Raw genomic sequence first — 54,750 nt, 5'->3', positions numbered from 1 at the left:
TTCTGCGAAAGCGGCCATGTTCTCGGCTGCAACTTCAGCAGACGCGCTTGCGAAATCGGTTGCTGCTTTTGCGTAGTCGGCAGGCTCTGCCTTGGCTTTCGACATCTCGGTCAGTTTAGCCAGCGTGTCTTTGGTCCATTTGCTCGATATCTCTGCCGATTTCTCAGCTGCTTCCAGAGCAACGCCCGACAGCTTCTCGTTCAGCGAGGCGGTCGATTTGAATGCGCCTTCCATTGCGGTTGTGTCCACAGGGAATGCACCCATCATGTCTTTCATGATCGCGGTAAAGTCTTGGGTCTTAGCCATTGTCTTAATCCTTTTAGCCAGTCCGGGCCCACCCCGGGTTTCATCAGCTTGAGGACAATATGATTGCTGCAACGCAGCATTGCAAGTTTTTTTTGCTGCGCTGCAGAAATAATTAAGTTTCAGAATGAAATCAGGCGTTTGGTTTTGCCACTACATACGTTCCGGGTGCAGCAGCTAGGCTCGGGTGCTTCGAATCGCCCGGTTCACGGGCCGGTACCTGCTTGCCTGATCGTTTCTTCAGCCAGGCATCCCACATGGGCCACCATGACCCTTCATGAAAATCGGCTTCCTTTAACCAGGTGGCGGCGTCTGATTTCAAATCCGGGTTGGTGTAATGCCCGTACTTTTTCTTGCTGGGCGGGTTCACAATACCCGCAATATGACCCGACTCGGAAACCACGAAAGTTTTTGATCGCGAGCCCATTTTTTGCACACCGCGATAGCAATCTTTCCACGCCGCGATGTGATCGGTTTCGCATGTAATGGCCATAAGGGGCACATCAACGTCACCAAGCTTTAGCTTATGCCCCAGCAACTCAAAGCCATCGGTGGCAAATTCGTTGCGCTGGCATAGTCCACGCAAGTACTCCACCGCCATTTTCGCCGGCAGGTTGGCTCCGTCACCGTTCCAGTACAGCAAATCAAAGGCCGGGGGCACTTCACCCATCATATAGCTGCGAATGGCCGGGCCATAAATCAGGTCACGTGATCTCAGGAAGGACATTGTGCGCGCCATGATCCACGACCGCAGAACACCTTCCTTTTTCACTTCTTCTTCGATTCCGTCGATAAAATCGTTTTGAAGGAAGGGCGTGAACTCTCCCTGATCGGAAAAATCCGTCAATGCGGTGAACAGGGTCGCCGATTTGACCGACTTGTCTCCTCGCTGTTTCAGCAGAGACAGCGTCAGGCTCAGGGTGGTGCCCGCGATGCAATACCCCACAGCGTTGACCTGTTTGACCTTGCAAATCTTCTTGGCCGTCTCGATTGCAGTCAGGAAACCGTCCTGAATGTAGTCTTCCATGCCTGTTTCGGCATAGCTTTCGTCCGGATTGACCCAGCTTACAACAAACAGGGTATACCCCTGTTCGGTGATCCATTTGATCATGCTGTTCTGGGCTTTCAGGTCCAGAATATAGAACTTGTTGATCCAGGGCGGAAACAGAACAATCGGGGTCTCGTAGACCGTTTCGGTCGCTGGCTTGTACTGAATCAGTTCCATCATCCGGTTGCGATAAACCACCTCCCCCGGCGTCGTCGCCAGATTACCGCCGACCTCAAAAGCGCTTTCATCTGCCAGTTTGACGACCAATTCTCCATTATTGGCCTCAAGATCTGACACAAGGTTTTCCAACCCCTTGATCAGTGACTGGCCCTCGGTTTCGACCGCTTTTTGCAATGCATCCGGATTGGTCGCCAGGAAATTTGTCGGCGCCATCATATCGACGATTTGTTGCGAGAAATATTGCAGCCGCCTTTTGTCTTTGGCATCCAGATCATCCACGGACGCAACAGCCTGCGCGATTGCTTGCGCATTGGTCTGGTATTGCTGGCGGATCAGACGGAAATAGGGATTGGTCTCCCAAAGGGGGTTCGAAAATCGCTTGTCTTCTGGCTTGGGTGCTTCGCTTTCCGCGTCAGACGCAGTCAGTGCTTTCTGCGCCTCGGCAAAGTTCAACACTGACTTGCCCCAAAATTCTATCTGCTGTTCCAGCAACTTGGCGGGATTTTGCCAAGCCTCTGCCCAATAGGCACTTGCTGCTCGTGCGAAAAGCTCTTGATTCGGGCCGTCCAGCGCGGGCGTGTGGGGCCGTTTTACAGCCATGACCTCAATCAGGCGCTTCGATAACTTCTCGACCTTATCCATATTTTCTTTAAGGCGTTCAATGTGTTCTTCGGATACGTCTGGCATGTGGTCTTCACTAGTTGTCATTTTAACAATTCCCCCCTAACCTCGCTGCTATGCAGAATAACGTCGTGGGTGCTGGGGGGCAAAGCGACGAATGGTCCGAACTATCAGGCTGACACTCAGGAGGCCCCGTTTATGCGCTATATGATGACCTACGACCTGATGGAAACTGCGCGAAACACCAACCAATGGCTTGGTGCAACCGCCAGCGCGATGGCGTCCTATCCGATGTTTTCGATGGTGCCGAACCCCGCATTCAACTGGATGGCCGCCTGGGGCGAGGTTACCGAGCGTACGTTCCAACGGATGGTTGCAAAGCCCGATTGGGGTATTCGCACGTTCACCTGCGAAGATGGCAAGGATCATCTGGTTGAAATCACGACTGTTCTGGAACGCCCTTTTGGTGATCTGGTACATTTCCGCGTCAATGGCCGGAAAGAACAACCCCGCAAAGTGCTGTTGGTTGCACCGATGTCCGGGCATTATGCTACGTTGCTGCGCTCGACGGTGAAAAGCCTTCTGGTCAATTGTGAAGTCTACATCACAGATTGGCATAATGCGCGCGATATCCCTGTATCCGCAGGCAAATTCGATGTCGAAGACTACACGCTCTATCTTGTAGATTTTATGAAAGAGCTTGGGCCAGACACCCATGTTGTTGCCGTTTGCCAACCTGCGCCTCTGACATTGGCTGCAACGGCGTACCTGGCCGAGATTGAACCCAAAGCCCAGCCAAGCACCCTGACGCTGATTGGTGGCCCCGTCGATCCGGACGCCACGCCGACCGATGTGACAGACTTCGGCCGTCGCGTCACTATGGGCCAGTTGGAAGAAACAATGATTCAGCGCGTTGGCTTCAAGTACAAGGGCGTAGGGCGCATGGTCTATCCGGGACTGCTGCAATTGGCCTCGTTCATGTCCATGAATGCAGATCGTCACTCCAAAGCGTTTTCCGACCAGATCCAGCGCGTCATGCGGGACGAAGCCTCGGATCAGGATGCCCATAACCGCTTCTACGACGAATACCTGGCCGTGATGGACATGACTGCCGAGTTCTATCTTTCGACGGTCGAGCGGGTCTTCAAGAATCGAGAGATTGCGAGAAACGAGTTCGTGGTCGCGGGTCACAAAGTGGACATCAGTAAGATTACCGATGTTGCGGTGAAGACTGTCGAAGGTGCAAATGATGACATCTCTGCACCCGGCCAGTGTATTGCTGCGCTGGATTTGTGTACCGGCCTGCCCGACAGCAAAAAGGCAAGCCACGTTGAACCCGGCGCCGGTCACTATGGTATCTTCGCAGGCCGCAGCTGGCGCGACAACATTCGTCCCCTTGTGATTGATTTCATGAACGAAAATGCGCGAAAACCAAACCGTCGCGCGGCCAATTCCAACAAGGTTGCTTAAGCGACATGAGCGGGCCAGCGCAAAATGGCCTTACCTTTTCCTGCCAATGCGGCGCGTTGCAGGGGCGTATTTCACCCCGCGGTGTTCGGCAAGGCACACATGTTGAGTGTTTCTGCCATGATTGCCGGGCCGCTCAACTATATTTCAAGCAGCCGGACCCGGCACCCGGACCTGTCGGGATTTTTCAGATCGCACCGGATGAAATCGAAATCAGCGCAGGAAGACAGTATCTTGCGGCGATGCAACTCAGCCCCAAGGGTATGCTGCGATGGTACGCCAGCTGCTGTAACGCACCTTTGGCGGCAACGCCCAAATCCGCGAAATTCCCGTTTGCTGGCGTTATCGTCGGCCGGGTTGCGGGTGGAGCTTCGGCGCTGGGACCCGTCACGACACGTGGGTTTGTTCCCCAACCGGACGGAAAGCAGAAGCACGAAAAATCTGGCCCCGCCATTCTTGGGCTGTTGCGCAGGGCCGCCGGATCGCGCCTGTCCGGGCGGTGGAAGAACACACCGTTTTTCGACCAAAATACTGGTAAACCCGTGGTGACGCCAACTGTCATTTCAAAGACCGAATGCGCGACGCTTTACCAGTAATCAAACCGTTGCTGGGCGTCCAACCAGGTTTGCAGCGCCTCATTGACGAGGTCGGGCGTTTCGAGGGTCGGCAAGTGACCAGCCTTTTCAATAACCAGCAGTTCCGCTCCGGGTATGAGCTCTGCCATGAAAGAATGCCGTTTGACCGGTGTCAGAGTGTCATGCGCACCGCACAGAACCAACGTGGGCACCTTGATGCGACGCAATGCGGCTTGTTGATCCGGGCGGCGTTGCAGAGCACGCATTTGACGCACGAAGGTTTCAACACCCAAATCCTGTGCCATTGCCAACAAGCCGTTCAGGATGGGAATGCGCTGCGGGCCCGGTGCCAGCGTGTCGGACCCCACAAGTTTCCGCAGGACCTCCTCCAACCGGCCACCCTGCGCGCCAATGATCAGGTCTTCGCGACTGGCAGCCATTTGAGGCGTGTCCGCCTGTGCATCAGTGGCCATCAGGCACAGGCGTGACACACGTTCCGGTGCCCGGCGGATCAGCTCTAACGCGACCACACCACCCATGCTTAATCCGGCCAGTGCAAACCGATGTGGAAGCTGGTCCAGCAAACCCGAGGCGATCTCTTCGATACGCTCACCTGCTGAGATTGGCGCAACGGTTACGGGTCGCGTCCGCGAAAACACCTCAATCTGAGGGCGATACAGTCGGGCATCGCACATCAGTCCAGGTAGCAGTACCAGCGGCTCGATCACGCAGGGGCTCCATATGCTCGGTATTCCGAGCCCTTGGGTTTGTAGTCAGGTTGAGAATTTATCACATTCAAACAAGCGGAACGTCACGGATAGGCGATTGCCCGAAAAGCCGGAAAGTCAGCATAGCGGGACCGTCGTGAAGCCGCACTTTCCTCGGGCTCAGCGCCCGGTTTCAGAAGGCATCCGCGTGGCGCAATGTAGCTGTCAATCCGCCGCTGCGGTTTAGGGCGCCACACCAGATTGAAAGCGCAGAGTTTCGGAAAAAACCAGATTTCGGAATAATCCAGGTGATCATGCATCCACCATGCCAAATCCCGCCAATCCCGGCCCTGCGCAAACTGATCCGCAAACCAGGGAATTACAACAGACGCCCCGGCAATCCGCGCATCCCCGTCCCCACGATCCCAGATGTGGCATTCCAACGGGTGATCATTCCGGGCGCAGTTCAGTTTGTTTTCATTGCCAAACCTGTTTAGCGACGGTGAGCGATAGCCCGAGCGCACAGCGATCCTGCCAAAGGTCTCTTCCAGCGGGTCCAGCAGAGTTTCGCAGAACGCACGTCCTGTCTCGATAGCCAGATCCGGGTTGTCTGGAATGTTCTGTTTCTGGTGAAAGTTCCCGATCTCGGAATAGAGGAAATCGCGCATGAAGAAATACCGGGACAGACGAACGCGCCCCAACGTCTCAAGGCTCCACATACTGCCCGGCTTACGCATCGTCCCTCGACCCGAGGCCGCCATCATTCCACCCCCAGCCCTTTTAGCCAGTCCAGAATACCGGCCACAGCCGCGTCGGTCTGCCCTGGCGACATCAGGCGACCGGCAATAACATGGGATGACGGATCATCCTCAGGGCCCATTGTCACCAATTTGACGGATGTTGGCGCACCCCACGCTTTGGCGACCTCGTGTGTGCGGTCAGGGCGCACCACCTGATCGTTGTCCGAGAACCAGAACAGCACGGGCACCAGGGCATTCGAGAAATCCAGCGCATAGACTTTTTCGACCAGAACGGACATCGGCACGACCGACTCCCACGGATAGACGGTAGACCAATATTTGTTCTTTTCCGGGTCTGGCCCCGATACATCGCGTTCGTCCCCCATCAGGACCGGCAACCAATCCCTTGCCCATGGCAAAGTGGGGATCCATGCCACAGACGTGTTGACCCCGAAATTGGGAGAGACAAAGACCATGCCGACAACATCTTTGCTGAGGCTGGCATCCAAAGCGGCGGCGGCTGCAAGCGTCGCACCGGTCGACGTTGAGATCACGATCACCTTGTCCCCAACAGCACGTGCGGCTGCCAATCCCTCGGCAGTGTCCAGCATCCAGCCCGAGGCAGTGCCTTCTGCCATGGCTGATCCGGTTCGCCCGTGACCTTGCAGGCGTGTGTAAACCAGATTGGCCCCCAACGCGTCTGCTACAAGGTCTGGTACTGGCCGGATTTCCTCGGAACTTGCTGAAAAGCCATGGATGTAAAGAACGGAATACGGGGTGCGCCGCTCGTTATGGCCATCTTGCCAGATTACTCGTTTTTCGACACCCGGAACGATATCGTCAAACGCGGCTTCGGTGCTTTCGAAATAAACCTGTACGCCCTCACCAAACTTGCGCGGATCAAAGCTTGGGTGCAGGTTCACCTCTTCGCGCGGGCCAAACCAGTAGACAAGGCCGCCGGTGGCAATCAACGCAAGGAACAAGCGCCCCAGAAGCCATCCCAAACGCCGCATTACGCGTCTCCCAACACATCCAGAACCGCCGCCTCGATCAAGCCAAGACATGCATCATCCGAGAATCTGTGATCGGCATCCTTGACTAAAAGAAGCTGCATGTCCGGCCCTGTTGCATGGTCCAGCAACCGAACGGCCGTTTCAGTCGAAACGGCTGTATCCGCTGTTCCCTGCAGGAAACGAACCTTGAACGGCAGGTTCAACGTGTCGCGCAGAACAAGACGCTGCCGCCCATCTTCGATCATCCGTTTGGTGACGATATAAGGCTCCATGTAATCGGACGGCAACTCGACATGCCCGACCGTTTCCAGGGCGGCTTTCTGGTTATCGGTGAATGAAGCCCAATAGCCATCTTCCGTGAAATCCGGCGCGGCGGCGATCGTGACCATACCTGCTATCCGGTCCGGCATGGCCTTGGCCAGCAAAAGCGCCTGCCACCCCCCCATGGACGAGCCGACAACAATCAGCGGCCCCTTGGTCAAGGCATCGACCGCAGCAACAGTGTCCTCATGCCAATCCCCAATGCAGCCATCCGTGAAAGCACCAGAGCTTTCGCCGTGACCGGAATAATCAAACCGCAAAAAGGCCCGCCTCCGCGCCTGCGCCCAAGCTTCCAGATGGACTGCCTTGGTGCCTTCCATATCCGACATGAGCCCACCCAGAAAAACGATGGTCGGCCCTGCCCCTTCGGTCTTGTGATAAGCCAGTCGCCGCCCCTGCGGCGTCTCCAGAAAATTCGTCGCTGCCATGAAACCTTCTTTCCTTTTACTGCATCATGCACGCCCCACCCCCGAGTGCAATTCCGCCCACTTCATCTTTTTTCAAATACTCCGGGGAGCGCGAGGGGCTGGCCCCTCGCCCCTACACTTGACACAGGCATATCCACCTGCCACATCAGCCAGACGCAAATAACCCGCAACCGGGCGTTCAGTGGGCGCCAAACCGACGAGGAGAGCCGACATGGCCCTGGATTCAAAATCCGTCTCTCTCACTTTCCCAGATGGCAACGCACGTTCCTATGACGCAGGGGTTACGCCTGCGCAGGTGGCTGCCGATATTTCAAGTTCGCTGGCCAAAAAGGCCATCTCAGCCACCGTTGACGGCAAACACTGGGACCTGCAATGGCCCATCGAAGCCGATGCACAGATTGCCATCCACACCATGAAGGATGACGTCCAGGCCAACGAGCTGATCCGCCACGATCTGGCCCACATCATGGCCCGCGCCGTGCAGGAAATCTGGCCTGCGACCAAGGTCACCATCGGCCCCGTTATCGAAAACGGCTGGTATTATGACTTCGACCGGGAAGAACCGTTCACGCCCGAAGATCTTGGCCTCATCGAGAAAAAGATGAAAGAGATCATCAACAAGCGCGATCCTGTCACCACCGAGGTTTGGGACCGCGAGCGGGCCATCGAGTTCTACAAGGCCAATAACGAGCCCTACAAGGTTGAGCTGATCGAAGCCATTCCCGGGGATGAACCGTTGCGCATGTACTGGCACGGCCACTGGCAGGATTTGTGCCGCGGTCCGCATCTGCAACATACCGGTCAGGTTCCCGGTGATGCGTTCAAGCTGATGTCTATCGCCGGTGCCTATTGGCGCGGCGACAGCAACCGCGCGATGCTGCAACGCATCTACGGCGTGGCCTTCACCGGCAAGGAAAAGCTGAAAGACCACCTGCATATGCTGGAAGAGGCCGCAAAGCGCGACCACCGCAAACTGGGCCGCGAGATGGACCTGTTTCACATGCAGGAAGAAGCCCCCGGTCAGATCTTCTGGCACCCCAATGGCTGGTCCATCTACACCCAGTTGCAGGATTACATGCGCCGTCAGCAGCGCAAGGGTGGGTATGTCGAGGTAAACACGCCGCAAGTCGTTGACCGCAAACTGTGGGAACGTTCAGGCCACTGGGACAAGTATCAGGAGAACATGTTCATCGTCGAAGTGGACGAGGAACATGCCCGTGAAAAGGCCGTTAACGCGCTCAAACCGATGAACTGCCCCTGCCATGTCGAGATTTTCAAGCAAGGCCTGAAATCCTATCGCGACCTGCCGCTGCGCATGGCCGAGTTCGGGTCGTGCAACCGGTACGAACCCTCTGGCGCGTTGCATGGCATCATGCGGGTGCGTGGGTTCACGCAGGACGACGCCCACATCTTTTCAACCGAAGAACAGATCGAGGCGGAGACCGCCGAATTCATCCGTTTCCTCAGTGTGATCTACAAGGATCTGGGATTCGAGGATTTTTCGGTGAAGTTCTCAGACCGTCCCGAAACCCGCGCCGGATCGGACGATGTCTGGGACAAGGCCGAAGCGGCGCTTTTGTCCGCCACCCGTGCCGCCGGGATCGAACCGGAACTGAACCCGGGCGAAGGTGCATTCTATGGTCCGAAACTGGAATTCGTGCTGACGGACGCCATCGGGCGTGACTGGCAATGCGGCACCTTCCAGGTCGATTTCGTTCTGCCCGAACGGCTGGATGCCACCTATATCGGCGCCGACGGGGCCAAGCACCGCCCGGTCATGCTGCACCGCGCAACACTTGGTTCGTTCGAACGCTTCATCGGTATCTTGATCGAGGAACACGCAGGCAAATTGCCGTTCTGGCTGGCCCCGCGTCAGGTCGTCGTCGCGTCCATCACGTCCGACGCGGACGACTATGTCACCGAAGTGGTCGAAACCCTGCGTGCTGCGGGTGTGCGGGCCGAGGCCGACATCCGCAATGAAAAGATCAACTATAAGGTCCGTGAGCATTCGGTCGGCAAAGTACCTGTAATTCTGGCCGTCGGTCACCGCGAAGTTGACGAACGCACCGTAAGCGTGCGGCGACTGGGTGAAAAACAGACCCAGGTACAACCGCTTGATGTTGTAACAAAAGAGCTGGCACACGCCGCCACCCCGCCAGATCTGCTGTAACAAACAGCACCATTTCCAAAAAAATCCGACCCCTACTAAGGGGTCGGATTGTAACATTTCACCCTTTCTTCATCAAAAACAGTGTATTACGCTGCAAGGGGGCAGGCCGCCCCATGACGCGCTTGTGAGACACGGGCTCGTGAATTCAACTCTGCCCACCAAGCCACTACCTTTGTCATTGTCACAAGCAGACATACCCAGTCATCAAGAGGATTACCGAGATGTCGAACACAGCTAAGTCCCTGGTTATCGCAACCGCAGTCGCAGCCGCCGTATCGGGTGTCGCAACCACAGCAAGCGCACAGGCAAAAGAAAAGTGCTATGGCGTATCGCTGGCCGGTCAGAACGACTGTGCCGCAGGCCCCGGCACCACCTGCGCGGGCACCTCGACCGTTGATTATCAGGGCAACGCATGGACCTTGGTTGACGCAGGCACCTGCGCCGACATCGAATTGCCTGCGGAAGCAAACGGCACACCGCGCAAAGGTTCGCTGGAAGCACTGGACCGCGACCTGCCGGCATAAGACTGGCCTGACGATTTCAAGGGGCGGGCACCATCGCCCGCCCTTTCCCTTTCGTGATCAAGGAACTGGCCCATGTTGGATGACACCTGCCGGTCAAACCGCCTGCCCGCAGCGCCGGGCGTTGGTTACAAGCCGCAACACTTCGCTCAGATACTTGAACACGCACAGCCCGTCGCATGGTTGGAAATCCATGCCGAGAATTATATGGGCGACGGCGGGCGACCCTTGGCGCAACTGCGCCACCTTTCCGAAAAGTTCCCAATCTCGGTCCATGGCGTTGGCCTGTCCATTGGTGGTGAAGGCGCGCTGGACTCCGATCATTTGGCCCGGTTGAAACACCTGGTCGGCTGGCTGAACCCTGCAAGCTTTTCCGAACATTTGGCCTGGTCTACCCATGACAGCCATTTCTACAACGATCTGCTGCCCCTGCCCTATACCGACGAAACTCTTACGCGGGTTTGTGAACATATCGATCAGGTGCAGGACACCGTCGGGCGTCAGATGCTGCTGGAAAACCCGTCCAGCTATCTGGCCTTCGAGGAAAGCACCTGGTCCGAACCTGATTTCCTGAGGGAGATTGCCAAGCGCACCGGTTGCGGCTTGTTGCTGGACGTAAACAATGTCTTTGTCTCGGCGACCAATCTGGATTTCTCACCACAAGGCTATATTGACGCCTATCCGATTGAAAAGGTGTCGGAAATCCACCTTGGCGGCCATGATGAGGATGAAGACGATCACGGTCATCCGCTGCTAATCGACAGTCACGGACGTGAAGTGGTCGATCCGGTGTGGGCCCTGCTGGATTATGTGCTGGAGCGTTCGGGGCCAAAACCCGTTCTGATCGAATGGGACACTGATGTGCCTGATTGGCCCGTTCTGCGGGATGAGGCCATTCGCGCGCAAACCGCATTGGACCGGATACCGGTATGAGCGTTTCTCAATCTGAATTCCGCGCGGCCATGATGGATGCGTCAGCGCCCGTTCCCGGTGGATTGCTGGACGGCGGTGCGCGACCGGCCGGTCGCAGATTCAGCGTTTACCGCAACAACGTTGCGGTGTCGCTGACCGAAGCGATGCATCAGGCGTTTCCTGTGATTGCCAAATTGCTAGGGGCGCAGAACATGGATGGGTTGGCCGGGATTTTCCTGCGTCAGCACCCGCCCTCCTCTCCGCTGATGATGTTTTATGGCGAGGCGTTTCCTGATTTTCTGGCAGGAATGCCCCAACTTGCCCATCTTGGATACCTGCCGGACGTGGCCCGGTTGGAGATTGCCTTGCGCAAGTCCTACCACGCCGCCGACAGCGAACCTGCACCGGCAGATGTTCTAGCCGTCGAACCCGAACAGGTCATGCAGGCCCGGTTGCAGTTTGCACCGGCCATGCAGGTGATCCGCTCGGATTGGCCAATTTTCGCGATCTGGCGATTTAACAGCGAAGAGAACGCACCGAAACCGAATGCCGGTGCAGAGGACGTGTTGATCACACGCGCCGAGTTCGATCCCACACCCAATCCACTTCCGGCGGGTGGTGCAGACTGGATCGCCTGTATGCAGAACGGCGACACAATCGGTGACGCATATGAAAAAACGACTGCCAAACTGCCTGAATTTGATCTTGGAACCACTCTGGCACTGCTGTTGCAGGGCGGTGCAATAACCTCTGTGACTATCGAAAGGCCCGAGACATGACTGCTTTGATCTCAACCTACAATAACACCATGGGAAAACTGGACCTTGCCTCTGGCTGGTTGACCCCTACGCTGGCACGGCTGGTCTTTGTTGCGGTTCTTCTGGTTTATTACTGGAACTCAGCCATGCTGAAGATCGACGGATCGATCTTTTCGCCTTCGGCAGGTGCATTTGGTCAGATATTCCCCAAAGCGGCGGAGGCTGTTCTGTATGACGTGTCCCAAATGACGTTCTTCCAACGCATCGTCATCTTCATGGGAACGGTTGCCGAATTTGTGCTCCCGGCACTTCTACTGGTTGGGCTGTTCTCGCGTTTGGCGGCTTTGGGCATGATCGGTTTCATCTGGGTGCAGACTCTTGTCGACGTCACCGGCCATGGCGTGAAACTGGGCAGCCTGTTCGACGCGGCGCCGTCCCTGATGGATCAGCGCACGATGTGGACCTTCCTGATGCTGGTGATCGTCATCAACGGCGCAGGGCCGATCTCGCTCGACCGGATCCTTCGCCTTAAGTAACTCAGAAATGTGCCTTGGGCTGGTCCGGTTTTCCCGCGGCCAGCCCAAGTATCCCGGCGATCCCGGCAAATGTGATCGGGAACATGGTGAAAACACCAAAACCAAAGGCGTAGTACATCGCAGCCGCTGACCCCAGCAACAAGACCCCGCCAATCAACGCGCGCGCTGGTGCCATGGCCCCGCCCGCGATTGCCAGCAAGGGCGCGATAATCGAAATGGCTTGCACCAGATCAGGATTGTCGACCTGGCTTAGAACTCCGTCAATCTCGCCGACATGGTCAACCACGACCACCTTTGCATAGCCGAAGAACCCGACGATCATTCCGATCAACCCGGCGATTACACCCAATAACATTGCGGCATTACGCATTGAAAACCCTCATTGTAGCTTTCACGCAGATAAGCACCCGTTCAGGAAATGCCAAGCTGAGCACGGGTTTCAGCTGTCCAACCCAACAACAGCCTGCCATCGACTTCGATCAATGGGCGTTTCATCAGGGTCGGGTGCTCTTTCAAAAGCTCCAAAGGGGGCTTGGCACGCTGGGTTTCGTCCAATCCGCGCCATGTCGTCGATCTGGTATTAAGCAAGTCATTGCCGAACTCGGCAAAGGCCCGTGACAGCACCGAACCCGGCACACCGTCGCTGCGTACATCAGAAAATTTGACGTCTGGCAGCGATTTCAATGCCTTGCGACAGGTGTCACAGTTTTTCAATCCATAAAGCTGCATGTCTTTGACGCTCCTGCCCATGCTTTGATTTTAAGCAATCTTGCCCGCTTCTTGCGGTTATTCTTGATTTTTTACTTCACCGTGCAATGTTGAAAAAGGCGAAACACACGAATTGGACTGTTCAGCCAGTGCCAAAACAACTTTTTCGTGGTGACGCTGACCACAGCCCCCACCAATTTGTGGGACAATGCGTAAGTAGAAGGAGACACGGGACATGCCAACCGGCACCGTGAAATGGTTCAATACCACTAAAGGCTATGGATTTATTGCCCCTGACGAAGGGGGCAAAGATGTGTTTGTACATATCTCGGCCGTAGAACGGTCCGGCCTCACCGGACTCGCAGACAACCAAAAAGTTTCGTACGAGTTGCAGGACGGACGCGACGGCCGCCAAATGGCAGCTGATTTGAAACCACTGTAACGACATCCCGCTAAACACGCGGTTGATCATTAAGGATGACGGCCAATTTCCGGCCGTTATCCATCCCCCACCGGTTTCGTTCCATTACCCTCGCGCGGGCTTGGCGTCGGCGTGGGTATTCCAGTTTTCGCCCATGGCAACGATGCAGGATGTGCCTGTCGCGTAGGTGACAACCATGGTCCAGTCCCCGTGCTGACTTGCCCAGACTTCCATAATCTGTTCCGGCCCGCGAACACCCGATGCCACGCGCCGCGCACCGAACTGCCTTTCCAGTTTCTGGTGCAACCGGAGCGTCGGTTCGCACAAAACCTCAGCTATGGGGGACTTGGCCTGCGCAGGCAAGGCGAGACCAAAAAACAGACATAACAGAGCAAAATGCAAAATGCGGGCCATGGAACAAGTGTAACAATTCCATGACGACACGTATAGACAAAAGCTATGCAGCTCGTCAGCTCTATTTGCGAATGATCGCCTCGAACTCACGCCATTCGCGCGCTGTCATCCCCGAGTTTTCTTGCGTGACCGCCTCTCCTGCCAGCATGCGTTGCAGGCTTTCGACCATCTGGGCAGACAGGTTCACCGCACCCAGCCGGTAATCCTCGAACGCCTTATACGCAAACGGCACCCAATCAGCGACGATCTTGCACATCGCCTCGGCATAAACGCGGATTTCATACTGAGCATGCGGATCGGCCCGCAGGCGCAGGAAGTGGAACAGATTATGCAGATCCACCTTCCAATACCATTGCGTATAAACGTTTGCGGGTAGGTTCATGCGGGCCAGTTCACGTGCTAGCCCCTGCTGCCCGTCCTGGCTGATCATGGACTCGTAATTGTCATAGCACCGCGTGCTGTCGGCCTTGAGGGTTTCCAATACGCGCGCGGCCTCTTCACCTTCCAACGTTGCCCCACGGCCCTGATTGTTCACTTCGGACTGTGCCGCCACATGTTCTGGGGCTGGGATATAGAACTCGCGATCCAGAATTGAATACCGTGCCGAGTATTCATTCACATTGGCGGTCCGGTGCCGGATCCACTGCCGCGCCACGAACACAGGCAATTTCACATGCAATTTGACTTCGCACATTTCGAATGGCGTGGAATGCCAGTGCCGCATCAGATACCGGATCAACCCCTCGTCATTCTGAACGGATTTGGTGCCTGTGCCATATGAAACGCGCGCAGCCTGACAGATGGCGGCATCGTCCCCCATATAGTCGATCACGCGGACAAAGCCATGATCCAGAACCTGATGCGCCGTGTACAGGTGGTCTTCCATTCCCGCCGAGACAACTCGACGCGTGGGATGCGATTGCGCGCGTTGCGCGTCGATCTCGGCCTGTTGGTCAGGGGACAGCGGCATCGAATCTTCCTTTCTGGCAATGAGTCGCCTGCTACTATATATCGCCGATCCCGGCGCAGGAACCGCGATATATGCCGCAGCGGGCGCAAAAAACAAATTGCTGCCAAGGGCTCTATCGACACATCGAGGCGGAGCGCTAAGCTCTTGGCAATGTGAGTCGAAAAAGGATGGCCGAAATGGCGCTGAAATATCTTCACACCATGGTCCGCGTGAAGGATCTGGAAAAATCCATGGCATTTTACGAGCTTCTGGGTCTGAAAGAAACACGTCGGTATGACAGTGAAGCCGGGCGATTTTCTCTGATCTTCATGGCCCCTCCGGGACAGGAAGAGGCGCCGATCGAGTTGACGTACAACTGGGACGGCGATGACGCGTTGCCAGCCGACAGCCGTCACTTCGGCCATCTGGCCTACGGTGTCGACAATATCTACGAGGTTTGCCAACATCTTCAGAACAATGGCGTTACGATCAATCGCCCGCCAAGGGATGGTCGCATGGCTTTTGTTCGATCGCCCGACAACATCTCGGTTGAGCTTTTGCAGAATGGAGAAGCACTGGAACCAGCCGAACCCTGGGCCAGCATGGAGAGCAGTGGTCACTGGTGATCCGTTGGCTGATAGCGTTTGGGCTGGTCGTTCAGGCCAGCCCTGTTAAGGCCGAGCAATGCCGCTTGGCGCTGGCCTTGGCGATGGATATTTCCGTTTCAGTCGATGAGGCTGAAGATGTGTTGCAACGGCAGGGGTTAGCCGCCGCCTTGATTGCACCCGAAGTGCAAGAGGCCTTCTTTTCTTCACCGATGCCCGTTGCCCTGGCGGTATATGAGTGGAGTGGCCGCTCAACCCAAAATGTCGTCCTGAACTGGACAATGATCGATGACGTTGGTGATCTGCTGTTCGCAGCCAGCCAGGTCAGCCAATCCGTCCGATCTGACAGCGGATCGGCAACAGCTATGGGCTATGCGTTGGCATACGGTGCAAACCTTATGGAGCAAGCGCCGCAATGCTTGTTTCAAACCATTGACCTGTCCGGCGACGGCACGAACAACGATGGCTATGGGCCGCAGATCGCCTATCGGCACTTTCCCTTTCAAAACACTGTCGTGAATGGGCTTGTGATCAACGCAGCCGATTTCGAGGGAGAATTGTTCCTGATCCCTTTCTTCGAAAATAATGTCCTGCACGGGCCCGGCGCCTTTTTGGAAGTTGCGACCGGGTTTGAAGATTTCGAGCGCGCCATGCGAAAGAAACTGAAACGGGAACTGAGCGGTTTGCAAATCGGTGCATTACGGAATGAAGGCCCATGATACGTCAGGTGGTCGTCTTTCTGGCTTGCCTTATATCAGGACCTGCCTTTGGCGAGTGCCGTCAGGCCCTTGCGCTGGGGCTGGATGTGTCGGGTTCGGTCGACAGCCGGGAATACAGGCTGCAACTGGACGGGCTGGCGTCGGCCCTGAGCCGCCCCGAAGTCAGCCAGCTGATGTTGTCGGACGGCGCAACCTCCTTACGTCTGGCGATCTTCGAGTGGAGCGAGCGGGGACATGAACGGATGCTGTTGGAGTGGACAGAAGTACGATCCCCCGCCGACCTGATCGCAATCAGTGATCGTTTGGTCCGAACCTCGCGCAGTTCAGCTCCGCAAGGAACGGCGTTAGGGTCGGCCATGTTATTTGGCTCTTCCCTGCTTGATCAGCAAAGGGGATGCTGGCGCCGTACGCTGGATCTGTCCGGGGATGGTAAACATAACCTTGGACCGCATCCACGGGATGTGAAAGCCAGTTTACGACATGGCGGGATCACGATTAACGGGCTGGTGATCGGCGCTGACGATCCGAAGGAAGGTGATCGGAGATATGTTCAGGTGGGTGAACTTTCAGCTTATTATTCTGCCTGGGTCATTTTGGGGCCAAACGCGTTCGTAGAAGTGGCGCTGGGCTTTGAGGCGTATGAAGAGGCCATGACTCGCAAACTTCTTCGTGAGCTGGACAGCCTTGTCCTGTCTGACGCCCGCCACTGATCAATAGATATACCGTATCTGATCCGTCCAGTACCGTTCAACGCGACGCAGCGAACTTGTGATATCCTCAATGCCTTCAAGCCCAAGCACCCCCCTGCCTTGCAGGCCTTCGGCGTGACGTGCAAACAGCTTGGACACGATATTGCGGATTTCTCTGCCCTGCGGCGTCAGGCGTACGCGAACTGAACGGCGATCAATCTCGCATCTTTGGTGGTGCATATAGCCCATCTCAACCAGTTTCTTGAGGTTATAGCTGACATTGCTGCCCTGATAGTACCCACGGCTTTTCAGTTCGCCTGCCGTGACTTCGTGATCACCGATATTGAACAGCAACAACGCCTGAACCGCATTGATTTCCAATACGCCGACGCGCTCAAACTCGTCCTTGATGACATCCAGCAACAACCGGTGCAGTCGCTCCACCAGGGCCAGCGCCTCAAGATAGCTGGTTATGAAACCCTTAGTCTCTGGTGTGGAGACCTGCATTTCCATACTCATCCGACCCTCCGATTCAGTCGCGCTGTTTGACACACGATGAACCGAAAATCCGAAAAATCGGTTAAGCGGAACTTTGCCTTATTTCTGAAAGGTTTGCGCTATGTCTGCAATCAGGCTGGCAAATCGCGCCGGAGGCTGCACCTGCCCCGTGACCCATTGATAAAGGTCCTGATCGTTTTCATGCAACAGCGCGTCATAGACATCCAGCCCGGCGGCATCCATGTCGGCCAGATTGCCCCCCGCATAGGCGGACAGGATAATGTCCATCTCTTTGATGCCGCGTCGCATCGACCGCATTTGCATGCGCTTGATACGCACATCCCGGGGTTCGCTCAATTCTTCTGCTCCAGCATCTGACGCATTTTCTTTTCCAGACGCGCTGCGCGTTCAGAACAGGCGCGCATTTCCGCACGGATGGCGCGCAGTTCGGCCACGGCAGAGGACAGTTCCATACCGCCTTCGCCCTCATCCACGGGCGCATCCATGCCGTCGCCCTCGCCGGTCAACAACCACATGATTGAGACATTGACCATGCCCGCCATCATTGACAGCCTGTTGGCCCGGGGTTCGGACAGATCGTTTTCCCAATCTGAAATTGTCGCCTTTTTGACCCCAAGACGCCGCGCCAGTTGCGCCTGCGTCATTCCCGCGGCTTCGCGTGCGCCTGCCAGACGGTCTCCGAATGTCGCAGAATCCGGACCGTACCAGTCGTTTTCATCATTCATTCGGGTCTCCATCTCACATTGTCTATACTGCTTGATCGTCACTCGGACGCACCCTATGACAGTCGGGCTGAACATACAAACCGAGGCCGAGCATGAGTTTTCTGTCTGCGACACTGTCACGCGTCAAACCTTCACCCACCATCGCCATGACAGCCAAGGCAGCCGAGCTGAAGGCCGCCGGACGTGATGTCATCGGCCTAAGCGCTGGTGAGCCGGATTTTGACACGCCCCAGAACATCAAAGACGCCGCTGTTGCGGCCATCGCAGCAGGCAAAACCAAATACACCGCGCCGGACGGTATCCCCGAGTTGAAACAAGCGGCATGTGCCAAGATGAAACGTGACCACGGGCTGGACTATTCGCCGGCCCAGATCTCGGTCGGGACCGGTGGCAAGCAAACGCTGTACAATGCTCTGATGGCGACGATGAATGAAGGCGACGAGGTGATCATCCCTGCACCGTACTGGGTCAGCTACCCCGATATGGTGCTTTTGGCCGGTGGCACCCCTGTTGTGGTCGAGACGACGCTGGAAAACAGTTTCAAGCTGACCCCAGAACAACTGGAAGCCGCCATCACGCCCAAGACAAAGTGGTTCATCTTTAACTCGCCTTCGAACCCAACGGGCGCAGGGTACAGTCGGGATGAACTGAAGGCGCTGACCGATGTTCTGATGCGTCATCCGCATGTCTGGATCATGTCGGACGACATGTACGAACATCTGGCCTATGACGGGTTTGAGTTCTGCACCCCGGCCGAGGTTGAACCCGGCGTATTTGACCGAACCCTCACCTGCAACGGGGTTTCAAAAGCCTATGCCATGACCGGTTGGCGCATCGGTTATGCTGCCGGTCCGGTCGAAATCATCGCGGCCATGCGCAAGATCCAGTCGCAATCCACCTCGAACCCCTGCTCGGTCAGTCAGTGGGCTGCCGTCGAGGCCCTGAACGGAACTCAGGATTTTCTGGCCCCGAATAACGAGACATTCAGGCGCCGGCGCGATCTGGTGGTTCGGATGCTGAACGAGATTGATGGCGTCACCTGCCCCACACCCGAAGGGGCCTTTTATGTCTATCCGTCTATCGCCGGATTGATCGGGAAGACGACGCCCGCCGGGACAGTTCTGGTAGACGACGAAGCCTTTGCAACCGCACTTCTGGAAGAGGCCGACGTGGCCGTTGTATTTGGCGCCGCCTTTGGCCTGTCGCCGAATTTCCGCGTCAGCTATGCTACGTCCGACGCGGCACTGACCGAAGCTTGCAGCCGCATCCAGCGTTTTTGTGCTTCTCTGAGGTGACCATGTCCGCCGAACTGCCTGAGTATTACTTTCGCATACGTGAAAACGGTGCTGCGGTGTTTCGGATCGATACGGAAAACCGTCAGCGCCGGATCGAGATGGACCAGATTGCCGTCATCAATATCCGCAATGGCGAGGTCAAGCCGCACGGGCAGCGGACGTTGTCAGACCGGGATCAGGCCGAGATTGCCCAATGGATGGAAGAGCGCCGGGCCCTGCTGGCCCAGCGCGACATTGACGATATCCATCGCGCGGTCGACTATCTGAATCTGACCACGCAATGGGCACAGTCCAAGGCAAGCGACACGCAGCTGGAGGATGTGACAGACAGGTTATTGATGGCCATGCACGACCTGCGTACGGTACTGGTGCGAAAAAAGGCAGATCGGCTGGACAAAGACTAGGCGGGCTCGGCCGATGCCTGTATCTGCTGTACCGAATACATCCAGAATCGGGTCATGAGAAGCACGGCTGCGAAGGCGAGACCAAGCACCAGGCCCAGCCAGACGCCGATGCCGTCCATATGACGGACAAAGCCGAAATAATACGACGCGGGAATCCCTACGACCCAATAGCTGAGCGCCGCCATGACCATTGGGATCTTGGCATCCTGCAACCCGCGCAGCAGGCCCAGCGCAATCACCTGCGCGCCGTCGACCAGCTGAAACAAAGCCGCCATGGCAAGCAATCCGGTACCGATAGTCAGGATTTGGCCCCGCTGCGGGTCATCTGTTTCCATGAACAGGGAAATCAAAGGCTCGGCGCAGGTCAGGAACAGAATGATGGTTGCCACCGACATGACCAGCGACATACCAGTCACGGAAATTGCACCCTTTTCCAGATGCGCCCTGTCCCGACGACCCAGCGCATTGCCAGCCCGGATGGTCGCCGCATTTGATAACCCCAGGTGAACCATGAAAGTGGCAGAAGCCAGATTCAGGGCGATCCCATGCGCAGCCAGCGGGACCTGACCCAGCCAGCCCATCATCACCGCAGAAGTCGCGAACAGTGAAACTTCGGCCAATGTGGTCAAGCCGATGGGTACACCCAACTTCCATACGCTGGCAAACATTTCCCAATCCGGTCGCCAGAACCGCTGGAATAGGCTGTGCTCTGGCAACGTCCGGATCACATAGATAACAACCGCGATCAGCGAAACAACTTGTGTCGTGATCGAGGCGATTGCCGCCCCTGTCACGCCCAGTTCGGGGGCACCCCAGTTGCCGAAGATCAGCGCATAATTGGTCAGCCCGTTCACAGCCGCCGCCGCAATTGTGATCCACAAAACAATCTGCGTTCGCTCCAATGCCGCCAGATAGCTTTTCAACACCATCACAATGAGGGCCGGAAACAATCCCCAACCGGCAACTCGCAGATATTCGGCTGCGGTTTCAGCAATTTGCGGTTCCTGTTTCATGGCGATCAGGATCGGATAGGACCACCACAGCAAGGGCATGACAACCACGGCATACAGCAACGACAACCATAGCCCCATCCGGGTCGAGCGGCGAATGCTGGTTTCATCCCCTTCCGCCGCCGCTGTGGCAACCATGGGCATGACGGCCCATCCAAATCCCGCACCAAACAAAAACAACACGAAATAATAACTGTTGGCCAAGGTAACGGCCGCCAACGCCTCGACCCCGTACCAACCCAGCATGATGGTGTCGGTCAAGCCGATTGCGTATTGCGCCAGATGACCGCCAACCAGTGGCAGGCCAAGAACGGCAATAGCCCGAAAATGGGCCGGATATGTCATCACCTTTGTCATCGCTCCAGCCATATGCGCGGCTTTGGCGCGGGACAAGGGCGGATCGGTAATATTTCACATTGAGACTTTGATGCCCGGACGTTTCCTGTGGCCGGGCATCTTTGCAATCAGCGGGCGTCGGGGTGCAGAGCCGTACCCAGAATATGCTCGGAGCGGTGAATAACGTGATGCGCCTGCCCTACGATCAGCGGATCAGGCTCGCCCACGATATCGTGATCCTTGCCAGGGTAATCCAGCGAGGACAGGAAGTGACGCATACAGTTCAGGCGCGCGCGTTTCTTGTCATTTGACTTGATAATCGTCCAGGGTGCGTCAGCCGTGTCTGTGTAAAAGAACATGGCTTCTTTCGCCTCGGTATAGTCGTCCCACTTGCTGAGGCTTGCCTTGTCGATGGGCGACAGTTTCCATTGCTTCAAGGGGTCGGTTTCGCGGCTTTTGAAACGGCGCTGCTGTTCTTGCTGCGTAACCGAGAACCAGTATTTGTATAGCTGAATGCCCGAGCGCACCAGCATCCGTTCCAACTCGGGCGTTTGCCGCATGAACTCAAGATATTCGTTGGGTGTGCAGAACCCCATAACCCGTTCCACACCCGCACGGTTGTACCAGGACCGGTCATAGAACACCATTTCGCCTACGGTCGGCATCTCCTGAATGTAGCGCTGGTAGTACCACTGGCCTTTCTCTTCCCAGGTGGGTTTGTTCAATGCAACGACACGGGCCTGACGCGGGTTCAGGTGCTCCATGAACCGCTTGATCGTACCCCCTTTGCCGGCCGCATCGCGCCCTTCGAACAACAACACAAACCGCTGCCCCGTTTCCTGCGCCCACAGCTGAACCTTCAAAAGCTCGGCCTGCAGATTGGCTTTTTGCGTCTCATACACCGACCGGGCCATTTTGCGGCCATAGGGGTATTTCCCACTTTCAAACGCCTGCCGGATTTTCTCGGGGCTGGGCGCTGAAGGGTCGGTGTCTTTGGTGAGCGTGGTCTTGATCTGGGTGGGTTCTGCGTTGGTCGTGGCGATGGCGTCCATACATCCTGTCCTTTTCTACTGTCCTGAAGGGTGGCTAGCAGAAAGCTCGGAAATGCGCTTTGATTGGTGTCAAATAGATGCCTCAAAAACCCATGATTTCCAGCGCGGATCCCTTGTTCCAATGCAGACGTCTTTTTTCAAGCTGAACGGCCATTCTTTCCACATCAGGACATGGGGCGACAAAGCCGCGCCACCATTATTGATGCTGCATGGTTTCCCCGAATACAGCGGTGCCTGGGCCGATCTTGCGCCTCATCTGGCAGAACTCTTTTATTGTATTGCTCCGGACCAGCGCGGTTATGGCCAAAGCTGGTGTCCCGAAGGGGTGCAGAACTATACCCTGTCGCAACTGGTCTCAGACATGGCCGCACTGATTGAAACCAGCGGCGCGCCTGTTGCGCTGCTGGGTCACGACTGGGGCGCATCGGTGGCTTATGGCGTTGCCATGTTCCGCCCGGAACTCGTTGATCGGTTAATCATTGCAAACGGAGTACATCCGGTGCCGTTTCAACGCGCGATGGCATTGGGTGGCGCACAATCCACAGCCTCGCAATATATCAATCTGCTGCGAGCACCCGATGCCGCACAAAAACTGTCCGAAAACAACTTTGCGATGCTGGAACAGTTCTTTCGCCACGGTATGGGGCTGGATTGGTTGACCGAAGCTCGCATGGCCGACTACAGCACTGAATGGGCCCGACCCGGTCGGCTGCAGGCGATGCTGAATTGGTACAGAGCCTCTCCGTTGGTTGTCGCCAAACCCGGTGTCCCCGCGACAGACCTGCCCGACCTGCCGCTCGACCGGTTGCATGTCAGGTGTCCGCACTTGTTGATTTGGGGGCCGGATGACAAAGCCCTTTTACCAGAAGCCACTGAGGGGCTGGAGGCGTTTGCCACCCACCTCACCCGTGTCACGATCCCTGGGACCGATCATTGGTTGCATCATCAAAACCCGCGGGCCGTGGCGCAGGCCATTCTGGAATGGACTGGCCTGACGTAATCAGGCCGCGCCCGCGCGCAACGGCAAGCCAGGCAGCCTTTGTCGCAGCGCCGACGACATCTTTAGCACCTTACCGGTGCCCCCAGTCGTCAGGGTTGTCAGAGTTGTTCGGCGACAACCCCAACTCATCACCATCGGTTGAGCACCCAAGCCCCAGAACCGTCCGGTTTGCATATGAAAAATAGGAGCAGACCTGATTGATCTCGAGGATTTCGCCATCATCCCACCCCGCGTCGCGCAGGGCAGCGACGTCCGCCTCGACCAGATCGCCCGGCGCTTCGGTCAGCTTGCGAGCATAATCCATCGCAGCCATTTGCGCCGCATCCAGCGGTGCAGCCGAGGGATCGCGCGCCTCAATCGCTGCCCTGATCGCGTTGCCACGCACCGTATCACCCAGCAAGCGCTGAAGACCTGCAAAGTGATGCTCGACGCAATACCCGCACCGGTTCAGTGAGCTGACCCAAACCCCCAGCACTTCCAGAAACCATTTCGGTATCTTGTTGCCCGAATGATGCAGCACTGCCTTGTACATGGCCATATGGCCTTCCATCGAATGCGGGCGAAGGCTGTGTGCCATCATGATGTTGTCTACGTTATTGTTCGGCCCGGTCACGCGTTCGTAGAGTTTCTTCAACTTTCCAGTCGCGTCTTCGAACGGAACGGTTCTGATCCAGCTCATTTATTCACCTCCGCTTTACCGGGATCAAAGGACTGGTTATCTGCACGGATTGCAAGCGGCTTGACAGAAAATCCACAACACCTCGCGTCCCCCTTCCCCCGGACCACATCACCTGCCATAATGGCGGAAACCCAAAAACAAGAGCAGCACCCATGCCCGAAGATCTGTTGACGCCCAGCGCCACTTCTACCTATGACGCCTCCTCGATCGAGGTGCTCGAAGGGCTGGAACCGGTTCGCAAACGCCCCGGCATGTATATTGGCGGCACGGATGAGCGTGCGCTGCACCATATGTTGGCCGAGATCCTCGACAACTCGATGGACGAGGCGGTGGCAGGCTTTGCCAACCGGATCGAGGTCGAGCTGCATTCCGACTACGCCCTGACCGTCCGTGACAACGGGCGCGGTATCCCGATCGACCCGCATCCAAAATTTCCGGGCAAGTCCGCGTTGGAGGTGATCCTGTGTACCCTGCACGCGGGCGGCAAGTTCTCGGGCAAGGCCTACCAGACCTCGGGTGGCTTGCACGGGGTTGGTGCGTCGGTGGTGAACGCGCTGTCTGATTCGATGGTCGTGCAGGTGGCGCGGGACAAGCAGCTATTTGAACAACGTTTCTCGCGCGGCATCCCGCTTGGCCCGGTCGAAAAGGTTGGCGCGGCCCCGAACCGGCGCGGCACAACGGTGACCTTCCACGCCGACCCGGACATCTTTGGCCATCACAAGTTCAAACCCGCGCGGCTGTTCAAGTCCATCCGCTCCAAGGCCTATCTGTTCTCGGGCGTCGAAATCCGCTGGAAAACCGCCATCGATGACGGCGAAACCCCGCTTGAGGCCTCGTTCCACTTTCCCGGCGGCCTGTCGGATTACCTGAAAGAGACGATGAACGGCTCGTCCACCTATGCCGAGCAACCCTTTGCGGGCACCGTCGATTTCAACGAGAAATTCGGCACCCCCGGCAAGGTCGAATGGGCGATCAACTGGACACCGTCGCGTGACGGGTTCATCCAATCCTATTGTAACACCGTTCCCACCCCCGAAGGCGGCACCCATGTGGCCGGTTTCTGGGCTGCGATCCTCAAGGGGATCAAGGCCTATGGCGAGTTGATCAACAATAAGAAAGCCGCGCAGATCACCCGCGACGACCTGCTGACAGGTGGATGCGCGCTGGTGTCGTGCTTTATCCGCGAGCCGGAATTCGTGGGCCAGACCAAGGACCGTCTGGCCACGGTCGAGGCGCAGCGGCTGGTCGAAAACGCGGTCCGCGACCATTTCGACAACTGGCTGGCGGCTGATACGAAATCCGCCGGCGCGATCCTCGACTTCCTTATCCTGAGGGCCGAAGAACGTCTGCGCCGTCGGGCCGAGAAGGAAACACAACGCAAGTCCGCCACTAAGAAACTTCGTCTTCCCGGCAAGCTGGTGGACTGTTCCAGTTCAACACGCGACGGCACCGAATTATTCATCGTCGAAGGCGATTCTGCGGGTGGCTCGGCCAAGATGGGTCGCGACCGCAAAACGCAGGCCCTGCTGCCCTTGCGCGGCAAGATCCTGAACGTGCTGGGTGCGGCCAGTTCCAAGCTGGGCACCAATGCCGAGATCAACGACCTGACCCAAGCGCTGGGTGTCGGGCTTGGCACCAAGTTCAACGTTGACGACCTACGCTATGACAAGGTCATCATCATGACCGACGCGGATGTGGACGGGGCGCATATCGCGTCCTTGCTGATGACGTTCTTCTTTACCCAGATGCGCCCGATGATTGACGCGGGTCACCTGTACCTGGCCTGCCCGCCTTTGTACCGCCTGACTCAGGGCGCCAAACGCGTCTATTGTCTGGACGAGGCCGAGCGCGACGAATGGCTGAAAAAAGGTCTGGGCGGCAAGGGCAAGATCGACGTGTCCCGCTTTAAGGGTCTGGGCGAGATGGACGCCAAGGACCTGAAAGAGACCACGATGGACCCCAAATCCCGGAAATTGATCCGGGTCACCATCGACGAGGATGAACCCGGCGAAACCGGCGATCTGGTCGAGCGTCTGATGGGCAAGAAGCCCGAACTGCGGTTCCAGTACATTCAGGAGAACGCGCGGTTTGTGGAGGAGTTGGATGTTTGAAGCAGTAAGCCTTCAACACTCCGAGTATTGGACGATAGCTTAGGCCTACTGTGTGAGTCTATTTTGTTGGCGTGGTGACATGGGCTCCCACTACTTTGAACTCTTCAGAAATTTCTAAGACAATTCCGTAGCTATAAATCAGGTCAAACTCAAAAAAACGCCACAATAGCGTAGGATTTCTTTCCCTATACTGTGCTACAGTCCAATAGCCTGAGACATTCCCGACAGGCTGGTTAGTTCTAGTAGTAACAAATTTTTCACTTCTGTATCTGCTGTATCCCAGTACTCGGAAGTCGTGATAACTCATCCAGCTTTGAACTCTGTCGAGCGTAACCAGACTTCGCGAAATCCGATATACGCAAACCTCTGCGTTACGTCCGTAGCCAACTCTTTCCCAATCCAGCTTTAGCAAGTTTGGGTTTTCTTTCTTCTGTTCTTCTTTGGTTAAACAGCTTTGCACATCAGGAAACTTACGGATAGCCTTTCGGTACTGCCTCCACTGAGGATGATTACTATCCACAACGCGACCTAAAAATAGAAATGGTTCGGCGTCTTGAGTGGAGAGATGATCGTATTCGATCACGCAAGAAGCCGTTGGTCGACATTCCGACCATATTTCCGATGCGCCAATCTCAGCCCTTACCGAGGCAGAGCCGACAACTAGCGCAACAATTGAAAGCAAGACTCGCATTTTTCTTTGGTCAAGCATTGGTTATCGATCTTGTCGCTTTCTAATCCTTAGACATATCCGTGCCTATTAAATGACTTCTTGAAAGTGGGGTTTTCCTCACCTCGAAGGAACAAGAGAAAATGAGCCGTTACGCATCGCGCGTAGGATGGGTGCTCTCACCGATCAGAGTCCGGCATCAAGATGGGAGTAAACACCCATCCTACTTTGCCACAACCATCGCGCCTGGCCCGAAGGTGGGTGCGGAACGCGCACGCCGTCAAACCGCAAGTTTGCCTTCGGCAAAACGGGGGCGGGTCGGGCGCGTGCTTGATGCTCTGCATCAAGCATTGACGGGGCGGAAGACACCACAACACCACACGCGCCCTCAAAAAACCAAAATCTACTGCAATTCAAATCCCTTCGGTTTACTAATCAAACCAACACCCGGCTTCCCCGTGACAAGCTGGCTTGGATTTAACGATTAAGGATTTGCAATGGCCCGCCTTTATGACAGTCGAAAACGTGTTCTCGTAACCGGTGGGGCCGGGTTTTTAGGCTCGCATCTGTGCGACCGGCTTCTGGATCAGGGGCATGAGGTTTTGTGCGTCGACAACCTGTTCACCGGCACCAAGCGCAATATCGACCATCTGCACAACAACCCGCGCTTCGAGTTCATGCGCCACGATGTGACCTTCCCGCTGTTCGTCGAGGTGGACGAGATATACAACCTCGCCTGCCCCGCCTCGCCCGTGCATTACCAGCACGATCCGGTGCAGACGACCAAGACCAGCGTTCACGGCGCGATCAACATGCTGGGTCTGGCGAAACGTCTGAAATGCAAGATATTTCAGGCTTCGACGTCTGAGGTCTACGGTGACCCGACGATCCATCCGCAGACCGAAGACTATTGGGGCAACGTCAATCCGGTTGGGCCGCGGTCCTGTTATGACGAGGGCAAGCGGTGTGCCGAGACGTTATTCTTCGACTATCACCGTCAGATGGGGCTTGAGATCAAGGTCGCCCGCATCTTCAACACTTACGGGCCCCGAATGCACCCCGCCGACGGGCGCGTTGTGTCGAATTTCATCATGCAGGCCCTGACGGGTGAGCCGATCACGATCTTTGGCGACGGCACGCAGACCCGGTCATTCTGCTACGTGGATGATCTGATCGAAGGGTTCGTCCGCCTGATGGACACCGACAAGGAGGTCACCGGCCCGGTCAATCTGGGCAATCCCAACGAATTCTCGATGAACGAGCTGGCCAGCGAGGTGCAGGCGCTTGTTGGCGCGGAAACCCCTATCAGTTTCAAAGAGTTGCCCGAGGACGATCCGAAACAACGTCAGCCCGATATCACGCTGGCGCGGACCCTGCTGAACTGGGAACCCACAGTACAGCTGAAGGAAGGGTTGGACGCAACGATCCGGTATTTCCGGACGCTTCAGTCAGAAGGCGCAGCCGGATAACGCGTCTTGCCATGGCTCGGGGACCGGATCAGACCGCCGTGCCGATCAGCGCGACGCCAATCGCCATGAGGACCGCGGCGCCCAGGCGTCGCATCCAGTTGCCTTCTTTCAGGAAAATGAACCCGATCAGCGCCGCAAAGATGACCGAGGTTTCCCGCAGGGCCGAAACCGCCCCAAGCGGCGCAAAGTTCTTGGCGTAAAGCACCAGACCATACGCTGTCATCGAAACCAGCCCACCCAAAAGGCCCGTCATCCATATTCTGACTGGCAGGTCTTTGAGGGTGGTGCGTTTCCTGACCCCGATAAACCCTGCAATGAACAGGTGCAGAAAGGCCCCCCACGCCCAATAGCTGAGCGTATTGCCTGACAGCCGCACCCCAATCCCGTCAACCACCGAATAGATCGAAATGCAGAACCCGGTTCCCAGCGCAAATCCCAGCGCGCTGCGCCCGACGCCCGAACGCAGCGCCGCCCAGCTGCTCAGCTGAATGCCAACTGCGATCAGGGCGATCCCGCCCCAGGCCTGCCAGGGCAGAACTTCGCCCACCAGCACCATCGCCCAAAGCGAGACCAGTGCCGGAACAATCCCGCGTGCTATGGGGTAAACCACACTCAGATCGCCATGCTGGTAGGCCTTGCCCAGCATGAAGTAATAGCCGAAATGCACGACGGTCGAGAGCAGGATATAGACAAAGCTCTGCGTGTTCGGCAACGGCAGGACCATCACCATTACCGCCGCCGGCAAGACCTGACCCAACGCGACCAGACCCAGCATGGTGGTGCGGTCCGCTGCCGTTTTCACGATGGCATTCCATACGGCATGCAGCAGCGCCGCCGACAGAATAATCAGAATGACGAACAGGGTCATACCCGAACCTTTCCCGCAGAAATCGTGCGTAAAAAGGGTCTTTGGCCCCATTTCACTTGGGCGTGGTGTCTGCCAAAACCGGGATTTTTGTCAAGCCGGATTCCAGTGGTCAAATTACCGCCACTGTTGGGGACGTGTCCGCAAGCCGTTTCCGGTCTCGTCCCGCACCCTTGTGCCCGGTAAGAAGTTACAACAGCACGTGATCCCGGTTGCAGGACGCGCATCACGTTCTAAGATCGGGCACATGAGTTTTGTGACAGACAACCAATTGCCCCTGCTAATCCTGTTTTTTCTGTCAGGATCGATCGGCACCGCCTTTTTGTTCCGCAAGCCAGCAGGGCACAGGGCATGGAAACTGGCCGATCTGGTCTGGGTCGTGCTGGGTGGCATCGGCGCATTGGTGGCTGTTCTGGCGGGGCTTTACACGTCGGACAGTTCGCGACTGGATCGCCAGATTGATGTGGCCTACGCCGCAACATTGGCATTCGACCGGGATGCCGCACGGTTTCGTCTGCGTTTCTGCGACCCTGCTTACGATCCTGATACGGCAGTGCTTTGCGACAAGGTTGAATTCCTGTCGGCATCAACTGCCAGCAACTCGGAATTGCCCCTGTTCATCGCCGTAACCAACGAAGTGGCCCCCCTGCAGGGCCTGCACTTCCTGTTCGGAAGTCAGGGCAAAGATGAAATGGACGAGCTACGGGATATGACGGCCAAAGCCGATGCTTTCGATATCGACCAGTTCCTCGTATTCACGTCCCTGGACGACAAAACTCAGGTAGCCATCGACAACATGCGCCGTAAGGTGCCCGCGATTGCCGGAGATTATCAGATCCTGGCACAAAGCTATGACGACCTGATCGAGCAGGTCGGCAAGTTGAAAAACGAATGGGAATACCTGCAGGCCAACGCCCATATTCTGGTGCTGCAAATCGTGGCGCTTTGTCTTGTTAGCTTTGCGGCCCCATTTCGATTGGGAAAATCTTTGGTCGAGTTACGTACGAAGCTCAACGCCGATAGCCCCGCGCCAACACCTGTGGATCAACTCCCAGAAAATAGCGCAGAAGTGTCCACAAGTTCCGCGTGCTCCGCCGAAACCAACCTGCCTGTTCATAGCGCTCCGCGCTCGTAAAGGCATGCGACCCGAGTATCTTGATCCGTGGCAATGCGCGCACCAGCGCCACATCTTCCATCAAGGGTTGGTCCGGATACCCGCCAGCCGCCAGATAGGCCTCATGCGGAACCAGCAACCCCTGATCTCCGTACGGTAAACCGAACAGCCTGCTGCGCAAATTGGCCCATCCGGCCACCCAGGCTGGCGCAAGCCCACGCGCGCGAAAAGCCAACCGAAACGCCGCTGGTGCGTTGGATGGCAGATGGGCGCTTACGCTCTTGGCCCATCCCTCTTGCAACACGGTGTCTGCATGAAGGATCAGAAGCCAGTCTCCATCAGCATGCGCGCACCCCCGGCGCAATTGACCGCCGCGCGATGGCTCACCTCTAATGACATGCGCGCCAACATCTTCTGCTATTCTCAACGTCTGGTCAGTTGAGCCTGCATCGCTGACGATCAGGTCCCGGATCAGCCCGGAATGCACCCCTTCCATCAGGGCTTCAAGGCACGCAGGCAAGGAATCGGCGGCATTCAAGGTTGGAATCACTACAGTGAGGGGTGCGGGCACGTCCGATAACCTCTGGTCTTGGCTGCGAGACTTCCTATATCACGAGGCCAAAGGCAATGACGAGGACCAAGCCATGCCCACCCGCCGCATCCTGCGCCTGACTGGCTCGGACACCGAAAACTTTTTGCAGGATCTTGTAACCAATGACGTTCAGGGATTGGGCAATGGGTTGGTCTATGCCGCACTGCTTACACCACAGGGCAAGTATCTGGCAGATTTCTTTCTGAAACGCGATGACGTTGGGGTACTGCTGGACGTGGCCGAGCCACTTGCAGATGACCTGATCAAGCGCCTGAACATGTACAAACTCCGTGCGGATGTGGTGATCGAAGGCACGGATCTGCATCTGCAGCGCGGCACAGGTCCAGCACCGGACACCGCCCTGCCCGACCCCCGTCACGCGGATATGGGTTGGCGTGACTATTCGACAGCCCCAGATGGCGATGACGGAACTGACTGGGACGCGCTGCGCGTTCGACACTGCATCCCCGAGGCTGGGGTCGAACTTACGCCAGACAGCTATATCCTCGAATCCGGGTTCGAGGCGCTGAATGGTGTGGATTTCAAAAAGGGTTGCTATGTCGGTCAGGAAGTGACTGCGCGCATGAAACACAAGACCGAGTTGCGCAAAGGCTTGCGGCGGGTCTTTGTCGAAGGATCGGTTCCGGCGGGGACTGAGATTACCGCAAACGGCAAACCCGTCGGCACCCTGTTCACGCAATCAGGCGGCCAAGGAATCGCGTATCTGCGCTTTGACCGTGCGAGTGCTGACATGCTGGCCGAAGACGTCGTGGTTCGCCTGACGGACCAAGCGTAACTTGTTGCCAAATCGGCACGGCCTTATCCGCCGTATGTTTCATAAGGTTTGAACCCGTTACCCAGCCCTGCCAATGTGTCGGCACAGGGGCAACACGGATACCCGCATGTTTCAGCTTTATTCCGCGATTTGGCGCGCCAGCGCCGGGCGGCAGATTATCCTCATCCTGTTATCCATTGCCATTGCGGCGCTTGCCGCTGTTCCGCTTGAATTTCAGCGCGATATCGTCAACCACCTTACGTCCAATGATCTTCACGTCGAAAAGCTGGTTCTGCTGGGCATCGGCATGATGATTGTCATCCTGCTGAGCCTCGCCCTGAAATGGGTTCTGGGTTTTCGCGCAGGGATATTGGGCGAAGACATGATCCGGCTGATCCGGCAACGCTTGCTCTGGCGCGCTACTGACCTGAAAGAAACGGGTGAAAACCTGCGCAAGGGCACCATGACGACCGCCATCTCGGCCGAAGCCGAGGAGTTGGGCAAGTTTGCCGGGGGCGCATTCTCGGACCCGGTGGTTCAGGTCGGAACGCTGATCAGCGTGATCGGGTACATATCCTCAACGCAGCCAGGCCTTGGCCTTATCGCGTTTTCCATGATTGTTCCGCAGATCATTATCGTTCTGGTGTCGCAACGCAAAGTGAACACGTTCGTCGCCGAACGCGTCCGCCTTTTGCGCAGCGCCACTGATAGGCTGACCACCGAGGATATCGATGCCGTCGAGCGGGATATCAATGCCCTGTTCGACGACATCTATGACACACGACGGCGCATGTTTCTTTGGAAGCTTTCGGCCAAGTTCCTGTTGAGCGTGATCAATGGCGCCGGAACCGTCGGTATTCTGATGTTGGGCGGTTATCTGGTGCTGCACGGCAAAACCGATGTCGGCACAGTGGTGGCCGCGACCAGCGGGCTTGGTCGGATACAGGGCCCGACCGCGTTCCTGATCGCCTTTTACAGACAAGTCAGTGCCAACCGCATCAAATACGAACTTATGTTGGAACTATTCGGCCCGGACCCCGCGCATTACCGGTACCGCAACAGTGCATAAAAAAGACCGCGCAGCGGCTGTCTGCGCGGTCTGATATTAAAAGCGACGAAACGTCACGCGCGTTCGGAATATTCCATCGTTTCGGTGTTCACGATGATCATTTCATCCTGACCGATGAACGGCGGCACCATGACTTTCACGCCATTGTCCAGAATTGCAGGCTTGAACGAGTTCGCGGCGGTCTGACCTTTTACGACCGGCTCAGTTTCGACAATCTTGCAGGTCACTTTCTGCGGCAGCGTCGCGTTCAGCGCTTCACTTTCGTAGAATTCGACAACAATCGTCATGCCATCCTGAAGGAACGGACGACGCTCGCCCAGCAAATCCGCTGGCAATTCAATCTGTTCGTATGTTTCGGCATCCATGAAGACCAGCATGCCATCGGTTTCATACAAGAACTGCTGATCCTTCTGTTCAAGGCGCACACGCTCAACCTTGTCAGCCGAGCGGAACCGTTCGTTCAGTTTCGAACCATTGCGCAGGTTGCGCAGCTCGACCTGCGCGAAAGCGCCGCCTTTTCCGGGCTTCACATGGTCAACCTTGACCGCGGCCCAAAGGCCGTCGTTATGCTCAAGCACATTGCCGGGGCGAATTTCGTTCCCATTTATCTTGGGCATTACATAATTCCTTCACAAACGGTTGATGCGTCAGTTGCGCCTCCTATATCTGGCGGGAACATACCTGACAAGACAACCAAACCTAGTGCTGCACGTGCAGCGAGATATGCAAGTGACGCAACGCAACTATGCATATTAGCTGTATCCGAATCGCACTTTATCGGTCATAAGGACCGTCACGCCGAAAATTGCAAGAGCAAGAAAAACAAGGAAGACGAGATGAGAGATTTCGTTGACGGCACTGCCTTTAACAACGAACAAGGCAATCGTGCTCGCAAACTTTTCGCGGCCGTTGTGTTGGCCGCACTCGATGACGCCATTGCCGATGACAAGAAGTATGGCAATGGCCCGGAACAAATCGCCCGTTGGGCGCGCTCGCGCGATGGACGCGAAGTGCTGTCTTGCGCGGGAATCGACCCGAACGAGCGGGTTGTCAGCGGACTGATGGAGTTCGTTGGCCGTGGCGTGCGGACCTCGGTCGCGCTGTCGCGTGAAGAAAGCGAGCGTCGCAATGCCGCTCAGCAGGCTGAAGCTGCCTGATCCAAGGCTGTTTCAACTCAGAAAAAACGCGCTCTGCCATCAGAGCGCGTTTTTCTATGCGTATCCCACCACTATCCCGGGCGTCAGGGTGAGTTCGGGGCTTCCCCTGCCCGCCCAAATCAGGTCATCTGCGCCTTGACAGGTAGGAGACAATCCATGGTTCGCGCCATCATGATTCAAGGTACCGGCAGCAATGTCGGAAAATCCGTTCTGGTGGCAGGGCTTGCGCGAGCTTTCACACGGCGAGGTCTTCGGGTTGCGCCCTTCAAGCCGCAGAACATGTCGAACAATGCTGCTGTTACGGAAAACGGTGGGGAAATCGGTCGCGCGCAGGCCCTTCAGGCACGGGCGGCAAGGCGGGCGACACATACCGATATGAACCCTGTATTGCTGAAACCCGAAACAGATACCGGCGCGCAGATCATTGTTCAGGGGCAGCGCGCGGGCACCATGAAAGCCGGTGATTACCGCAAGGATAAATCCAGGCTGCTAAGCGCCGCACTGGAAAGCTTTGACCGGCTGTGCAACGACGCGGATCTGGTTCTGATCGAAGGGGCGGGCAGCCCGGCCGAAACAAACCTGCGCAAGGGTGACATCGCCAATATGGGCTTTGCCTGCGCTGCGAACATACCTGTAATACTTGTCGGCGACATTCACCGCGGCGGTGTGATCGCACAGATCGTCGGCACTCAGGCGGTTCTGGACGACGGCGATCTTGCGCGAATTCGGGGCTTCGCCGTCAATCGGTTCAAGGGCGATGTGTCCCTTTTTGACGAAGGACGCGATGATATTGCCTCTCGTACAGGGTGGCCCTGTCTTGGGGTCGTGCCGTGGTTTCATGACGCCTGGAAACTTCCGGCCGAAGATATGATGGACATCCGCTCTCACACAGGCGGCACCTGCAAGGTTGTTGTGCCACAGCTTGAACGGATGGCGAATTTCGACGACCTTGATCCATTGTCGGCCGAACCCGGTGTGAGTGTCGAGATCATTCCGGCCGGACGCGCATTGCCGGGCGATGCCGATCTGGTTTTGCTACCGGGCAGCAAATCCACCATCGGAGATCTGGCCTATTTCCGTGCACAAGGCTGGGACATCGACCTGTACGGTCATGTTCGGCGCGGCGGGCATGTGCTGGGTCTCTGTGGTGGCTTTCAGATGCTGGGCAAGACCATTTCCGACCCCGATGGCGTAGACGGTCGACCGGGTAAGGTCGACGGGTTGGGGTTGCTGGATGTGGACACAGTCATGGGAGGACAAAAGCAAGTTGTCCTGCGTACGGCCCATGCGTTGCCGGACCGAGAGCCAGTCACCGGATACGAAATCCACATGGGCCATACAAACGGGCCGGATTGCACCAATGCATGGCTTGAGGTCGAAGGCCGCCCTGAAGGCGCGGCCAGCGCAAACGGGCGGATCAAGGGAAGCTATCTGCACGGTATCTTTTCGTCCGACGCATTCCGGGCGCGGTATTTGTCAGCGTTAGGCGTGACCTCGGACCTGTCCTATGAGGACGGCGTCGAGCAGGCGCTGAACGATCTGGCCGATCATCTGGAGCGCCACATGGACCTTGACCTGCTGCTCAGCCTCGCGCAGCCTCCGCACCGTGGCTGAGAGTTACTCCAGATCCTGAGCCGCAAGAACGCGGGCGATCTCTCGCCTGACCATCTTGCGCACATTTCGTGTAATCCGCTCACCCATCGTTCCTTGCAGCTCGGCGCGGACAACCTCTGCGATCAGGGTGCGCAGAGCGTCTTCATCCATGTCGATCGTCCTGACATTTTCGTTGGAATCAGGTTCTTCGGCATCAGCATCAGACACAACAGCCTGAGACGACCGGATGAATTCCGCCTGATAAGGTGCGTCTTCGTCCTGCTGAACCGCGTCTGGTTCTTCGCCACCGGCAGTATCAATCGACATCGCAGCGGCAAATTCTTCTTCGACATCCCATGGCAGCGCGTGCGACGGTGTGCCCGAATATGCATCCTGGCTGTCACCGTCCGGTTCCCACTGATCTTCTGTTTGCGCAATGGCCGCTTCCAGCGCTTCGATCTTTGCACTCAGGCTGCTTGTTGCATCATCTGCCGCGGCGCGTTTCGTCTCGGCTGTTTCTGGCTTGTCCCGGTCGGCGTTCGCGGGTTGACCCGTCTGAACGATATCGCAGGTGCGCAGCAACATCGGCTTCGCAGCATCTGAAACTTCGGCTTCTGATACAGCTTTAGCGGGAATCACCCCCAATTGATCTGGTGTGCTGATCCGCAAAGCATCTGTAAGCACCAGCCGCCCCGGCTTGCGTGCCTTAGTCGTTTGATCCGCGACGGTTTTATCACGACTGTCTTCACTGACCAGACGTTTGACCGAAGACAGAACGTCTTCGATCCCTGCTTTCACGACATTATCAGACATTGTTCTCTACCGCTCTATCCTTGGATCGAGTGTAGCCAAACAATCCGCGCCTCACAACAGATAGTATTGGCGATCAGTCCCGGCGCAATGCTTTGAGAACGCGATCCAGATCCTTGCTTTGCTTGCTGACCTGTGCCGGCGCATTTTTGACCAGATTGTAATACAAAGTCGGATCATAGATTTGCACCGCCAGCCCAAGACGCTCGGCTGTCAGAAGGCCCTGCGCCTGCAACAACTGATAGGCAGCCCGCGACCGTTCGGTGCGCGAAGCGACTTCTGCCAGCTGTGCATCCAGCAAATCCTGTTGTGCATTCAATACATCCAGAGTTGTTCGCGCGCCCAGAGTTGCCTCTTCCCGGATGCCATCAAACGCCACCTGCGAGGCGTTAACGCGCTCGGTTGACGCCCTCAGACTGGCGCTGGCCGCCTGAAACGCCGCATACCGGTCGGTAACACCCTGCGTGATGTTCTTTTGAACGTTCAGCAGATTCGCACGCGAGGCATCCCGGCTGGCCATTGCGCGGCGGACATTTGCCGCCAACCGGCCACCCGCGTAGATAGGTTGTGTGAAGTTCAGCGACACGGTTGCGTCGTTCACATAGTCATTGTTGTCATAGCGCTCGGACACGCCAGCATCGGCATTAAGGCTGACATTCGGCCCAAGGTTTGCCCGCTGTTGCTGCACGACCAGATCAAACGCCCTGACCTGATGCTGAGCCGATAGAATGGCCGGGTGGTTGCGCTGCGCCAGATTCACAGCTTCTGCTTCGGAACGCGGCAGATTGGGCAGGCTCGGCTGACCAGCCGTTCGCCCCGGTGCCTTTCCGACTGCATTCACGTATTCGGCCTGCGCAATGCTCAACTCGCCACGTGCCACAGCCAGATCCGCCTGAGAGCTTGCCAGCTGCGCTTCGGACAATGCGACGTCCGTCCGGGTTACTTCGCCCACTTCGAAGCGGTCATTCGACGCCCTAAGTTCCTCTGCCGACACATCCACGTTGTTCTGGCGGATCGCCACGGTCTCTTCCTGCAACAGGACGCCCAGATAGGCATTTGCTGCGCGAATAAGAACCTGTTGTTCAATATCAATCAGGGTTTGCCGGGTAGACAGCACCGTTTCCTGCGCCGACTGCTTGCCCAGTACAGACGCGCCGCCATCATACAAAAGCTGGCTCAGCGTCAGGCCCGAAAAGAACCGCGACGGTTCGTTTGTCGTCACGACGTTATTGACCCGCGACCGGGTGTAATCCTGGCTGACCTGCACGGTCCAGTTGATGATTGGCCGCAACGCGGAAAGCGCAATGGCCACATCTTCATCCGCCGCGCGCAGCAACGCCCGGTTCTGCTCAAGCAAACCACTGGTGTTATACGCGCCGATGAACGCATCCGTTATGTTGTCTGCCCACGCTGCACGCCCTGGCATCACGCTCATGGCAAGTCCTGCGGTCACAGCAAACGCCCTGACCAGCTTACCTGTCGCCGAACCACGCATACCAAAATCCTCTCAAACGAAATTACACTGCCCTGCAGGCAGTTTGCGGCCTTCTTTTCAACTAATCAAGGTGATAGAAAAATCTATCGGCGGACTATAGCGAAAATGCACACTCTGCCGAAAAACCTTCCAGAACCGGCGCATTGGCATTGAACACATCACGCCAACTGACGCGACCACCGGTTTTTCGACCGATCCGCACGGTACCCAGGTTGCCCTTGACAAACAGACACACGATCCGACCGTGGTCCTTGAGCTGATCCAACAGGGCATCGGGCACCTGCTCGACACCGCCCTGCACCATGATCGCATCATAGGGGCCGTGTTCCGCCACACCCTGTTCCAGCGCGCCAACGTGGATGATGGCGTTGTGCACGTCAGCTTCGGCCAAGAGGTTTTGCGCCTCGGCTGCAAGGGTTTCGTCGCATTCAACACCCACAACCAACTCAGCCATCCGCGCGGTGACAGCCGTGGAATACCCCATTGCCGGAGCGATATCGAGGACCATCTCATCCTTGGATATGTTCAGCGCGTCCAGCATTTTAGCCAGGGTCCGCGGCTCCAACATGCTGCGCCCGTCCCCCAGATCAATCAGGCCGTCCACATAGGCCGCCTCGCGTTGAGAATCGGGCACGAAGCTTTCCCGCGGAACACTCAGCATCGCCTCAATGATCGGGAACTTGGTGACGTCAGAGGGGCGGATCTGTGTATCAACCATTGTGCGGCGCCGGGCTGCGAAGTCAGTCATTGGATATCTCGTCTCATTCCCAAAGATGTCCGGCTTGTGCCATATCCTGAACCTTCCAGCAACGCCCCTGTTGCCGCAACCTGAATCTTGATCAACTCCTTGGGCGTGGACTTCGGCAAATTTCGATCTTGCCGGCAATTTCGCGCGCAATCCACTGGACGCCCCAGAGGAAAGCTGTTAAAAACCCAGTCACACCACAGCAAGTATTTGATTTTACTTGAAAAGGCGAGTTGGCGGAGTGGTGACGCAGCGGATTGCAAATCCGTGTACACCGGTTCGATTCCGGTACTCGCCTCCAACTACATCCAAATCGCTGACTTGGCCCCGCAGTATGCGCGTGTGACGCTTGGTATTTTCAGACGTTCATGGCCCGCGATTCTGTCGAACTGCGGGCCAGATATGGCGTGTTTTTTCGGAACACCTGCCTACCCCTGCTCGTTCACGGGGCGCGATGTAGTCTGGTGTTTGCCCTACCCTCAGGCGCGCCCTTGTGGCACAACCTCGTATCCCGGCTCTTCCGGTTCATCATCCGTCATTTCGGCTGGAAAGCCCGGGGCGGTGATATCCAGGCCGGTTGCCTCTTCCAGCCGTTTGATAATATTTGGTGAAAGCTCGCGTTCGCCATATCGTGCGATACCATCGTTAAAGATGTTGATCATCACCGGGTTTATTTCCAGCGGCACCCCGGCGCGGTCGGCGACCTCCTGAAACAAACCGATATCCTTCTTCACCAGATCCATGGTGAAGGAAATATCGCGCGACCCGTTCAGGATGACCTGACTTTCGGTTTCGTGCACGAAGGATGTGCCGGACGAGATTTTGATCGCCTCATAGGTCGTGTTCAGATCCATCCCCGCAGCCTTTGCTGTAACCAGTGCTTCGGCGCAGGTAATCAGGTTGGCAGTGGCAAGATAGTTGGTCATCACTTTCAGCACCGAGGCCGAGCCCAGCTCGCCGGTGTGCAAAACCCGGCGGCCCATTGTCGTCAGGAACGGCAGAATTCGTTCAAACGTTTCCCGGTCACAGCCCGCAAAGATCGAGATATTGCCCGTCGCGGCACGGTGGCACCCGCCAGAAACCGGGCAATCCACAGCTGCACCGCCGCGTGAAATGACTTCGGCACCGAGGCGTTTGACTTCGGCTTCGTCTGTGGTCGACATCTCCATCCAGATCTTGCCGGGGCCCACTTCGGGCAACATCTCCTTCATGACTGCGTCCGATGCTGCCGGAGACGGCAGACAGGTGATCACCGCATCGCAATCGCGCATCAGCTGGGCGGGCCCTTCTGCCGCCTTTGCGCCTTTGGCGACAAATTCGGCCACCAGATCTGCGTTCAGGTCATGCACAGTCAGGTCAATGCCATTGCGCAAAAGGGATCCCGAAAGCTTGCCGCCAACGTTACCCAGACCGATAAATCCCACTTTCATATGACGCATCTCCAAGTTCGTCGTTTTCCCGTCATGCGACCACATACCGAACACGCACTTCATGCCGCCGAACGACGCCTACAGGTCGCTTTTTTCACCTTGGCTTATTTGTTGCGCGCGAACCGCTTGACAAGCGGGTCGGCGGTGCCGCATGTCCCGGACGTTGGTGTCGGCAACAGCCGATGAAAAGGGAATGCGTCAACGGTTCATCCGCCAAACGCAGCCGCCCCCGCGACCGTGACCGGAGAGGATGCCCAATGCCACTGGCCTGTGCCGGGAAGGCGGGACATCCGACAGAGCAACCGCTCTGGCATCCGCAAGCCGGGAGACCTGCCAACACCCGAAGTTGAAACCGGGCGGGGTGTTCCGGTGTCGGGTCCATGTGCAGACGTGGTGCCCGCATGAAACCCCGTCCCCCGCGAAGAGGATTTGGGGGGATGAGAGACATGACCGAGACCGCACCGGTAGAATTACTGGTCTGCACGACTTGCCGCCGGGGTCTGCCCTTCGAGGATGATGCTGAGCGTCCCGGCACATTGTTGCACAAGGCCTTGGAACAGGCTGCCCTGCCAGATGGCATCATTCTGAAACCTGTCGAATGCCTTTCGAACTGCGATCAGGGCTGTTCCATCGTTCTTCGGGGCGGGCCGGATCGCTGGACCTTTGTTTACGAGAACCTGAACGAAGTCGATCACGTCGATGTCATCATCGATGGTGTGACCAAGTATCTGGCCACAGACGATGGTCTGGTGAAGTGGCGCGACCGTCCTGAACATTTCCGCAAAAACTGCGCCTCGCGCATTCCCCCGATTGGAGGCTGAGATCATGTCGAACCTAGAAAAACTTCCCGTCACCGTGATCACCGGCTTTCTGGGCTCGGGCAAAACCACGCTGGTGCGCCATCTGATGCAGAACCCGCAGGGAAAGCGTCTTGCGATTGTTGTTAACGAGTTTGGCGATGTGGGTGTTGATGGCGACATTCTGAAATCCTGCGCGATACCGGATTGCCCTGCGGAAAACATCATGGAACTGGCAAACGGCTGCATTTGCTGCACCGTGGCCGATGACTTCATCCCGACCATCGAGGCGCTGATGGCGCTGGAACCGCGCCCGGATCACATCCTGATCGAAACATCCGGCCTTGCACTACCCAAACCGCTGCTGAAAGCATTTGATTGGCCTGATATCCGTTCGAAAATCACCGTTGATGGCGTGATTGCGCTGGCCGATGCCGAGGCTGTGGCCGCCGGTCGCTTTGCTCCGAACGTTGAAGCGGTGGATGCCCAACGGCTGGCTGATGACTCGATCGATCACGAAACACCCTTGTCCGAGGTGTTCGAAGATCAAATCTCGTGCGCGGATATCATCCTGCTGACCAAGCCCGATCTAGCAGGTCCCGAAGGTGTCGCGAAAGCCAAACAGATCATCGCCGCCGAGGCACCGCGGCCGCTTCCCGTTGTCGAGGTCGCCGAGGGTGTCGTCGACGTACGTGTCGTGCTTGGCCTTGAGGCTGCCGCCGAAGATGACATGGACGCCCGCCCGTCACATCACGATGGCCATCACGATCATGAGCATGACGATTTCGAAAGCATCATCGTCGAGTTGCCGGAACAGACCGACCCTGCGGAACTGGTAGCCAGAATCGAACGTCTTGCGACTGAGCTGAATATCCTGCGCGTCAAAGGCTATGCCGCCGTCGCTGGCAAACCGATGCGCCTGCTGGTTCAGGCTGTCGGCGCGCGGGTTCGTCACCAATACGACCGCCCGTGGGAGCCCGGTGAAGAGCGCCGCTCGCGCCTGGTCGTGATTGCCGAGCATGACGACATCAAAGAAGCCGAAATCCGTGATATCCTCGTGGGTGTGACCGAGGTTGCCGAGTAAGTCATGCACGTCGTCTTTCGCGAAAGCCACGGGCTCGAGGAAACCGAGACCCCAACCGATCTGGGCCAAAGCCCGGGTGATCTGGTTGTGCTGTCCTTTTCCGACAGTGACCTGGGCGCTTTCGCGGCGGGCTGGCATCGCGGCGGCGGGCCTGAGGGGCGGATGCCCACGATGCGGCTGGCCAATCTTGCGGCGCTGAAGCACCCTCTGTCCGTCGATACCTATGTCGAACAGACACTTGAGGGCGCAAAGGGCATCCTGATCCGTCTGATAGGTGGCGTGCCCTATTGGTCTTACGGGCTGCAACAGGTTCTGGCACTGGCGCAAGCCAAAGGCATCGCGTTAGCCGTTTTACCGGCGGATGGGCGTGAAGACACTCGGTTGGATGAGTATTCGACCCTGCCCCTCTCGACCCTGCGGCGGCTGGCACATCTGTGTGACACCGGCGGCGAAGTCGCCGCGCAGGCCGCATTGGCCCAGATGGCCTTGGCAGCAGGGCTTTATGCCGGGCCAGTGATGGGCGCGAAAACCCTGCCCGAATGCGGTGCGTGGTGTCCAGATCAGGGTGTCGTCCCGGTGGGTTCCGCATTCCAGAACGATACGAAACGCATCCTTGTCACCTTTTATCGCGCGTATCTGACATCCGCAGACACCGCCCCGGTCGCGGCCCTGATCCGCAGCCTGCGCGCCCGCGGGCTTCAGGCGGTGGGTCTGTTTGCCCCGTCGCTCAAGACCCCAGCCGCTGCCGACTGGCTCAGGGAACAGGTCGTCGCCTTGCGACCGTCGGCGATCATCAACGCCACTTCATTCTCGGGCAAGGGCGCGTCCGGCACGTCGCCTCTGGACGCAGCGGATGTGCCGGTGTTTCAGGTCGCTCTCGCCACCTCGCGACGCAAGGCCTGGGCGGAGGCCGAACGCGGCCTGTCACCCGCCGACCTCGCCATGCATGTGGTATTGCCCGAAGTGGACGGGCGAATATCGGCAGGCGTTGTCTCTTTCAAAGAACCGGGCAAGCGCGATCCGCATTTGGAATACTCGCGTTTTGCGCATCGGGCCGAGTCGGACCGGATCGAGGCGATCATCGATCGGGTATCGGGCTGGCTTGCCCTGAATGACAAACCCAAGGCAGACCAGATCCCCGCGTTGGTACTGTCCACATATCCCGGCAAAGACTGGCAAATGGCCCATGCGGTTGGTCTCGACGCGCTGGCCTCGGCTGAGGCGATGCTGTCTGATCTTTGCGGTGAAGGCTACGACATCGCGGCTGGCGATCCGGTTGCCGACGCACTCTTGGACGCCCGGATATCGTGGCCGCTTGAGGATTATCTGAGCGCACTCGCTGAATTGCCCCAAACCCTGCGCACCGATCTGCACGCCGTATGGGGCAATCCTGAGCAAGACCCAACTTTCGCTCAGGGCGCGTTTCACTTCACGGCTTTGCGACGCGGCAAGGCGCTGGTCGCACTGCAACCAGAGCGCGGAACACCCGAACTGCGTGATGACGACTATCACGACCTTTCGCGTACCCCGCGCCATAGCTATGTGGCCTTCTATTTGTGGCTGCGCAAAGGTCTTGGCGCGGATGCGCTGATCCATATCGGTGCGCATGGCACACTGGAATGGCTGCCCGGCAAATCGGTCGCCCTATCAGCAGACTGCTGGCCCGAGGCGCTGATCCGTGACCTGCCGGTGATCTACCCGTTCATCGTCAACGACCCGGGCGAGGCCGCGCAAGCCAAGCGCCGGATCGGCGCCGTGACCCTGGGCCACATCCCGCCCCCCATGAAAGAAAGCGGAACGCCTGACCGGATGGTGCGGCTGGAAGCCCTGCTGGACGAGTTCTCAAACGCAGACGGCCTTGACCCCAGACGCCGTGACCGGTTGCAGGAAGATATCCGGGATGAGGCGCAAGCCATTGGGCTGGAGCACGATCTGGGCCTGAACCAGGCCACCAGCACCGCCGAAGCAATCACGCGCATCGACCGCTTTGTCTGCGATATCAAAGAAAGCCAGTTTGGCGACGGGCTGCACGTCTATGGGCGTGTTCCGGATGTGACCGGCAGTTTCGACCCTGCCCCATCCGCCCATGCCGAACGCAAGGCCCTGATCAATGCGCTGGCCGGCAAGAGGATCGAGGCTGGCCCGTCCGGCTCGCCCTATCGGGGCCGCTTTGACGTGCTGCCGACCGGGCGAAACCTTTACACCACCGATCCGCGATCTGTGCCCACCCGCGCAGCTTACACGCAAGGCGTGAAACTGGCCGAGGAACTGGTACGGCGGCACTTGCAGGAGGAAGGCGATTACCCGAAAGGGCTGATTGTCGATCTGTGGGGATCGGCCACCATGCGCACTGCGGGCGAAGAATTCGCCATGGCCCTGCACCTGCTGGGTGTAAAGCCGGTTTGGGATAAGGGATCCGAGCGGGTTTCGGGTATCGAAGTGCTGCCCATCACCGACCTGAGCCGCCCGCGCCTGGACGTCACCCTGCGGGTTTCGGGCTTGTTTCGCGATGTGTTCCCCACGTTGTCAGCCCTTTATGGTCAGGCGGTTCGGGCATTGTCAGAGCGTGACGAAGCGACTGACTGGAACCCCTATGCCGGTCACGCCCCGGCTGCGCGGGTGTTTGGCCCGGCACCCGGCAGTTACGGCCTGAACATGACCCATCTGTCCGAGACCTATACGGACGAGGCGCGCGCCCAAGCCGGGGAGGCATGGCTTGAGGCCAGTTCGTACGCGTTGGAAGGTGAACACATCGCGCAGGACAAAGCGGGGATCACGGATCGTGTCGCCAAGGCCGACAGTTTTGTTCACCTCCAGGATCTGACGGAAACTGATCTGCTGCTGGCTAACGATTATGCCACGCATGAGGCCGGTTTTGCCGCCGCCAAAAACATCACTGGTGGCACCGCTCAGCTTTACCATCTGGACAACACCAACCCCGATAATCCGAGCGCCCGGACTCTGCCGGAAGAAATCAGCCGCGTCGTTCATGCCCGCGCTGCCAACCCCGGCTGGATTGCCGGGATGCAGCGCCATGGGTTTCGCGGCGCCGCCGAGATCGCGGCGACGCTGGATCACATGGCCTCATTCGCACATCTGTCGGGCACTGTCGCTCCGCATCTGTTTGATCTCTATCACGAAGCCACATTGGGCAATGAGGCCGTTGATGCCTTTCTACAAGAGACCAACCCGAAGGCCCATCAGGCCATGCAAGACAGGTTCCGTGCATTGCTGGAAGCGGGGCTTTGGAACACGCGCCGGAATTCGATCCGGGCCGATTTGGAGGGTTTGAGATGAGTGCACCTATCGTTCAAGGCTGGTGTCCCGGCGCGCATCGCCCGATGATGTCAGGCGACGGGCTGGTCGTGCGGGTCCGTCCGCGCCTGGCGCGACTGAATGCCAGGCAGGCTATTGGCTTGTGCGAACTGGCTGAACAGTTCGGCAACGGCACCATTGACCTGACCAATCGTGCCAACCTGCAGCTGCGCGGCGTGGATGAGCGCGACCACCAGCCGTTGCTTGTGGAGCTTGCGGCGCTGGACTTGCTTGATGCGGAACCCGGCATCGAAGTACGCCGCAATATTCTGGTCACTCCGCTCTATCAGGCGGGCGATTTGACCGCGCGGCTGACGCAGGAATTGATCGATCGACTGGCGGAACTGCCTGCTCTGCCCGCTAAGTTCGGTTTTGCCATAGATACAGGCCCGACGCGCCTGTTGGCCTCGGATTCCGCAGATATTCGTCTGGAACTGGGTGCTGACGGTCTGATCCTGCGCGCCGACGGCTGCAAAACCGGGCGGTGTGTGGCCGAAGGCGACGCCATCGACCACGTGATCGCGCTGGCCCGTTGGTTTGCCCAGACCTATACGGCCGAGACACGCCGCATGGCGCGGGTCGCCTACGCGCTGCCACAGGATTGGCAGGGATTTGCCCCCGGTCCTATCGGTGAAAAACTGCAACCCGGCCCCTGTGAACTGGGTTCTCTCTACGGCGCGGCATTCGGCTCGCTGCCTGCGCGCAAGCTTTGTGAACTGGTTGAAGCCAGCGGCGCTTCTGCCCTGCGTGTCACCCCGTGGCGGCTGATCCTGCTGGAAGGCGGGGCGGCGATACCCTCCCCGGATTTCGTCATGGACGGAGCCGATCCGATGATGACAACCGACGCCTGCCCCGGCGCGCCGTTCTGCCCGCAAGCGCAGGTGGAAACCCGCGACATCGCCCGTGCATTGGCCCGGCGCATTCCCGGTCGCCTGCATGTCTCGGGCTGCGCCAAGGGATGCGCCCATATGGGCCCGGCCGAGATCACAGTGGTCGGCAACAACGGGCGATTTGATCTTGTCAAACAGGGCCGCGCAGGGGATGAGCCCTGCCAACGCGGGCTCGCCCCCGAAACACTCATGACCATGGACTTCACCTGATGCCCTATACATACGAAACCGATGGCGCGGCGATCTACAAGGAAAGCTTTGCCACCATCCGGTCCGAGGCTGATCTGGCCCGCTTTGATACCGATGAAGAGCAGGTCGCCGTTCGGATGATCCACGCCGCCGGCATGGTCGGGCTGGAGGAGTTTGTACATTTCTCACCCGGATTTGTGCAGGCCGCACGCACGGCGCTGGAAAACGGCGCGGCGATCCTGTGTGACGCGCGCATGGTCAGCGAAGGTGTGACCCGCTTCCGTCTGCCTGCCGACAACCAGGTGATCTGCACCCTCCATGACGAACGCGTGCGCCCTCTGGCCGCCGAGATGAGCAACACCCGTTCTGCCGCTGCGCTGGAACTCTGGCGTCCGCATCTGGAAGGTGCTCTGGTCGCCATTGGAAACGCGCCCACCGCGCTGTTTCACTTGCTGAACATGCTGGAAGACCCGGATTGCCCGCGCCCTGCAGCGATCATCGGCTGCCCGGTCGGATTTGTCGGAGCGATGGAATCCAAAGACGCGTTGTGGCAGGCGCAACCCGTCCCCTCCTGCATTGTCAAAGGCCGTCTGGGTGGCAGCGCCATCACCGTTGCAGCCATCAACGCCATCGCAAGCCGGGCGGAATGAAAATGGGTACCATATACGGCGTGGGCCTTGGCCCCGGTGACCCTGATCTGATGAGTGTCCGGGCCGATCGCCTTCTACGCAACGCCAAACACGTGGCATTCTTTCGCAAACCGGGTCGCAGCGGTCAGGCCCGCAAAATCGTCAACGGGATGATCCCCGAAGGCGCGATTGAATTCCCGATGGAATACCCGGTGACCACCGAAATCCCGGTCACTGATCCGCGTTATAATGAATTGCTGGCCGCGTTTTATGAAGAGTGCACAGCACACCTGAAGACGCTGTCGGCACAGGGTGAGGATGTGGTGGTCCTTTGCGAGGGTGATCCGTTTTTCTACGGCTCGTTCATGCATCTTTACAATCGGTTGCGTGACGAAGCTCCGGTTGAGGTTGTGCCAGCCATCACGGGTATGTCCGGTGCGTGGACGGCCACGGGCGATCCGATCACCTGGGGGGACGATGTTCTGACCGTGCTGGTCGGCACCCTGCCCGAGAAAGTTCTGGCTGAACGCATGGCGCAGACAGATGCTTTGGTCGTGATGAAAATCGGGCGGAACATCGACAAGGTGAAACGCGCGCTGAAAACCTCTGGTCTGTATGACCGCGCATGGATTGTCGAATACGCGCAAATGCCGAATCAGACGGTGACAAAATTGTCTGAGGCCTGCGAGAAGATTACCCCGTATTTCTCGATCATCGTTGTTCATGGTCAGGGGCGCCGACCATGAGCGGATGGGTCAAGATCGCAGGCCTTGGTCCGGGGGACGAGGCGCTGGTCACCCCCGAGGTTACAGCGGCTTTGGCCGACGCCACCGATGTGGTGGGCTACATCCCTTATGTAGCCCGCGTGGCCGACCGACCCGGCCTGACCCTGCACGCCAGTGATAACCGGGTTGAAATCGACCGCTCGCAACACGCGCTGCAAATGGCCGTCGAAGGCAGGCGGGTGGTTGTTGTGTCCTCGGGCGATCCCGGTGTGTTTGCAATGGCTGCCGCTGTGTTCGAAGCGTTGGAGAATGGCCCAACAGAATGGCGTGACATTCAGATAGATGTGCTGCCGGGGATCACCGCGATGCTGGCCGCATCTGCCCGCGCGGGCGCTCCGATGGGGCATGATTTCTGCGCCATCAACCTTAGCGACAACCTAAAGCCTTGGACGCTGATCGAAAAACGCTTGCGCTTGGCTGCGCAAGCCGATTTTTCGATGGCCTTCTATAATCCCCGCTCGAAGTCTCGCCCGGAAGGCTTTGTAAAGACACTGGAAATCCTACGCGAAGAATGCGAGCCCGAGCGGGTGATCCTGTTTGCGCGCGCCGTGTCACGAGCGGATGAGGTGATCCGGGTTTCTACTCTGGCCGAGGCCACGCCCGAGATGGCGGATATGCAAACCGTGGTTATTGTCGGTTCGTCGCGCACCCGGGTCATCGAACGCAAAGGCACGCCGATCGTCTATACGCCACGCTTCACCCCGGTCGAGGATCAGGGATGAGACACCCAGTCCAGCACCTGTGCGACAGTCGAAAGCTCGGTCCGCTTTGGCAGAACAGGGCGCTCGATCATAAGCACTGGCAGGCCCAGCGCCCGCGCTGCGTCCAGCTTGGCACGCGCGCCCAAGCCGCCCGCGTTCTTGGACACCACAAGTTGCGTCCTGTGTTGCTGCATCAATGCGCGGTCATCGGCTTCTGCAAAAGGACCCCGGGACACGACAACCTGCGCCAAAGGAAAAGGCACGCTGTCAGGCTCGTCCACCAGACGCAGCAGGTAGTGATGCTGGGGCTGGGCTGCAAAGTCTTCAAGATGCATACGCCCGACAGCCAGGAACACACGCTGCGGATCACCTGCAAGCGCATCGACGGCGGCAGTGATATCGGGCACGCGGTGCCAGACATCGCCGGGTTGCGGCTTCCACGCCGCGCGGGTCAAGGCGGCCAGTGGAACCTGCGTTGTGTGACACGCGTCAATCGCGTTCCGGCTCATCTGCGCCGCAAATGGATGGGTCGCATCCACGACATGGGTGATCGCGTTTTCACGGATGTATTGGGCCAGACCTTCCGGGCCGCCAAACCCGCCAACTCGCACCGGCAACGGCTGCGGACGCGGGGTTTCCACCCGTCCCGCATAAGAATACACAGCCGCAATCCCTTGTTCCGCAACAGCTTTGGCCAAAGCGTTGGCCTCGGTCGTGCCGCCAAGAATCAGGAGGTTGGGCATGTCTGAAACTCCGTGGCTGACCGTTCTGGGATTGGGCGAAGATGGGTTTGATGGCCTGTCGCCTGCAAGCCGTCAAGTGCTGGACCGGGCCGAAGTGATCATGGGGCCGCCTCGTCACCTGTCGCTGCTGCCGGAAAACGAGGCTGAGCGCGTCGAATGGCCGGTGCCGTTCTCGGACGGATTGCCGATCCTGAAAGGCCTGCGCGGACGGCAGACGGTGGTTCTGGCGTCAGGTGATCCGTTCTGGTTTGGCGCGGGGTCCGTCATCGCGCGTAACTTCGATGCCAACGAGTGGACCGCCCTGCCCGGCCAGTCCACATTTTCGCTGGCCGCTGCGCGGCTGGGCTGGCCTTTGGAAAGCACGCTGACCTTTGGCCTGCACGCTGCGCCTTTGACCCGATTGCGACCGCATCTGGCCCCGGGACTTCATGCCATTGCGCTATTGCGTGACGGCAAGGCAGTTGCTGAACTGGCGACATATCTTAGCGAAACCGGATTTGCCGACAGCGCGTTGCATGTGATGCAGGCCCTCGGCGGCCCGCGTGAAAGCGTCCAGACAGTGAGCCTGACCGAAGCTTTGCTGGGAACCTTTGATCATCCCGTCTGCGTCGGGTTGGAAGTGACCGGCACTGGGCGGGGACTGTCCAAGGCCTCGGGCAAGCCAGATGATCTTTTTGAAACCGACGGCCAGATCACCAAACGCCCGATCCGGGCGCTGACCCTGTCCGCATTGGCGCCACAGAGAGGTGAGCATCTGTGGGACATTGGCGGTGGCACCGGCTCGATCAGCATCGAATGGCTGATGTGCGACCCGACCATGACCGCCACCAGTATCGAACCCCGTGCCGACAGGGCCGAACGCATTCGTCGCAATGCCGACGCGCTGGGGCAGGATCGGTTACAAGTTGTCCACGGTACCGCACCCGAAGCGCTGGCCGGATTGCCCCTGCCGGACGTGGTTTTCATCGGCGGTGGGCTCAGCACTAGCCTGCTGGCGTGGCTTCGCGATGCCTTGCCCGCTGGCACCCGGTTGGTCGCCAATGCGGTAACGCTGGAAAGCGAAGCCCTGTTGGCGCGATGGCACGAAGACCTGGGCGGAGACCTTTTGCGGATCGAACTGGCACATTCTGCACCGCTCGGACCGCGGCGCGGCTGGAAGGCTGCCTATCCAGTCGTACAGTGGAGCGTGACGCTATGATCGTGGCAGGTTTGGGCTTTTCATCAGACGCGACGACAGACAGTTTGCGCGCCGCCTATGACGCGGCAGCGGCCAGCCATGATGTCCAAGCTCTGGCGACGGTTGCCGACAAAAGCGGCCACTCTGCGCTGGTGGCCTTTGCGGAAAGCCTTGCTCTTCCGCTGCATTTCGTGGCGGCTGCCGATTTGGCCGGACAACGCACCCTGACATGCTCTAACCGCAGCCGCGCCACTTATGGCACCGGCAGCGTTGCCGAAGCATCGGCCCTTGCCGCCGCCGGGTCCGGCGCGCGGCTGCTTTCACCCAGACACATTTCGGACGACCGGCTGGCCACCTGCGCCATCGCCATCGGAGGACAAACATGACCGTTCATTTCATCGGCGCCGGACCGGGCGCTGCAGACCTGTTGACATTGCGCGGGCGCGACATCATCGCCTCGTGCCCTGTGTGCCTATATGCCGGATCACTGGTGCCCGAGGAAATTCTGAGCCACTGCCCCAAAGACGCAAAAATCATCAACACTGCGCCCATGGATCTGGACCAGATCATGGCCGAGATCGAAGTCGCGCATAAAGCGGGTCAGGATGTGGCGCGGCTGCATTCGGGCGATTTGTCAGTCTGGTCGGCGATGGGCGAACAGATCCGCCGCCTTAAAGAAATGGGCATTCCGGTCAGTGTGACCCCTGGCGTACCATCCTTTGCCGCCGCCGCAGCGGCCCTGGGCGCCGAACTGACCCTGCCGGGACTGGCGCAATCGGTGGTTCTGACCCGGACGCCGGGGCGCGCGTCATCCATGCCCGAAGGTGAAACGCTGGTGAATTTTGCCCGTACCGGCGCGACATTGGCCATTCATCTGTCAATCGGCAATCTGGACAAGGTTATTGCAGACCTGACCCCGGCTTATGGTGCAAATTGCCCGGTGGCCGTTGTCTATCGCGCAAGCTGGCCGGATGAACAGATCATCCGCGCAACGCTGGAAACCCTGAAAGGGTTGCTGGACGAAAGCATCTCGCGCACGGCTTTGATCATGGTCGGCCCCTCGCTGGCCGGTGAGGGTTTTGACGAAAGCTGTCTTTATTCCAGAGATTACGACCGCCGCTATCGCCCGCAAAGTGCCGATAGCCCTTGGTCAAGCTGGAGCCATGGTGATGACTAACCCTCCGGGTATTCTGATTTCAGCTCCCTCTTCGGGTACTGGCAAGACGACGGTCATGCTGGGCCTCTTGCGCGCGTTGGCCGAGGATGGCCTGATCGTTCAACCGTTCAAGAGCGGACCGGACTATATCGACCCCGCCTTTCACCGGGCGGCGGCCGGGCGGGCTTCGTTCAATCTGGACAGCTGGGCCATGGCAGATCCCCTGCTTAGCGCAATTTCTGCTCAGGCCGAAGGCGCTGACATTGTGGTGGCCGAGGGCTCGATGGGTTTGTTCGACGGTGTCGCAAAGTCTGGCGAAGTTGGGCACGGTTCGAGCGCCGAGACCGCCCTGCGCATGGGCTGGCCCGTTGTGCTTGTCTTGGATGTGGGCGGGCAAGCACAATCAGCGGCGGCAACAGCGCTGGGGTTCAGGATGTACAATCCTGACCTGCCCTTTGCCGGAGTTATCCTGAACCGATGCGCCAGCCCCCGCCACGAACGCCTGACCTGTCTGGGAATGGAGCGCGCGGGCCTGCCTGTTCTGGGCGTCCTGCCCCGGCGTGGTGATTTGACCCTGCCCGAGCGGCATCTGGGACTTATTCAGGCGGTCGAACATCCCGATCTGGAAAGCGCCATTGTAGGTTATGCCGCGTTCTTGCGAGAACATGTGGACCTTGACGCAATCAAGCGGGCGGCTTCCTCAGGCCCCGGCGGGCCATCGTCAGCCGCGCTGCCGCGCCCCCCCGCCCAGCGGATCGCGCTGGCCCGCGATGCCGCCTTTTCCTTTACCTACCCCCACCTTTTGCAGGGGTGGCACGATGCGGGTGCCGAGATCTTGCCTTTTTCCCCCTTGGCGAACGAACCTCCGGCGGCGGATGCCGATCTGGTCTGGCTGCCCGGCGGGTACCCCGAATTGCACGCCGGAACATTGGCAGCGGCCACCACCTTCCTGAGTGGTTTGCGAAAACATGCGGAAACAAAGCCGGTGCACGGAGAATGCGGCGGCTACATGGCACTTGGTCAGGCGCTGATCGACAAGGACGGCGTGCAACATGAAATGGCCGGCTTGCTGGGGCTCGTCACATCCTACCAGAAGCGCAAGTTCAATCTTGGCTACAGAAAAGCTGAGTTGTTGGCCCCCATGCCCGGCTTTGCCAAAGGCGCAGCCTTGCGCGGGCACGAGTTCCACTATTCCTCGATCGTGGATCAACCGGACGCCCCATTGGCACGCGTGTTTGACGCCGAAGGGGAAGAAGGTCCGCAAACCGGATCACTGCGTGGCAATGTCACTGGCACGTTCTTTCACCTGATTGCGGAGGCGTCGGCATGAGCGGCTTTGTTTCTTTCATCGGCTCTGGCCCCGGTGATCCGGAACTGCTGACACTCAAGGCGGTGGACCGGATGCAAAAGGCCGATGCGATCCTGTTCGACGATCTCAGCAGCGGCCCGATCCTGAGCCATGCGCGCGACGATGCGGATCTGGTTGGCGTCGGAAAGCGGGCCGGTCGTCCGTCCCCCAAGCAGGACCATGTCAGCCGGTTGTTGGTGGATTACGCGCAGTCCGGTCAGCATGTGGTGCGCCTGAAATCAGGCGACGGCGGTATGTTCGGACGGCTTGAGGAAGAGCTTGTCGCCCTGCGCACAGCCGGAATCGCCTATGAGATTATTCCCGGCGTCCCCTCAGCAGTGGCAGCGGCAGCGGCCGCAGGCATTCCATTGACGCGCAGGCTCACGGCCCGGCGGGTCCAGTTCGTGACCGGCCATGACGTCAGTGGTGAGTTGCCCGACGACCTGAACCTCAAGGCGCTGGCCGATCCACAGGCCACGACCGTCGTTTTCATGGGCAAGCGCACCTTTCCCCTGCTGGTCGAAGCCCTGCACACGCAAGGATTGCCGTTGGATACTCCGGCGCTTATGGCCGAATCCGTCTCGACCCCCGACCAAAAGCTGCAACGCGCCACGATTGGCGCGCTGGCAGAGCAGCTGAGAACCGAGATTGGCAAAGCACCGGCGCTGATCCTTTATGGTCCGCTGGCGGAGTTCGACGATGATTGATCTGAGCTTGATCGGTATCGGTACCGGCAATCCGGATCATGTAACGTTTCAGGGCGCGCAGGCGATCCGGGCGGCGGATTTGATCCTGATTCCACGCAAGGGGGAAAACAAGGCTGATCTGGCCGGGCTGCGTGAAGCGATCATCGAGCGTGTCGCCGAAACGCCGCCGCAGATTGCCTATTTCGATATTCCCCAGCGCCAGGCCGACGATGGCTACCTGCGCGGTGTCGATGAATGGCACGACACCATCGCCCTGCGCTGGCAAGCGGCCATTGCCGCGCATCCAGAGGCGCAGCATGTCGCGCTGCTGATTTGGGGGGATCCGTCCCTCTATGACAGCTCACTGCGCATCGCTGCCCGGTTGAACCCGCAACCCAATACCAAGGTTATCCCCGGCATCACCGCCTTGCAGGCGCTGACCGCCGCCCATGCGATCCCGATCAATGATCTGGGCGCGCCCTACGTTGTCACAACCGGTCGTCGTATCCGGGATGAAGGCTGGCCTGATGCGGCCTCGAACGTCGCTGTGATGCTGGACGGCGAATGCTCGTTCCAAACCCTTGATTTGGCAGATTATGACATCTGGTGGGGCGCCTATGTGGGTATGAAAGAAGAGGTTCTGATCAGTGGCCCGCTGGATGAGGTTGCGCAGAATATCCTTGAGACCCGGGCGAAAGCCCGCGCCGAACATGGCTGGATCATGGATATCTACCTGTTGAAGATGCGGCGGAAGTAACGCACGGGCACATGAACACGGGTTTGTGATGTCGCGGGTCGGTCAGGTCTGGCACACAGGGTGCACCTCAATACAGGAGACGTGACAATGAAAGCCCTCATTCCCTTGCTTTGCCTGATCGCTTTACCCGTTTGGGCGCAGGACGTTCCGGCCGGATGGGCTGTGTTTCCTGCGGACAAGACCTACTCGGAACTGGTCGATGCAACCAAGGTTGCGATCAAGGACAACGGATTGATAGTGGTGACGCAGGCTGGACCCACCAAGGCAGCTGCGGCGCGCGGGATCACCATTCCGGGCAATCTGGTGATTGGCGCGTTCAACAACGATTACGCCGTAAGGGTGCTGGAAACCTCTACCAATGCGATGATCGAAGCACCGATCCGTTTCTATGTCACCGAGAACGAGGACGGAACCGCAACCCTGTCTTACAAGACCCCCAGTTTCGTGTTTGACCCTTACATGGCGGAAGGCGGGCAAGCCTTGCAGGACATTGCCGCGGAACTGGATAAAACCTTTCAATCCGTCGCTGAAGACGCAGTCAAATAGTCACACTGACGTGATCCGCCTTGCGTCTGGTGGCGTCCTCCGCAATCTGCTTCGAAACGGTTATCTCGGAGCATGACTGATGCAGGACCCCACGCCGCGCGCCGCCGATCTTCTGGCCCAACGCCTGTACGAAGCGGGGTGCCGCCACGCCTTTGGAATGCCGGGGGGTGAGGTCCTGACACTGGTGGATGCGCTTGAAAAGGCGGGCATCACCTTTCATCTGACAAAAC

The 54,750-nt window shown here is 58.1% G+C and carries 60 protein-coding genes, 1 tRNA gene and 1 riboswitch (2 of these 62 cut by a window edge); of the genes, 36 read left to right on the top strand and 25 right to left on the bottom strand.

All coding sequences use genetic code 11. The annotated features are described in order from the left end of the window. Together ACR0DY_RS14685 and ACR0DY_RS14680 are read right to left on the bottom strand one after the other, a co-directional pair. On the bottom strand, positions 1 to 306 hold the 5' portion of the coding sequence (locus tag ACR0DY_RS14685) for a phasin family protein (RefSeq protein WP_209503426.1). 141 nt of this gene lie to the left of the window's left edge; only the first 306 of its 447 coding nucleotides appear in the window; its start codon is at positions 304 to 306; its stop codon lies beyond the left edge, outside the window. Positions 307 to 436: 130 nt separating this feature from the next. Continuing rightward, a complete protein-coding gene (locus ACR0DY_RS14680; RefSeq protein WP_480484192.1) occupies positions 437 to 2,239 on the bottom strand; it encodes a PHA/PHB synthase family protein in 1,803 nt (600 codons plus the stop codon). Positions 2,240 to 2,350: 111 nt separating this feature from the next. Here ACR0DY_RS14680 and phaZ point away from each other — a divergent pair, with 111 nt between their 5' ends. Further along, positions 2,351 to 3,622: a polyhydroxyalkanoate depolymerase gene (phaZ, locus tag ACR0DY_RS14675; protein ID WP_480473454.1), complete on the top strand. Its 1,272-nt coding sequence runs from the start codon at positions 2,351 to 2,353 to the stop codon at positions 3,620 to 3,622. A 5-nt stretch (positions 3,623 to 3,627) separates the two neighbouring features. Next, positions 3,628 to 4,215: a DUF6151 family protein gene (locus tag ACR0DY_RS14670; RefSeq protein ID WP_480504618.1), complete on the top strand. Its 588-nt coding sequence runs from the start codon at positions 3,628 to 3,630 to the stop codon at positions 4,213 to 4,215. Here the strand turns inward: ACR0DY_RS14670 and ACR0DY_RS14665 are convergent. From ACR0DY_RS14665 to ACR0DY_RS14650, 4 genes are all read right to left on the bottom strand, one after another. Next, the gene (locus tag ACR0DY_RS14665; RefSeq protein WP_480504616.1) at positions 4,206 to 4,922 is read right to left on the bottom strand and encodes an alpha/beta fold hydrolase; all 717 of its coding nucleotides are present in this window, start codon (positions 4,920 to 4,922) and stop codon (positions 4,206 to 4,208) included. The two genes, ACR0DY_RS14670 and ACR0DY_RS14665, sit on opposite strands and share 10 nt — an antisense overlap. 83 nt (positions 4,923 to 5,005) lie before the next feature. After that, a complete protein-coding gene (locus tag ACR0DY_RS14660) occupies positions 5,006 to 5,620 on the bottom strand; it encodes a hypothetical protein (RefSeq protein ID WP_480484272.1) in 615 nt (204 codons plus the stop codon). 41 nt (positions 5,621 to 5,661) lie between these two features. Then, entirely contained in the window at positions 5,662 to 6,654 is a 993-nt protein-coding gene (locus ACR0DY_RS14655) for an alpha/beta hydrolase (RefSeq protein ID WP_480484196.1), read from the bottom strand. After that, positions 6,654 to 7,403, bottom strand: a complete 750-nt coding sequence (locus ACR0DY_RS14650; RefSeq protein WP_480484197.1) for an alpha/beta fold hydrolase — start codon at positions 7,401 to 7,403, stop codon at positions 6,654 to 6,656. Before ACR0DY_RS14650 ends, ACR0DY_RS14655 begins: the two co-directional genes overlap by 1 nt. Before the next feature lie 211 nt (positions 7,404 to 7,614). On the opposite strand from ACR0DY_RS14650, the gene thrS reads away from it, so the two are divergent. The 5 genes from thrS to ACR0DY_RS14625 all read left to right on the top strand — a co-directional run bounded on the left by thrS (position 7,615) and on the right by ACR0DY_RS14625 (position 12,300). Then, positions 7,615 to 9,573, top strand: a complete 1,959-nt coding sequence (thrS, locus tag ACR0DY_RS14645) for a threonine--tRNA ligase (protein ID WP_480484198.1) — start codon at positions 7,615 to 7,617, stop codon at positions 9,571 to 9,573. A 221-nt stretch (positions 9,574 to 9,794) separates the two neighbouring features. After that, positions 9,795 to 10,097, top strand: a complete 303-nt coding sequence (locus tag ACR0DY_RS14640) for a BufA1 family periplasmic bufferin-type metallophore (protein ID WP_209503410.1) — start codon at positions 9,795 to 9,797, stop codon at positions 10,095 to 10,097. 72 nt (positions 10,098 to 10,169) lie between these two features. Continuing rightward, the gene (bufB, locus tag ACR0DY_RS14635; RefSeq protein WP_480484199.1) at positions 10,170 to 11,027 is read left to right on the top strand and encodes an MNIO family bufferin maturase; all 858 of its coding nucleotides are present in this window, start codon (positions 10,170 to 10,172) and stop codon (positions 11,025 to 11,027) included. Further along, entirely contained in the window at positions 11,024 to 11,785 is a 762-nt protein-coding gene (locus ACR0DY_RS14630; RefSeq protein WP_480484200.1) for an HvfC/BufC family peptide modification chaperone, read from the top strand. The genes bufB and ACR0DY_RS14630 overlap by 4 nt, the downstream gene beginning before the upstream one ends. After that, the gene (locus ACR0DY_RS14625) at positions 11,782 to 12,300 is read left to right on the top strand and encodes a DoxX family protein (protein WP_267365394.1); all 519 of its coding nucleotides are present in this window, start codon (positions 11,782 to 11,784) and stop codon (positions 12,298 to 12,300) included. The genes ACR0DY_RS14630 and ACR0DY_RS14625 overlap by 4 nt, the downstream gene beginning before the upstream one ends. A gap of 1 nt (position 12,301) precedes the next feature. On the opposite strand, the gene ACR0DY_RS14620 is transcribed toward ACR0DY_RS14625, so the two are convergent. Both ACR0DY_RS14620 and ACR0DY_RS14615 read right to left on the bottom strand, forming a co-directional pair. Then, positions 12,302 to 12,670, bottom strand: coding sequence for a hypothetical protein (locus ACR0DY_RS14620; protein WP_480484201.1), 369 nt, complete (start codon positions 12,668 to 12,670; stop codon positions 12,302 to 12,304). Positions 12,671 to 12,711: 41 nt separating this feature from the next. Then, a complete protein-coding gene (locus ACR0DY_RS14615; protein WP_480484202.1) occupies positions 12,712 to 13,029 on the bottom strand; it encodes an ArsC/Spx/MgsR family protein in 318 nt (105 codons plus the stop codon). Between the two features lie 214 nt (positions 13,030 to 13,243). Between ACR0DY_RS14615 and ACR0DY_RS14610 the strand changes: the two genes are divergently transcribed. Then, the gene (locus ACR0DY_RS14610) at positions 13,244 to 13,450 is read left to right on the top strand and encodes a cold-shock protein (protein ID WP_008758035.1); all 207 of its coding nucleotides are present in this window, start codon (positions 13,244 to 13,246) and stop codon (positions 13,448 to 13,450) included. Positions 13,451 to 13,534: 84 nt separating this feature from the next. Here the strand turns inward: ACR0DY_RS14610 and ACR0DY_RS14605 are convergent, their stop codons facing one another. Both ACR0DY_RS14605 and thyX read right to left on the bottom strand, forming a co-directional pair. Further along, entirely contained in the window at positions 13,535 to 13,843 is a 309-nt protein-coding gene (locus tag ACR0DY_RS14605; RefSeq protein WP_480484203.1) for a hypothetical protein, read from the bottom strand. A gap of 61 nt (positions 13,844 to 13,904) precedes the next feature. After that, on the bottom strand, positions 13,905 to 14,813 hold the full coding sequence (gene thyX / locus ACR0DY_RS14600; protein WP_480484204.1) for an FAD-dependent thymidylate synthase: 909 nt from the start codon (positions 14,811 to 14,813) through the stop codon (positions 13,905 to 13,907). 176 nt (positions 14,814 to 14,989) lie between these two features. On the opposite strand from thyX, the gene ACR0DY_RS14595 reads away from it, so the two are divergent. From ACR0DY_RS14595 to ACR0DY_RS14585, 3 genes are read left to right on the top strand one after another with little or no spacing between them, the layout of a single operon-like run. Beyond that, the gene (locus tag ACR0DY_RS14595; protein WP_267365400.1) at positions 14,990 to 15,418 is read left to right on the top strand and encodes a VOC family protein; all 429 of its coding nucleotides are present in this window, start codon (positions 14,990 to 14,992) and stop codon (positions 15,416 to 15,418) included. Continuing rightward, the gene (locus ACR0DY_RS14590) at positions 15,415 to 16,116 is read left to right on the top strand and encodes a DUF1194 domain-containing protein (protein ID WP_480898584.1); all 702 of its coding nucleotides are present in this window, start codon (positions 15,415 to 15,417) and stop codon (positions 16,114 to 16,116) included. Before ACR0DY_RS14595 ends, ACR0DY_RS14590 begins: the two co-directional genes overlap by 4 nt. After that, positions 16,113 to 16,826, top strand: a complete 714-nt coding sequence (locus tag ACR0DY_RS14585) for a DUF1194 domain-containing protein (RefSeq protein ID WP_480546526.1) — start codon at positions 16,113 to 16,115, stop codon at positions 16,824 to 16,826. The genes ACR0DY_RS14590 and ACR0DY_RS14585 overlap by 4 nt, the downstream gene beginning before the upstream one ends. On the opposite strand, the gene ACR0DY_RS14580 is transcribed toward ACR0DY_RS14585, so the two are convergent. The 3 genes from ACR0DY_RS14580 to ACR0DY_RS14570 all read right to left on the bottom strand — a co-directional run bounded on the left by ACR0DY_RS14580 (position 16,827) and on the right by ACR0DY_RS14570 (position 18,049). After that, a complete protein-coding gene (locus ACR0DY_RS14580; RefSeq protein WP_480484207.1) occupies positions 16,827 to 17,324 on the bottom strand; it encodes a MarR family winged helix-turn-helix transcriptional regulator in 498 nt (165 codons plus the stop codon). 78 nt (positions 17,325 to 17,402) lie between these two features. Further along, the gene (locus tag ACR0DY_RS14575) at positions 17,403 to 17,627 is read right to left on the bottom strand and encodes a succinate dehydrogenase assembly factor 2 (protein WP_480484273.1); all 225 of its coding nucleotides are present in this window, start codon (positions 17,625 to 17,627) and stop codon (positions 17,403 to 17,405) included. A gap of 29 nt (positions 17,628 to 17,656) precedes the next feature. Further along, positions 17,657 to 18,049 (bottom strand): helix-turn-helix domain-containing protein, encoded by a 393-nt coding sequence (locus ACR0DY_RS14570; RefSeq protein ID WP_267366820.1) that lies wholly within the window; start codon positions 18,047 to 18,049, stop codon positions 17,657 to 17,659. Positions 18,050 to 18,141: 92 nt separating this feature from the next. Between ACR0DY_RS14570 and ACR0DY_RS14565 the strand changes: the two genes are divergently transcribed. Beyond that, entirely contained in the window at positions 18,142 to 19,344 is a 1,203-nt protein-coding gene (locus ACR0DY_RS14565) for a pyridoxal phosphate-dependent aminotransferase (protein WP_480898581.1), read from the top strand. 2 nt (positions 19,345 to 19,346) lie between these two features. Continuing rightward, entirely contained in the window at positions 19,347 to 19,748 is a 402-nt protein-coding gene (locus tag ACR0DY_RS14560) for a hypothetical protein (protein ID WP_480473472.1), read from the top strand. On the opposite strand, the gene ACR0DY_RS14555 is transcribed toward ACR0DY_RS14560, so the two are convergent. Then, on the bottom strand, positions 19,745 to 21,115 hold the full coding sequence (locus tag ACR0DY_RS14555; RefSeq protein ID WP_480484274.1) for an MATE family efflux transporter: 1,371 nt from the start codon (positions 21,113 to 21,115) through the stop codon (positions 19,745 to 19,747). The two genes, ACR0DY_RS14560 and ACR0DY_RS14555, sit on opposite strands and share 4 nt — an antisense overlap. A gap of 107 nt (positions 21,116 to 21,222) precedes the next feature. Further along, positions 21,223 to 22,146: a polyphosphate kinase 2 gene (gene ppk2, locus ACR0DY_RS14550; protein WP_480546520.1), complete on the bottom strand. Its 924-nt coding sequence runs from the start codon at positions 22,144 to 22,146 to the stop codon at positions 21,223 to 21,225. 121 nt (positions 22,147 to 22,267) lie between these two features. On the opposite strand from ppk2, the gene ACR0DY_RS14545 reads away from it, so the two are divergent. Then, a complete protein-coding gene (locus ACR0DY_RS14545; RefSeq protein WP_480546518.1) occupies positions 22,268 to 23,146 on the top strand; it encodes an alpha/beta fold hydrolase in 879 nt (292 codons plus the stop codon). A gap of 70 nt (positions 23,147 to 23,216) precedes the next feature. Here the strand turns inward: ACR0DY_RS14545 and ACR0DY_RS14540 are convergent, their stop codons facing one another. Further along, a complete protein-coding gene (locus ACR0DY_RS14540; RefSeq protein ID WP_480484211.1) occupies positions 23,217 to 23,825 on the bottom strand; it encodes a carboxymuconolactone decarboxylase family protein in 609 nt (202 codons plus the stop codon). 152 nt (positions 23,826 to 23,977) lie between these two features. On the opposite strand from ACR0DY_RS14540, the gene parE reads away from it, so the two are divergent. Then, positions 23,978 to 25,936: a DNA topoisomerase IV subunit B gene (gene parE, locus ACR0DY_RS14535; protein WP_480484212.1), complete on the top strand. Its 1,959-nt coding sequence runs from the start codon at positions 23,978 to 23,980 to the stop codon at positions 25,934 to 25,936. 58 nt (positions 25,937 to 25,994) lie between these two features. On the opposite strand, the gene ACR0DY_RS14530 is transcribed toward parE, so the two are convergent. Continuing rightward, a complete protein-coding gene (locus ACR0DY_RS14530; protein ID WP_480546516.1) occupies positions 25,995 to 26,645 on the bottom strand; it encodes a hypothetical protein in 651 nt (216 codons plus the stop codon). A gap of 455 nt (positions 26,646 to 27,100) precedes the next feature. Between ACR0DY_RS14530 and ACR0DY_RS14525 the strand changes: the two genes are divergently transcribed. Next, positions 27,101 to 28,072, top strand: a complete 972-nt coding sequence (locus ACR0DY_RS14525) for a UDP-glucuronic acid decarboxylase family protein (RefSeq protein ID WP_480546514.1) — start codon at positions 27,101 to 27,103, stop codon at positions 28,070 to 28,072. Positions 28,073 to 28,100: 28 nt separating this feature from the next. Here ACR0DY_RS14525 and ACR0DY_RS14520 read toward each other — a convergent pair whose 3' ends face one another. Then, positions 28,101 to 28,940 carry an EamA family transporter gene (locus ACR0DY_RS14520; RefSeq protein ID WP_480546512.1) on the bottom strand — a complete coding sequence of 280 codons (840 nt, stop codon included), beginning with the start codon at positions 28,938 to 28,940 and terminating at the stop codon, positions 28,101 to 28,103. Between the two features lie 1,007 nt (positions 28,941 to 29,947). After that, a complete protein-coding gene (locus tag ACR0DY_RS14515) occupies positions 29,948 to 30,622 on the bottom strand; it encodes a TIGR04283 family arsenosugar biosynthesis glycosyltransferase (protein WP_480898578.1) in 675 nt (224 codons plus the stop codon). Positions 30,623 to 30,695: 73 nt separating this feature from the next. Here ACR0DY_RS14515 and ygfZ point away from each other — a divergent pair, with 73 nt between their 5' ends. Continuing rightward, positions 30,696 to 31,439, top strand: a complete 744-nt coding sequence (ygfZ, locus tag ACR0DY_RS14510; RefSeq protein ID WP_480898575.1) for a CAF17-like 4Fe-4S cluster assembly/insertion protein YgfZ — start codon at positions 30,696 to 30,698, stop codon at positions 31,437 to 31,439. Between the two features lie 106 nt (positions 31,440 to 31,545). After that, positions 31,546 to 32,487 (top strand): ABC transporter transmembrane domain-containing protein, encoded by a 942-nt coding sequence (locus ACR0DY_RS14505; RefSeq protein ID WP_480517610.1) that lies wholly within the window; start codon positions 31,546 to 31,548, stop codon positions 32,485 to 32,487. A gap of 53 nt (positions 32,488 to 32,540) precedes the next feature. Here ACR0DY_RS14505 and efp read toward each other — a convergent pair whose 3' ends face one another. Beyond that, on the bottom strand, positions 32,541 to 33,104 hold the full coding sequence (efp, locus tag ACR0DY_RS14500) for an elongation factor P (protein ID WP_209503361.1): 564 nt from the start codon (positions 33,102 to 33,104) through the stop codon (positions 32,541 to 32,543). A gap of 219 nt (positions 33,105 to 33,323) precedes the next feature. Here efp and ACR0DY_RS14495 point away from each other — a divergent pair, with 219 nt between their 5' ends. Next, entirely contained in the window at positions 33,324 to 33,644 is a 321-nt protein-coding gene (locus tag ACR0DY_RS14495) for a DUF6280 family protein (protein ID WP_037310273.1), read from the top strand. Between the two features lie 156 nt (positions 33,645 to 33,800). Continuing rightward, entirely contained in the window at positions 33,801 to 35,258 is a 1,458-nt protein-coding gene (locus tag ACR0DY_RS14490; RefSeq protein ID WP_480898572.1) for a cobyric acid synthase, read from the top strand. A 3-nt stretch (positions 35,259 to 35,261) separates the two neighbouring features. Here ACR0DY_RS14490 and ACR0DY_RS14485 read toward each other — a convergent pair whose 3' ends face one another. The 3 genes from ACR0DY_RS14485 to ACR0DY_RS14475 form a co-directional block, all read right to left on the bottom strand. Then, a complete protein-coding gene (locus tag ACR0DY_RS14485) occupies positions 35,262 to 36,050 on the bottom strand; it encodes a hypothetical protein (protein ID WP_480898569.1) in 789 nt (262 codons plus the stop codon). Between the two features lie 73 nt (positions 36,051 to 36,123). Further along, positions 36,124 to 37,542 (bottom strand): TolC family outer membrane protein, encoded by a 1,419-nt coding sequence (locus ACR0DY_RS14480; RefSeq protein WP_209503355.1) that lies wholly within the window; start codon positions 37,540 to 37,542, stop codon positions 36,124 to 36,126. Between the two features lie 94 nt (positions 37,543 to 37,636). Then, complete coding sequence (locus tag ACR0DY_RS14475; RefSeq protein WP_480484220.1) at positions 37,637 to 38,290, bottom strand: protein-L-isoaspartate O-methyltransferase family protein; 654 nt, start codon at positions 38,288 to 38,290, stop codon at positions 37,637 to 37,639. Positions 38,291 to 38,514: 224 nt separating this feature from the next. On the opposite strand from ACR0DY_RS14475, the gene ACR0DY_RS14470 reads away from it, so the two are divergent. Further along, a tRNA-Cys gene (locus ACR0DY_RS14470) sits at positions 38,515 to 38,588 on the top strand. Between the two features lie 178 nt (positions 38,589 to 38,766). Here the strand turns inward: ACR0DY_RS14470 and ACR0DY_RS14465 are convergent. Then, positions 38,767 to 39,762 carry an NAD(P)-dependent oxidoreductase gene (locus ACR0DY_RS14465; RefSeq protein WP_480484275.1) on the bottom strand — a complete coding sequence of 332 codons (996 nt, stop codon included), beginning with the start codon at positions 39,760 to 39,762 and terminating at the stop codon, positions 38,767 to 38,769. A 102-nt stretch (positions 39,763 to 39,864) separates the two neighbouring features. Further along, positions 39,865 to 40,069, top strand: a riboswitch (cobalamin riboswitch). A 94-nt stretch (positions 40,070 to 40,163) separates the two neighbouring features. Between ACR0DY_RS14465 and ACR0DY_RS14460 the strand changes: the two genes are divergently transcribed. The 7 genes from ACR0DY_RS14460 to cobJ are packed head-to-tail and all read left to right on the top strand — an operon-like array spanning position 40,164 to position 48,128. Continuing rightward, positions 40,164 to 40,538 (top strand): DUF1636 family protein, encoded by a 375-nt coding sequence (locus ACR0DY_RS14460; protein WP_480484221.1) that lies wholly within the window; start codon positions 40,164 to 40,166, stop codon positions 40,536 to 40,538. A 4-nt stretch (positions 40,539 to 40,542) separates the two neighbouring features. Continuing rightward, positions 40,543 to 41,598, top strand: coding sequence for a cobalamin biosynthesis protein CobW (cobW, locus tag ACR0DY_RS14455; RefSeq protein ID WP_480546504.1), 1,056 nt, complete (start codon positions 40,543 to 40,545; stop codon positions 41,596 to 41,598). Between the two features lie 3 nt (positions 41,599 to 41,601). Then, entirely contained in the window at positions 41,602 to 44,895 is a 3,294-nt protein-coding gene (cobN, locus tag ACR0DY_RS14450) for a cobaltochelatase subunit CobN (RefSeq protein WP_480898566.1), read from the top strand. Beyond that, complete coding sequence (locus ACR0DY_RS14445) at positions 44,892 to 46,013, top strand: cobalamin biosynthesis protein CobG (protein ID WP_480622039.1); 1,122 nt, start codon at positions 44,892 to 44,894, stop codon at positions 46,011 to 46,013. The genes cobN and ACR0DY_RS14445 overlap by 4 nt, the downstream gene beginning before the upstream one ends. Then, on the top strand, positions 46,013 to 46,642 hold the full coding sequence (locus tag ACR0DY_RS14440) for a precorrin-8X methylmutase (RefSeq protein WP_480622040.1): 630 nt from the start codon (positions 46,013 to 46,015) through the stop codon (positions 46,640 to 46,642). Before ACR0DY_RS14445 ends, ACR0DY_RS14440 begins: the two co-directional genes overlap by 1 nt. Further along, the gene (locus ACR0DY_RS14435; RefSeq protein WP_480485193.1) at positions 46,639 to 47,367 is read left to right on the top strand and encodes a precorrin-2 C(20)-methyltransferase; all 729 of its coding nucleotides are present in this window, start codon (positions 46,639 to 46,641) and stop codon (positions 47,365 to 47,367) included. The genes ACR0DY_RS14440 and ACR0DY_RS14435 overlap by 4 nt, the downstream gene beginning before the upstream one ends. Further along, complete coding sequence (gene cobJ / locus ACR0DY_RS14430; RefSeq protein WP_480484227.1) at positions 47,364 to 48,128, top strand: precorrin-3B C(17)-methyltransferase; 765 nt, start codon at positions 47,364 to 47,366, stop codon at positions 48,126 to 48,128. Before ACR0DY_RS14435 ends, cobJ begins: the two co-directional genes overlap by 4 nt. On the opposite strand, the gene ACR0DY_RS14425 is transcribed toward cobJ, so the two are convergent. Next, on the bottom strand, positions 48,119 to 48,850 hold the full coding sequence (locus ACR0DY_RS14425) for a cobalt-precorrin-6A reductase (RefSeq protein WP_480898561.1): 732 nt from the start codon (positions 48,848 to 48,850) through the stop codon (positions 48,119 to 48,121). The two genes, cobJ and ACR0DY_RS14425, sit on opposite strands and share 10 nt — an antisense overlap. Between ACR0DY_RS14425 and cbiE the strand changes: the two genes are divergently transcribed. From cbiE to ACR0DY_RS14385, 8 genes are all read left to right on the top strand, one after another. Continuing rightward, complete coding sequence (gene cbiE / locus ACR0DY_RS14420) at positions 48,849 to 50,048, top strand: precorrin-6y C5,15-methyltransferase (decarboxylating) subunit CbiE (RefSeq protein ID WP_480485191.1); 1,200 nt, start codon at positions 48,849 to 48,851, stop codon at positions 50,046 to 50,048. The two genes, ACR0DY_RS14425 and cbiE, sit on opposite strands and share 2 nt — an antisense overlap. Beyond that, complete coding sequence (locus ACR0DY_RS14415; RefSeq protein WP_480484230.1) at positions 50,045 to 50,413, top strand: cobalamin biosynthesis protein; 369 nt, start codon at positions 50,045 to 50,047, stop codon at positions 50,411 to 50,413. The genes cbiE and ACR0DY_RS14415 overlap by 4 nt, the downstream gene beginning before the upstream one ends. Beyond that, positions 50,410 to 51,204, top strand: coding sequence for a precorrin-4 C(11)-methyltransferase (cobM, locus tag ACR0DY_RS14410; RefSeq protein ID WP_480898558.1), 795 nt, complete (start codon positions 50,410 to 50,412; stop codon positions 51,202 to 51,204). The genes ACR0DY_RS14415 and cobM overlap by 4 nt, the downstream gene beginning before the upstream one ends. Continuing rightward, a complete protein-coding gene (locus tag ACR0DY_RS14405; RefSeq protein ID WP_480546494.1) occupies positions 51,197 to 52,513 on the top strand; it encodes a cobyrinic acid a,c-diamide synthase CobB in 1,317 nt (438 codons plus the stop codon). Before cobM ends, ACR0DY_RS14405 begins: the two co-directional genes overlap by 8 nt. Continuing rightward, positions 52,510 to 53,238 carry a uroporphyrinogen-III C-methyltransferase gene (gene cobA, locus ACR0DY_RS14400; RefSeq protein WP_480484233.1) on the top strand — a complete coding sequence of 243 codons (729 nt, stop codon included), beginning with the start codon at positions 52,510 to 52,512 and terminating at the stop codon, positions 53,236 to 53,238. Before ACR0DY_RS14405 ends, cobA begins: the two co-directional genes overlap by 4 nt. Further along, a complete protein-coding gene (gene cobF / locus ACR0DY_RS14395) occupies positions 53,231 to 53,974 on the top strand; it encodes a precorrin-6A synthase (deacetylating) (RefSeq protein ID WP_480484234.1) in 744 nt (247 codons plus the stop codon). Before cobA ends, cobF begins: the two co-directional genes overlap by 8 nt. 87 nt (positions 53,975 to 54,061) lie before the next feature. Then, the gene (locus ACR0DY_RS14390; RefSeq protein WP_480484235.1) at positions 54,062 to 54,520 is read left to right on the top strand and encodes a DUF302 domain-containing protein; all 459 of its coding nucleotides are present in this window, start codon (positions 54,062 to 54,064) and stop codon (positions 54,518 to 54,520) included. A gap of 79 nt (positions 54,521 to 54,599) precedes the next feature. Next, positions 54,600 to 54,750: the beginning of a thiamine pyrophosphate-binding protein gene (locus ACR0DY_RS14385; protein ID WP_480484236.1), read on the top strand. The gene runs 1,469 nt beyond the window's last position; 151 of the gene's 1,620 nt are visible here — the first part of the coding sequence; its start codon is at positions 54,600 to 54,602; its stop codon lies off the right edge, out of view.

The organism is Ruegeria sp. O6, from assembly GCF_056535045.1.
The sequence above is the reverse complement of the archived record's forward strand: the minus strand, read 5'-3'. Positions and strand labels throughout refer to the sequence as shown.

Coding starts and splice junctions, on each gene's coding strand:
- ACR0DY_RS14680 (WP_480484192.1), bottom strand. CDS start 2,239: ATGACAACTAGTGAAGACCACATGCCAGACGTATCCGAAGAACACATT.
- phaZ (WP_480473454.1), top strand. CDS start 2,351: ATGCGCTATATGATGACCTACGACCTGATGGAAACTGCGCGAAACACC.
- ACR0DY_RS14670 (WP_480504618.1), top strand. CDS start 3,628: ATGAGCGGGCCAGCGCAAAATGGCCTTACCTTTTCCTGCCAATGCGGC.
- ACR0DY_RS14660 (WP_480484272.1), bottom strand. CDS start 5,620: ATGTGGAGCCTTGAGACGTTGGGGCGCGTTCGTCTGTCCCGGTATTTC.
- ACR0DY_RS14655 (WP_480484196.1), bottom strand. CDS start 6,654: ATGCGGCGTTTGGGATGGCTTCTGGGGCGCTTGTTCCTTGCGTTGATT.
- ACR0DY_RS14650 (WP_480484197.1), bottom strand. CDS start 7,403: ATGGCAGCGACGAATTTTCTGGAGACGCCGCAGGGGCGGCGACTGGCT.
- thrS (WP_480484198.1), top strand. CDS start 7,615: ATGGCCCTGGATTCAAAATCCGTCTCTCTCACTTTCCCAGATGGCAAC.
- ACR0DY_RS14640 (WP_209503410.1), top strand. CDS start 9,795: ATGTCGAACACAGCTAAGTCCCTGGTTATCGCAACCGCAGTCGCAGCC.
- bufB (WP_480484199.1), top strand. CDS start 10,170: ATGTTGGATGACACCTGCCGGTCAAACCGCCTGCCCGCAGCGCCGGGC.
- ACR0DY_RS14630 (WP_480484200.1), top strand. CDS start 11,024: ATGAGCGTTTCTCAATCTGAATTCCGCGCGGCCATGATGGATGCGTCA.
- ACR0DY_RS14625 (WP_267365394.1), top strand. CDS start 11,782: ATGACTGCTTTGATCTCAACCTACAATAACACCATGGGAAAACTGGAC.
- ACR0DY_RS14620 (WP_480484201.1), bottom strand. CDS start 12,670: ATGCGTAATGCCGCAATGTTATTGGGTGTAATCGCCGGGTTGATCGGA.
- ACR0DY_RS14615 (WP_480484202.1), bottom strand. CDS start 13,029: ATGCAGCTTTATGGATTGAAAAACTGTGACACCTGTCGCAAGGCATTG.
- ACR0DY_RS14610 (WP_008758035.1), top strand. CDS start 13,244: ATGCCAACCGGCACCGTGAAATGGTTCAATACCACTAAAGGCTATGGA.
- ACR0DY_RS14605 (WP_480484203.1), bottom strand. CDS start 13,843: ATGGCCCGCATTTTGCATTTTGCTCTGTTATGTCTGTTTTTTGGTCTC.
- thyX (WP_480484204.1), bottom strand. CDS start 14,813: ATGCCGCTGTCCCCTGACCAACAGGCCGAGATCGACGCGCAACGCGCG.
- ACR0DY_RS14595 (WP_267365400.1), top strand. CDS start 14,990: ATGGCGCTGAAATATCTTCACACCATGGTCCGCGTGAAGGATCTGGAA.
- ACR0DY_RS14585 (WP_480546526.1), top strand. CDS start 16,113: ATGATACGTCAGGTGGTCGTCTTTCTGGCTTGCCTTATATCAGGACCT.
- ACR0DY_RS14580 (WP_480484207.1), bottom strand. CDS start 17,324: ATGAGTATGGAAATGCAGGTCTCCACACCAGAGACTAAGGGTTTCATA.
- ACR0DY_RS14575 (WP_480484273.1), bottom strand. CDS start 17,627: ATGCAAATGCGGTCGATGCGACGCGGCATCAAAGAGATGGACATTATC.
- ACR0DY_RS14570 (WP_267366820.1), bottom strand. CDS start 18,049: ATGAATGATGAAAACGACTGGTACGGTCCGGATTCTGCGACATTCGGA.
- ACR0DY_RS14565 (WP_480898581.1), top strand. CDS start 18,142: ATGAGTTTTCTGTCTGCGACACTGTCACGCGTCAAACCTTCACCCACC.
- ACR0DY_RS14560 (WP_480473472.1), top strand. CDS start 19,347: ATGTCCGCCGAACTGCCTGAGTATTACTTTCGCATACGTGAAAACGGT.
- ACR0DY_RS14555 (WP_480484274.1), bottom strand. CDS start 21,115: ATGACAAAGGTGATGACATATCCGGCCCATTTTCGGGCTATTGCCGTT.
- ppk2 (WP_480546520.1), bottom strand. CDS start 22,146: ATGGACGCCATCGCCACGACCAACGCAGAACCCACCCAGATCAAGACC.
- ACR0DY_RS14545 (WP_480546518.1), top strand. CDS start 22,268: ATGCAGACGTCTTTTTTCAAGCTGAACGGCCATTCTTTCCACATCAGG.
- ACR0DY_RS14540 (WP_480484211.1), bottom strand. CDS start 23,825: ATGAGCTGGATCAGAACCGTTCCGTTCGAAGACGCGACTGGAAAGTTG.
- parE (WP_480484212.1), top strand. CDS start 23,978: ATGCCCGAAGATCTGTTGACGCCCAGCGCCACTTCTACCTATGACGCC.
- ACR0DY_RS14530 (WP_480546516.1), bottom strand. CDS start 26,645: ATGCTTGACCAAAGAAAAATGCGAGTCTTGCTTTCAATTGTTGCGCTA.
- ACR0DY_RS14525 (WP_480546514.1), top strand. CDS start 27,101: ATGGCCCGCCTTTATGACAGTCGAAAACGTGTTCTCGTAACCGGTGGG.
- ACR0DY_RS14520 (WP_480546512.1), bottom strand. CDS start 28,940: ATGACCCTGTTCGTCATTCTGATTATTCTGTCGGCGGCGCTGCTGCAT.
- ygfZ (WP_480898575.1), top strand. CDS start 30,696: ATGCCCACCCGCCGCATCCTGCGCCTGACTGGCTCGGACACCGAAAAC.
- ACR0DY_RS14505 (WP_480517610.1), top strand. CDS start 31,546: ATGTTTCAGCTTTATTCCGCGATTTGGCGCGCCAGCGCCGGGCGGCAG.
- efp (WP_209503361.1), bottom strand. CDS start 33,104: ATGCCCAAGATAAATGGGAACGAAATTCGCCCCGGCAATGTGCTTGAG.
- ACR0DY_RS14495 (WP_037310273.1), top strand. CDS start 33,324: ATGAGAGATTTCGTTGACGGCACTGCCTTTAACAACGAACAAGGCAAT.
- ACR0DY_RS14490 (WP_480898572.1), top strand. CDS start 33,801: ATGGTTCGCGCCATCATGATTCAAGGTACCGGCAGCAATGTCGGAAAA.
- ACR0DY_RS14485 (WP_480898569.1), bottom strand. CDS start 36,050: ATGTCTGATAATGTCGTGAAAGCAGGGATCGAAGACGTTCTGTCTTCG.
- ACR0DY_RS14480 (WP_209503355.1), bottom strand. CDS start 37,542: ATGCGTGGTTCGGCGACAGGTAAGCTGGTCAGGGCGTTTGCTGTGACC.
- ACR0DY_RS14475 (WP_480484220.1), bottom strand. CDS start 38,290: ATGACTGACTTCGCAGCCCGGCGCCGCACAATGGTTGATACACAGATC.
- ACR0DY_RS14465 (WP_480484275.1), bottom strand. CDS start 39,762: ATGTGGTCGCATGACGGGAAAACGACGAACTTGGAGATGCGTCATATG.
- ACR0DY_RS14460 (WP_480484221.1), top strand. CDS start 40,164: ATGACCGAGACCGCACCGGTAGAATTACTGGTCTGCACGACTTGCCGC.
- cobW (WP_480546504.1), top strand. CDS start 40,543: ATGTCGAACCTAGAAAAACTTCCCGTCACCGTGATCACCGGCTTTCTG.
- cobN (WP_480898566.1), top strand. CDS start 41,602: ATGCACGTCGTCTTTCGCGAAAGCCACGGGCTCGAGGAAACCGAGACC.
- ACR0DY_RS14445 (WP_480622039.1), top strand. CDS start 44,892: ATGAGTGCACCTATCGTTCAAGGCTGGTGTCCCGGCGCGCATCGCCCG.
- ACR0DY_RS14440 (WP_480622040.1), top strand. CDS start 46,013: ATGCCCTATACATACGAAACCGATGGCGCGGCGATCTACAAGGAAAGC.
- ACR0DY_RS14435 (WP_480485193.1), top strand. CDS start 46,639: ATGAAAATGGGTACCATATACGGCGTGGGCCTTGGCCCCGGTGACCCT.
- cobJ (WP_480484227.1), top strand. CDS start 47,364: ATGAGCGGATGGGTCAAGATCGCAGGCCTTGGTCCGGGGGACGAGGCG.
- cbiE (WP_480485191.1), top strand. CDS start 48,849: ATGTCTGAAACTCCGTGGCTGACCGTTCTGGGATTGGGCGAAGATGGG.
- ACR0DY_RS14425 (WP_480898561.1), bottom strand. CDS start 48,850: ATGCCCAACCTCCTGATTCTTGGCGGCACGACCGAGGCCAACGCTTTG.
- ACR0DY_RS14415 (WP_480484230.1), top strand. CDS start 50,045: ATGATCGTGGCAGGTTTGGGCTTTTCATCAGACGCGACGACAGACAGT.
- cobM (WP_480898558.1), top strand. CDS start 50,410: ATGACCGTTCATTTCATCGGCGCCGGACCGGGCGCTGCAGACCTGTTG.
- ACR0DY_RS14405 (WP_480546494.1), top strand. CDS start 51,197: ATGACTAACCCTCCGGGTATTCTGATTTCAGCTCCCTCTTCGGGTACT.
- cobA (WP_480484233.1), top strand. CDS start 52,510: ATGAGCGGCTTTGTTTCTTTCATCGGCTCTGGCCCCGGTGATCCGGAA.
- cobF (WP_480484234.1), top strand. CDS start 53,231: ATGATTGATCTGAGCTTGATCGGTATCGGTACCGGCAATCCGGATCAT.
- ACR0DY_RS14390 (WP_480484235.1), top strand. CDS start 54,062: ATGAAAGCCCTCATTCCCTTGCTTTGCCTGATCGCTTTACCCGTTTGG.